Source organism: Levilactobacillus paucivorans (assembly GCF_001437125.1).
Taxonomy (GTDB): Bacteria; Bacillota; Bacilli; order Lactobacillales; family Lactobacillaceae; genus Levilactobacillus; species Levilactobacillus paucivorans.
The window spans coordinates 1-57,671 of the sequence record NZ_JQCA01000038.1 but is presented as its reverse complement, the minus strand read 5'-3'; the positions used below and the strand labels follow the sequence as shown (position 1 = coordinate 57,671).

58 protein-coding genes (1 of these 58 running past the window's edge) are annotated in these 57,671 nt (G+C 50.4%); 51 read left to right on the top strand and 7 right to left on the bottom strand.

Annotated features, from left to right (window positions below):
• The 23 genes from IV54_RS03770 to trxA form a co-directional block, all read left to right on the top strand.
• Positions 1-656: the 3' portion of a helix-turn-helix domain-containing protein gene (locus IV54_RS03770; RefSeq protein WP_057878065.1), read on the top strand. 283 nt of this gene lie to the left of the window's left edge; 656 of the gene's 939 nt are visible here — the last part of the coding sequence; its start codon lies beyond the left edge, outside the window; the stop codon is at positions 654-656.
• Between the two features lie 77 nt (positions 657-733).
• Positions 734-1,321, top strand: coding sequence for a CDP-diacylglycerol--glycerol-3-phosphate 3-phosphatidyltransferase (gene pgsA / locus IV54_RS03765; RefSeq protein ID WP_057878064.1), 588 nt, complete (start codon positions 734-736; stop codon positions 1,319-1,321).
• Positions 1,322-1,435: 114 nt separating this feature from the next.
• Positions 1,436-2,680, top strand: a complete 1,245-nt coding sequence (locus IV54_RS03760) for a competence/damage-inducible protein A (RefSeq protein ID WP_057878063.1) — start codon at positions 1,436-1,438, stop codon at positions 2,678-2,680.
• Between the two features lie 92 nt (positions 2,681-2,772).
• The gene (recA, locus tag IV54_RS03755) at positions 2,773-3,888 is read left to right on the top strand and encodes a recombinase RecA (RefSeq protein ID WP_057878062.1); all 1,116 of its coding nucleotides are present in this window, start codon (positions 2,773-2,775) and stop codon (positions 3,886-3,888) included.
• Between the two features lie 191 nt (positions 3,889-4,079).
• The gene (gene rny / locus IV54_RS03750; RefSeq protein WP_057878086.1) at positions 4,080-5,639 is read left to right on the top strand and encodes a ribonuclease Y; all 1,560 of its coding nucleotides are present in this window, start codon (positions 4,080-4,082) and stop codon (positions 5,637-5,639) included.
• Positions 5,640-5,861: 222 nt separating this feature from the next.
• On the top strand, positions 5,862-6,659 hold the full coding sequence (locus tag IV54_RS03745) for a TIGR00282 family metallophosphoesterase (RefSeq protein ID WP_057878061.1): 798 nt from the start codon (positions 5,862-5,864) through the stop codon (positions 6,657-6,659).
• A 21-nt stretch (positions 6,660-6,680) separates the two neighbouring features.
• The gene (gene mutS, locus IV54_RS03740) at positions 6,681-9,341 is read left to right on the top strand and encodes a DNA mismatch repair protein MutS (protein WP_157054345.1); all 2,661 of its coding nucleotides are present in this window, start codon (positions 6,681-6,683) and stop codon (positions 9,339-9,341) included.
• A 21-nt stretch (positions 9,342-9,362) separates the two neighbouring features.
• Entirely contained in the window at positions 9,363-11,363 is a 2,001-nt protein-coding gene (gene mutL / locus IV54_RS03735; protein WP_057878059.1) for a DNA mismatch repair endonuclease MutL, read from the top strand.
• 75 nt (positions 11,364-11,438) lie between these two features.
• Positions 11,439-12,044 carry a Holliday junction branch migration protein RuvA gene (gene ruvA / locus IV54_RS03730; protein ID WP_057878058.1) on the top strand — a complete coding sequence of 202 codons (606 nt, stop codon included), beginning with the start codon at positions 11,439-11,441 and terminating at the stop codon, positions 12,042-12,044.
• A 21-nt stretch (positions 12,045-12,065) separates the two neighbouring features.
• Entirely contained in the window at positions 12,066-13,085 is a 1,020-nt protein-coding gene (gene ruvB, locus IV54_RS03725; protein ID WP_057878057.1) for a Holliday junction branch migration DNA helicase RuvB, read from the top strand.
• Positions 13,086-13,193: 108 nt separating this feature from the next.
• The gene (yajC, locus tag IV54_RS03720) at positions 13,194-13,610 is read left to right on the top strand and encodes a preprotein translocase subunit YajC (protein ID WP_272947290.1); all 417 of its coding nucleotides are present in this window, start codon (positions 13,194-13,196) and stop codon (positions 13,608-13,610) included.
• Between the two features lie 155 nt (positions 13,611-13,765).
• A complete protein-coding gene (dinB, locus tag IV54_RS03715; protein WP_057878056.1) occupies positions 13,766-14,881 on the top strand; it encodes a DNA polymerase IV in 1,116 nt (371 codons plus the stop codon).
• A gap of 97 nt (positions 14,882-14,978) precedes the next feature.
• On the top strand, positions 14,979-15,944 hold the full coding sequence (locus IV54_RS03710) for a DHH family phosphoesterase (protein WP_057878055.1): 966 nt from the start codon (positions 14,979-14,981) through the stop codon (positions 15,942-15,944).
• Complete coding sequence (locus tag IV54_RS03705; RefSeq protein ID WP_057878054.1) at positions 15,941-17,299, top strand: DEAD/DEAH box helicase; 1,359 nt, start codon at positions 15,941-15,943, stop codon at positions 17,297-17,299. The genes IV54_RS03710 and IV54_RS03705 overlap by 4 nt, the downstream gene beginning before the upstream one ends.
• A gap of 628 nt (positions 17,300-17,927) precedes the next feature.
• Entirely contained in the window at positions 17,928-20,567 is a 2,640-nt protein-coding gene (alaS, locus tag IV54_RS03700; protein ID WP_057878053.1) for an alanine--tRNA ligase, read from the top strand.
• A 169-nt stretch (positions 20,568-20,736) separates the two neighbouring features.
• Positions 20,737-21,009 carry an IreB family regulatory phosphoprotein gene (locus tag IV54_RS03695; protein ID WP_024746979.1) on the top strand — a complete coding sequence of 91 codons (273 nt, stop codon included), beginning with the start codon at positions 20,737-20,739 and terminating at the stop codon, positions 21,007-21,009.
• Positions 21,003-21,443, top strand: a complete 441-nt coding sequence (ruvX, locus tag IV54_RS03690; protein ID WP_191980406.1) for a Holliday junction resolvase RuvX — start codon at positions 21,003-21,005, stop codon at positions 21,441-21,443. The genes IV54_RS03695 and ruvX overlap by 7 nt, the downstream gene beginning before the upstream one ends.
• 8 nt (positions 21,444-21,451) lie before the next feature.
• The gene (locus tag IV54_RS03685; protein WP_057878051.1) at positions 21,452-21,763 is read left to right on the top strand and encodes a DUF1292 domain-containing protein; all 312 of its coding nucleotides are present in this window, start codon (positions 21,452-21,454) and stop codon (positions 21,761-21,763) included.
• A 143-nt stretch (positions 21,764-21,906) separates the two neighbouring features.
• Complete coding sequence (locus tag IV54_RS03680; RefSeq protein WP_057878050.1) at positions 21,907-22,164, top strand: cell division protein ZapA; 258 nt, start codon at positions 21,907-21,909, stop codon at positions 22,162-22,164.
• Between the two features lies 1 nt (position 22,165).
• Positions 22,166-22,501 (top strand): CvpA family protein, encoded by a 336-nt coding sequence (locus IV54_RS12175; protein ID WP_272947289.1) that lies wholly within the window; start codon positions 22,166-22,168, stop codon positions 22,499-22,501.
• Positions 22,498-22,692 (top strand): hypothetical protein, encoded by a 195-nt coding sequence (locus tag IV54_RS12170; RefSeq protein ID WP_272947288.1) that lies wholly within the window; start codon positions 22,498-22,500, stop codon positions 22,690-22,692. The genes IV54_RS12175 and IV54_RS12170 overlap by 4 nt, the downstream gene beginning before the upstream one ends.
• 31 nt (positions 22,693-22,723) lie before the next feature.
• Positions 22,724-25,087 (top strand): endonuclease MutS2, encoded by a 2,364-nt coding sequence (locus IV54_RS03670; RefSeq protein ID WP_057878049.1) that lies wholly within the window; start codon positions 22,724-22,726, stop codon positions 25,085-25,087.
• A gap of 117 nt (positions 25,088-25,204) precedes the next feature.
• Positions 25,205-25,519 carry a thioredoxin gene (gene trxA / locus IV54_RS03665; RefSeq protein ID WP_057878048.1) on the top strand — a complete coding sequence of 105 codons (315 nt, stop codon included), beginning with the start codon at positions 25,205-25,207 and terminating at the stop codon, positions 25,517-25,519.
• A gap of 62 nt (positions 25,520-25,581) precedes the next feature.
• Here the strand turns inward: trxA and IV54_RS03660 are convergent, their stop codons facing one another.
• Entirely contained in the window at positions 25,582-26,097 is a 516-nt protein-coding gene (locus IV54_RS03660; RefSeq protein WP_057878047.1) for a YslB family protein, read from the bottom strand.
• 189 nt (positions 26,098-26,286) lie between these two features.
• On the opposite strand from IV54_RS03660, the gene racE reads away from it, so the two are divergent.
• The 4 genes from racE to cbpB are packed head-to-tail and all read left to right on the top strand — an operon-like array spanning position 26,287 to position 28,762.
• Entirely contained in the window at positions 26,287-27,120 is an 834-nt protein-coding gene (gene racE / locus IV54_RS03655; RefSeq protein WP_057878046.1) for a glutamate racemase, read from the top strand.
• Positions 27,117-27,716 (top strand): XTP/dITP diphosphatase, encoded by a 600-nt coding sequence (locus IV54_RS03650; protein WP_057878045.1) that lies wholly within the window; start codon positions 27,117-27,119, stop codon positions 27,714-27,716. Before racE ends, IV54_RS03650 begins: the two co-directional genes overlap by 4 nt.
• Positions 27,717-27,718: 2 nt before the next feature.
• Positions 27,719-28,243, top strand: a complete 525-nt coding sequence (locus IV54_RS03645; RefSeq protein WP_057878044.1) for a YfcE family phosphodiesterase — start codon at positions 27,719-27,721, stop codon at positions 28,241-28,243.
• A gap of 18 nt (positions 28,244-28,261) precedes the next feature.
• Positions 28,262-28,762, top strand: a complete 501-nt coding sequence (gene cbpB / locus IV54_RS03640; RefSeq protein WP_057878043.1) for a cyclic-di-AMP-binding protein CbpB — start codon at positions 28,262-28,264, stop codon at positions 28,760-28,762.
• A 55-nt stretch (positions 28,763-28,817) separates the two neighbouring features.
• On the opposite strand, the gene IV54_RS03635 is transcribed toward cbpB, so the two are convergent.
• Positions 28,818-29,684, bottom strand: a complete 867-nt coding sequence (locus IV54_RS03635) for a mechanosensitive ion channel family protein (RefSeq protein WP_057878042.1) — start codon at positions 29,682-29,684, stop codon at positions 28,818-28,820.
• 172 nt (positions 29,685-29,856) lie between these two features.
• Between IV54_RS03635 and IV54_RS03630 the strand changes: the two genes are divergently transcribed.
• Together IV54_RS03630 and IV54_RS03625 are read left to right on the top strand one after the other, a co-directional pair.
• Positions 29,857-30,261: a DUF948 domain-containing protein gene (locus IV54_RS03630; RefSeq protein ID WP_057878041.1), complete on the top strand. Its 405-nt coding sequence runs from the start codon at positions 29,857-29,859 to the stop codon at positions 30,259-30,261.
• Between the two features lie 23 nt (positions 30,262-30,284).
• Positions 30,285-30,668 carry a hypothetical protein gene (locus tag IV54_RS03625; RefSeq protein ID WP_057878040.1) on the top strand — a complete coding sequence of 128 codons (384 nt, stop codon included), beginning with the start codon at positions 30,285-30,287 and terminating at the stop codon, positions 30,666-30,668.
• A gap of 72 nt (positions 30,669-30,740) precedes the next feature.
• Here the strand turns inward: IV54_RS03625 and IV54_RS03620 are convergent, their stop codons facing one another.
• On the bottom strand, positions 30,741-31,838 hold the full coding sequence (locus IV54_RS03620) for a M24 family metallopeptidase (protein ID WP_057878039.1): 1,098 nt from the start codon (positions 31,836-31,838) through the stop codon (positions 30,741-30,743).
• 218 nt (positions 31,839-32,056) lie between these two features.
• Between IV54_RS03620 and ccpA the strand changes: the two genes are divergently transcribed.
• The 3 genes from ccpA (at position 32,057) to IV54_RS03605 (ending at position 38,828) form a co-directional block, all read left to right on the top strand.
• Complete coding sequence (gene ccpA / locus IV54_RS03615) at positions 32,057-33,058, top strand: catabolite control protein A (protein ID WP_057878038.1); 1,002 nt, start codon at positions 32,057-32,059, stop codon at positions 33,056-33,058.
• Between the two features lie 132 nt (positions 33,059-33,190).
• On the top strand, positions 33,191-34,021 hold the full coding sequence (locus tag IV54_RS03610; RefSeq protein WP_057878037.1) for a hypothetical protein: 831 nt from the start codon (positions 33,191-33,193) through the stop codon (positions 34,019-34,021).
• 373 nt (positions 34,022-34,394) lie between these two features.
• On the top strand, positions 34,395-38,828 hold the full coding sequence (locus tag IV54_RS03605) for a leucine-rich repeat protein (RefSeq protein WP_057878036.1): 4,434 nt from the start codon (positions 34,395-34,397) through the stop codon (positions 38,826-38,828).
• A 69-nt stretch (positions 38,829-38,897) separates the two neighbouring features.
• Here IV54_RS03605 and IV54_RS03600 read toward each other — a convergent pair whose 3' ends face one another.
• Entirely contained in the window at positions 38,898-39,638 is a 741-nt protein-coding gene (locus IV54_RS03600) for an amino acid ABC transporter ATP-binding protein (RefSeq protein ID WP_057878035.1), read from the bottom strand.
• Positions 39,631-41,106, bottom strand: a complete 1,476-nt coding sequence (locus tag IV54_RS03595; protein ID WP_057878034.1) for an ABC transporter substrate-binding protein/permease — start codon at positions 41,104-41,106, stop codon at positions 39,631-39,633. Before IV54_RS03595 ends, IV54_RS03600 begins: the two co-directional genes overlap by 8 nt.
• Before the next feature lie 278 nt (positions 41,107-41,384).
• Between IV54_RS03595 and IV54_RS03590 the strand changes: the two genes are divergently transcribed.
• The 17 genes from IV54_RS03590 (at position 41,385) to IV54_RS03515 (ending at position 54,847) form a co-directional block, all read left to right on the top strand.
• On the top strand, positions 41,385-42,122 hold the full coding sequence (locus IV54_RS03590; protein WP_057878033.1) for a YebC/PmpR family DNA-binding transcriptional regulator: 738 nt from the start codon (positions 41,385-41,387) through the stop codon (positions 42,120-42,122).
• Between the two features lie 106 nt (positions 42,123-42,228).
• Positions 42,229-43,197, top strand: coding sequence for a competence type IV pilus ATPase ComGA (comGA, locus tag IV54_RS03585; protein WP_057878032.1), 969 nt, complete (start codon positions 42,229-42,231; stop codon positions 43,195-43,197).
• 34 nt (positions 43,198-43,231) lie between these two features.
• Positions 43,232-44,188: a type II secretion system F family protein gene (locus IV54_RS03580; protein WP_057878031.1), complete on the top strand. Its 957-nt coding sequence runs from the start codon at positions 43,232-43,234 to the stop codon at positions 44,186-44,188.
• Positions 44,181-44,486: a competence type IV pilus major pilin ComGC gene (locus IV54_RS03575; protein ID WP_057878030.1), complete on the top strand. Its 306-nt coding sequence runs from the start codon at positions 44,181-44,183 to the stop codon at positions 44,484-44,486. The genes IV54_RS03580 and IV54_RS03575 overlap by 8 nt, the downstream gene beginning before the upstream one ends.
• A complete protein-coding gene (locus IV54_RS03570; RefSeq protein WP_057878029.1) occupies positions 44,467-44,925 on the top strand; it encodes a pilus assembly FimT family protein in 459 nt (152 codons plus the stop codon). Before IV54_RS03575 ends, IV54_RS03570 begins: the two co-directional genes overlap by 20 nt.
• Entirely contained in the window at positions 44,897-45,100 is a 204-nt protein-coding gene (locus tag IV54_RS03565; RefSeq protein ID WP_057878028.1) for a hypothetical protein, read from the top strand. The genes IV54_RS03570 and IV54_RS03565 overlap by 29 nt, the downstream gene beginning before the upstream one ends.
• Positions 45,097-45,531, top strand: coding sequence for a hypothetical protein (locus IV54_RS03560; protein ID WP_057878027.1), 435 nt, complete (start codon positions 45,097-45,099; stop codon positions 45,529-45,531). The genes IV54_RS03565 and IV54_RS03560 overlap by 4 nt, the downstream gene beginning before the upstream one ends.
• A complete protein-coding gene (locus tag IV54_RS11675) occupies positions 45,486-45,728 on the top strand; it encodes a hypothetical protein (protein WP_157054344.1) in 243 nt (80 codons plus the stop codon). The genes IV54_RS03560 and IV54_RS11675 overlap by 46 nt, the downstream gene beginning before the upstream one ends.
• Positions 45,729-45,796: 68 nt before the next feature.
• Positions 45,797-46,819 carry a class I SAM-dependent methyltransferase gene (locus IV54_RS03555; protein WP_057878026.1) on the top strand — a complete coding sequence of 341 codons (1,023 nt, stop codon included), beginning with the start codon at positions 45,797-45,799 and terminating at the stop codon, positions 46,817-46,819.
• Between the two features lie 15 nt (positions 46,820-46,834).
• Positions 46,835-48,025: an acetate/propionate family kinase gene (locus tag IV54_RS03550; protein ID WP_057878025.1), complete on the top strand. Its 1,191-nt coding sequence runs from the start codon at positions 46,835-46,837 to the stop codon at positions 48,023-48,025.
• 201 nt (positions 48,026-48,226) lie between these two features.
• Complete coding sequence (locus tag IV54_RS03545; protein ID WP_420806169.1) at positions 48,227-49,627, top strand: amino acid permease; 1,401 nt, start codon at positions 48,227-48,229, stop codon at positions 49,625-49,627.
• Positions 49,628-49,745: 118 nt separating this feature from the next.
• A complete protein-coding gene (locus tag IV54_RS03540; protein WP_057878023.1) occupies positions 49,746-50,594 on the top strand; it encodes an aldo/keto reductase in 849 nt (282 codons plus the stop codon).
• A gap of 12 nt (positions 50,595-50,606) precedes the next feature.
• Positions 50,607-51,215, top strand: coding sequence for a metallophosphoesterase family protein (locus tag IV54_RS03535; RefSeq protein ID WP_057878022.1), 609 nt, complete (start codon positions 50,607-50,609; stop codon positions 51,213-51,215).
• Positions 51,216-51,274: 59 nt separating this feature from the next.
• Positions 51,275-52,672: a bifunctional metallophosphatase/5'-nucleotidase gene (locus IV54_RS03530; RefSeq protein WP_057878021.1), complete on the top strand. Its 1,398-nt coding sequence runs from the start codon at positions 51,275-51,277 to the stop codon at positions 52,670-52,672.
• On the top strand, positions 52,669-53,418 hold the full coding sequence (locus tag IV54_RS03525) for a YutD family protein (RefSeq protein WP_057878020.1): 750 nt from the start codon (positions 52,669-52,671) through the stop codon (positions 53,416-53,418). The genes IV54_RS03530 and IV54_RS03525 overlap by 4 nt, the downstream gene beginning before the upstream one ends.
• Positions 53,419-53,430: 12 nt before the next feature.
• Complete coding sequence (locus tag IV54_RS03520; protein ID WP_057878019.1) at positions 53,431-54,225, top strand: TIGR01457 family HAD-type hydrolase; 795 nt, start codon at positions 53,431-53,433, stop codon at positions 54,223-54,225.
• Positions 54,218-54,847 carry a TIGR01906 family membrane protein gene (locus tag IV54_RS03515; RefSeq protein ID WP_083488491.1) on the top strand — a complete coding sequence of 210 codons (630 nt, stop codon included), beginning with the start codon at positions 54,218-54,220 and terminating at the stop codon, positions 54,845-54,847. The genes IV54_RS03520 and IV54_RS03515 overlap by 8 nt, the downstream gene beginning before the upstream one ends.
• A gap of 48 nt (positions 54,848-54,895) precedes the next feature.
• On the opposite strand, the gene IV54_RS03510 is transcribed toward IV54_RS03515, so the two are convergent.
• Positions 54,896-55,558 (bottom strand): VTT domain-containing protein, encoded by a 663-nt coding sequence (locus IV54_RS03510; RefSeq protein WP_057878017.1) that lies wholly within the window; start codon positions 55,556-55,558, stop codon positions 54,896-54,898.
• 104 nt (positions 55,559-55,662) lie between these two features.
• A complete protein-coding gene (locus IV54_RS03505; RefSeq protein WP_057878016.1) occupies positions 55,663-56,172 on the bottom strand; it encodes a phosphatidylglycerophosphatase A family protein in 510 nt (169 codons plus the stop codon).
• A 121-nt stretch (positions 56,173-56,293) separates the two neighbouring features.
• Here IV54_RS03505 and IV54_RS03500 point away from each other — a divergent pair, with 121 nt between their 5' ends.
• Together IV54_RS03500 and IV54_RS03495 are read left to right on the top strand one after the other, a co-directional pair.
• A complete protein-coding gene (locus tag IV54_RS03500; protein ID WP_057878015.1) occupies positions 56,294-56,881 on the top strand; it encodes a peptidylprolyl isomerase in 588 nt (195 codons plus the stop codon).
• A 42-nt stretch (positions 56,882-56,923) separates the two neighbouring features.
• Entirely contained in the window at positions 56,924-57,313 is a 390-nt protein-coding gene (locus IV54_RS03495) for a CvfD/Ygs/GSP13 family RNA-binding post-transcriptional regulator (protein WP_057878014.1), read from the top strand.
• The last annotated feature ends 358 nt before the right edge of the window (positions 57,314-57,671 follow it).

Sequence of the window (57,671 nt, the reverse complement as noted above, 5' to 3'; positions counted from 1 at the left end):
ACAATCCAGAAACCCGCTCACAACAGCGGAAGGTGGACGATCGTTACGTCAAATTACGGCGAACGGTACCAGTGATTGGGATCGTGATCGTGGTGTTAGCGGTACTCCTCGGAATCTGGATGGCGGCGGCCCACAGTGGTAGTTCAACCAAGAAGGATAACGTCGACAGCAGTTCTGTCAGCGTTTCCGGTAGTTCCGAGAAGAAGACGAGTAGTTCGGCTAAGAGCAAGTCGTCTTCCAAGAAGGCTTCCTCCAAGAAAGTGACGAAGACGCCGGTGTTTAAGCAATTGAGCACGACGACTTCTGGTTCCACTTGGCAGGTTAAGAATGTTTCTTCTAAGCCTAAGTTGAAGCTATCCGCTTCATCAAGTGCTTGGATGTCTGTTAGTGTAGGCGGCTCGACCATTTGGCAGGGGACTTTGTCTGCCGCGACGTCACACAGCATGCGGATTCCAAGTTCCGCAACTAGCGTGACCTTTAACTTTGGGAACGCACCAGCAACCAAGGTTAAGGTTGATGGCGAAACGTTCCACTTCAACTCTGCAACCAGTACCAGTGCGGCTTCAAGTACGTCCGATTCAACATCAACGGACACCACGAGTTCCAGCACGACGACTTCTTCGCAGGTCCAAGCAGTTACCCTAGAATTTAAATAAAGTAGAAGCGGGTCGGTCCGTGGCGGCCGACACGCTTTTTTGATGACAAGTTTCGGTACTTGAAGGAGGAAATTTCTGTGAACGTCCCAAATCGTTTGACCATTATTCGGATTATCTTAATCCCGGTTTTCTTGCTGTTACTGGTACTCCCACTGGATTGGGGGACGGTGACCTGGTTAGGAACAGCAATTCCGGTCACCCAAATCTTGGGAGCCTTGGTATTTGCCGTGGCTTCCATTACGGATTTTTTGGACGGTCAAATCGCCCGGCGTCAGCATCTGGTCACTAACTTTGGTAAATTTGCCGATCCCTTGGCTGACAAGATGATTGTTATGACCGCCTTCATTCTCTTAGTGTCGATGGGGAAAGTTCCAGCCTGGGGTGTCGCCATCATTGTTTGCCGGGAATTGGCTGTGACTGGTCTGCGTCTGATCGTCGTGGAAACCGGTGGCCGGGTCTTAGCTGCCGCTTGGCCGGGTAAGATTAAGACGACCACCCAAATGGTGGGGATTATTCTTCTCTTGCTTAACAATATTGGTTTTGGGGCAATCAACGTGCCAATGGCCCTGATCTTCTTCTACATTTGCCTCTTCTTTACCATTTACTCCGGCATCGATTATTTTGTACAAAACAAGCAGGTCTTCGCGGAATCTTCCGCCGAATAGACCGGCGAGCCCCCGTGAGTCATTAGCGGGGGTTCTTGTGTCTAAAAAGATGGATCGGCACGAATAAATGCGGTCATTTTACGGAGTTAACTAAGTCAGCATCGGAGGGATAGTATGCAGGCAGAAATTATTGCAGTGGGTACAGAAATTTTATTGGGACAAGTTGTCGACACCAACTCGGCGTTTATCGCGCGGGGACTGGCTTCCGCCGGCATCGAAGTTTATTATCACTCTCTAGTGGGTGATAATGCCGATCGACTGACTGCCGTGGTCACGCAGGCCCGGTCGCGCAGTGATTTGGTGGTGATCAGTGGTGGGTTGGGGCCAACCAAAGACGATCTGACCAAGCAGACCGTGGCTCATCTTCTGGGGGTTAAGTTAGTTGAGGACGAGACGGCGATGGCGAAAATCCACCAGCACTTTCTCACGACGGGGCAAAAATTGACCCCTAATAATCGCCTACAGGCACTTTACCCGGATGGCAGCCTCCCACTGAAGAATCGAACTGGAATGGCTGTGGGTGCCTTCTATCAGGCGCCTACGGGGGCAGATGTGATGTTACTCCCTGGGCCACCTAGTGAATTGGAACCGATGTTTCGCGAGGAAGCTTTGCCGGTCCTGAAGCACGCCTATCAACGAGAAGAATACCTGGTCTCGAAGGTTCTCCGCTTCTTTGGCATCGGGGAGTCTCAGTTGGTTACGACCTTGAGTGACCTAATTGCTCAGCAAACCAATCCGACGATTGCACCCTATGCCAAGGTAAATGAAGTGACGCTACGATTGACCGCGACGGCCAGTAGTGAAGCCGCGGCGAGCGACCTGATTGATGGCCTCGTGACCTTGATTCGGCAACGTGTCGGGAACTATCTCTATGGTTATGGCGATGACAATAGTCTGGCCAATGTGGTGGTTCACGGGCTGATTGACCGCAAACTAACCATTACGGCGGCTGAGAGCCTGACCGCGGGCGAATTTCAGAGCACGTTGGGCGATATTGCCGGGGTGTCGGCAGTGTTCCCAGGAGGCTTCGTGACCTACGCGAATGAAGCCAAGCATGCGCTTTTAGGTATTCCAAACGCGATTATTGATACCGAGGGTGTGGTCAGTGCGGCAACGGCAAAACGCATGGCTGAAGGGGCACGGCAACGACTTGATACCGATCTGGCGTTGAGCTTCACCGGTGTCGCCGGACCAGATACCCTGGAAGGCCAACCGGCTGGGACTGTTTGGTTGGGATTAGCTCAACGGGGACAAGATCCCCAAGCCAAGTTGGTCCATCTGACAGGAAATCGCGACAAGATTCGGGCCAGATCGGTTTTGCTGGGACTGGATTGGATTCGACGAACGCTTGGAATTTAGATTAGGGGAACTTTTGTTCTGTTTTTGCTTGCAATTTTAGATTGAAGCCGGTATAGTGTTACTAGAATATGAAGCACTCAAGGAGGATTCAAATGGCTGACGAACGACAAGCGGCGCTGGATAAAGCGCTGAAGAAAATTGAAAAAGACTTTGGTAAAGGGTCCATCATGCGGCTAGGGGACAATACGAACATGCAGGTGGAAACCGTGCCTTCTGGATCGTTAGCCCTGGACGTGGCCTTAGGTGTCGGGGGATATCCTCGTGGCCGAATCGTTGAAATTTATGGACCTGAATCTTCCGGTAAAACGACGGTGGCATTACACGCCGTTGCCGAGGTCCAAAAACGCGGGGGTACCGCGGCTTATATCGATGCTGAAAATGCCTTGGACCCTGCTTATGCAACGGCCCTAGGTGTTGATATCGATAGCCTGCTGCTCTCACAACCAGATACTGGTGAACAAGGGTTGGAAATTGCCGATGCCTTGATCTCCAGTGGTGCCGTGGATATCGTGGTTGTCGACTCTGTCGCAGCCTTGGTGCCACGTGCCGAAATCGAAGGGGAAATGGGAGACGCTCACGTGGGTCTACAAGCCCGGATGATGTCTCAAGCGCTTCGTAAGCTGTCTGGTTCCATTAACAAGACGAAGACGATTGCACTCTTCATTAACCAAATTCGTGAAAAGGTTGGGGTTATGTTTGGTAACCCTGAAACTACGCCTGGTGGACGGGCTTTGAAGTTCTACGCCACGGTACGTTTGGAAGTTCGGCGTGCTGAACAGATCAAGGACGGGACCGATGTCATCGGTAACCGGACGCGGATCAAGGTTGTGAAGAACAAGGTGGCTTCACCATTCAAACGGGCCGAAGTCGACATCATGTATGGCCAAGGGATCTCACAAACTGGGGAACTCTTGGACATGGCGGTTGAGAAGGATATCGTGGATAAGAGCGGGTCTTGGTACTCTTATGGCGAAGACCGGATTGGTCAAGGACGTGAAAACGCCAAGCAATACCTGGCTGACCACGCCGACATGATGGCCGAAATTAATACCCGGGTACGTAAGGCCTACGGTGTTAGTGTTGATGGTGACGAACCAGAGACACCGGCTAAAGACAAAGATCAAAAGGCCTCTAAGGATGGCAAGACATCGTCCAAGAAAGGGTCACAACAAATTGAATTAACGCCCGACAAGCCACAAGGCAAGTAGGGATTAACCGTTCACGCTGGTGCAGAGACGCCAGCGTGATTTTTTGTGTTCCCAATCAATGAGTTTAGTTGACAGCGTTCACGGCAACCATTAAAATTGAGGTTGTGTCAGTAATCATAACAACATCTTGAAAAGTCTGATTTTAAATTAGTCATTTTTGATGATGCGGAGGTGGAATCATGAGTGGAATCATGACTGTTCCAACTATAATCCTCGCAATCATCGCTATCGTTGTTGGTGTTGTGGGCGGGTATTATTATCGTAAATCTGTCCATGAACGCAAGCTAGATGCCGCTAAGTACACTGCAAAAGGTGTGTTAGCGGAAGCGCAGAAGCAAGCTGAGACGGCTACTAAAGAGGCCTTGTTAGAGGCCAAAGAAGACAGCCACAAGTATCGGGCGGAAGTCGAAACCGAGCTGAAAGAACGTCGTGCCGAAGTTCAGAAGCAAGAGGACCGTTTGATTCAACGAGAAGAGTCACTGGACCGGAAAGATAACTCTCTGGAAAAGCGTGAGAACTCCTTGAATCGCCGAGACAAGAAGCTCAGTGCTGAAGAACAGAATTTAGCGAAGAAACAGCAACAGGCAGACTCACTGATTGAAAAACGACAGGCAGCGGTTGAAACCGTTGCGGCGTTATCCCAGGAAGATGCGCGCGACCTGATCATCTCAGAGGCCAAGACCTCTCTGGCCGGGGAACGGGCAAAAATGATTCAAGAAAGCGAAGAGACGGCTCGTAAGACGGCCCAGGCTAATGCCAAGGACTTGATTGTCTCTGCCATTCAACGGAGTGCCGCTGATATGGTAACGGAAACGACGATTACCGTTGTGACGTTGCCTAATGACGACATGAAGGGCCGAATTATTGGTCGTGAAGGACGGAACATTCGGACTCTGGAAACATTGACCGGGATTGATTTAATTATCGATGATACGCCGGAAGCAGTCGTCTTGAGTGGCTTTGACCCCTTACGGCGAGAAGTTGCCAAGATTGCATTGGAGAAATTGATTCAAGACGGTCGGATTCATCCGGCTCGGATCGAGGAAATGGTGGCAAAAGCCAAGAAAGAACTGGACGAACGTGTCCGGGAGATTGGTGAGCAAACGACCTTTGATCTCGGGATTCACTCGATGCATCCCGAATTGGTCAAAGCAGTTGGCCGCTTGAATTTCCGAATTTCTCATGGGCAGAATGCTTTGGCCCATTCAGTCGAGGTTGCCAAGATCACTGGGGTATTGGCTGCTGAATTAGGTGAGGATGTCACGTTAGCAAAACGTGCAGGATTATTACATGATATTGGCCGTGCTGCGGAACACGAGGATGACAATTCGTACATCACAACGGGGATGGAACTGGCGAAGAAATATCGCGAGAGTTCCGTCGTTGTGAATGCCATTGCCGCTCAAGCAGACGGAACGGCTTCGCAATCTGTTATTGCGGAACTGGTAGGGACTGCCGACATTATCTCGGCTACCCGGCCAGGCGCACGCTCAGACACATTAGAGAGCTACATTCACCGTTTAGACAAGCTGGAAACCATCGCCAATGCATTTGACGGTGTGGATCATAGCTTTGCCATTCAAGCGGGGCGTGAAGTTCGCGTCATCGTGCGGCCAGAGAAGATTTCCGATACGGATGCCGTTGTCTTGGCACGAGACATCAAGAAGCAAATTGAAGGCGACTTGGATTATCCAGGTCACGTCAAAGTTTCCGTCATCCGGGAAGTCCGGTCAGTTGAATATGCGAAATAAGTCAGAGAAGCTAGGCCAATTGTGGTCCTAGCTTTTTTACGTCATTAAGGGTTAATCCATGGTAAAATAGACCGTATGCAATTGACAGAATTGAATGAAGCGGCTTGAATCGTGCCTGGCTATGCCAGCTAAGCGGTTCAAACCGATTGAATCAACTGAAAAAATGATCGAGTAAGAGCGATCAACGAGGACCCATTAGGGGTCACAGATAGGGGAACGAAGATGCGTATTCTTTTTGTTGGTGATGTTGTTGGAAATATCGGTGTGGACATGATTCACGAGTACCTGCCGCAATTAAAACGGGACTTAAAGCCCCAAGTCACCATCGTCAATGGGGAAAATTCAACCCCAGTTGGCCGTGGTATCAGTCAAAGTATTTACAAGCAACTGCTGAAGGATGGGGCCGACGTGGTCACTATGGGAAACCATACGTGGGATAACGCCGAACTCTACGACTTTATTGGGGGTGCCAATCGCCTGGTGCGGCCCGCTAACTTTCCTGGTGAGAACACACCAGGCCAAGGTTGGACGAAGGTAAAGGTTAACCAACAAGTCTTAGCGGTGGTCAACATGCAGGGGCGCGTCTTCATGAACCCCATGGATGACCCCTTTGCGACGATGAAGGATCTCCTGCCGGAATTGGATACCGACTTTGTCTTTGTCGACTTCCATGCTGAGACAACGAGTGAGAAGCGGGCCTTCGCCATGCGTTATGACGGTCAGCTTTCCGCAGTCGTTGGGACCCATACCCACGTTCAGACCAGTGATGCCCAAGTGTTGAAACACGGGACGGCCTTCTTGACGGAAGTTGGGATGACTGGTCCCGCCGACAGTGTCCTCGGGATGCAGGCCGACAGTGTGATCGAACGCTTTGAAAACCAACGGCCAACGCGCTATACCGTTCAAGAAAAAGGGGCGGGACTCTTATCCGGTTGTGTCATTGACTTAAACGATAAGACGGGCCATGCCTCACGCATTCGGCCGATCTTAATCAGCCCGCAACACCCGTACCAAAGCTAGAGTTACTGAAAGGATGAACCAATTTTCATGACGAAAACGACGCCCATGATGGCCCAATATCAGAAAATTAAAGATCAGTACCCAGATGCCTTTCTATTTTATCGGCTCGGGGACTTTTATGAAATGTTCAATGAGGATGCGGTGAAGGGGTCTCAGATCTTAGAGCTGACCCTGACGACTAGAAGTCACAGTGCCAAGAACCCGATCCCGATGTGTGGGGTACCTCATAGGGCGGTTCAGAGCTATATCGACATTCTCGTGGACCAAGGCTACAAGGTCGCCATCTGTGAGCAGATGGAAGATCCCAAGTTAGCCAAGGGCATGGTAAAACGGGAGGTCATTCAGCTGGTCACACCGGGGACCCAGACCGATACCGGTGCCGCTGGGGCTAAACGAAACAACTATCTGACAGCACTGACCCTCACCAGTCCGGGAAACTTCGGCCTAGCCTATACCGATCTGTCGACCGGGGAACTCAAGGCCGCCGAAATTCAGGGCGACGATGCCGTGGTCAATGAACTCATGGGCTTGCAGACCAAAGAAGTTGTGGTCGATGAGACGGTGCCAGAGGCGTTACGTGCCCGGTTGAAGCAGTTAGGGATGATGATTTCTAAGCAGTTTGAGGTCCAAGAGAGTGCCGAACTCAGTTATGTTCAGCAGGACTTAAAGACGGCCCCACTCCAGCGAGTTGTGGCCGTGTTAGTCACCTACGTCACGGTGACCCAGAAGCGAAGCCTGGCGCATTTACAACGGGCGGTGGCCTATCAACCGGCGTCATTTTTGAAGATGGATCATTCGTCACAGACCAACCTCGAAATTACCCAGAACTTGCGGACTAAGAAGAAGTCCGGAACCTTGCTCTGGTTACTGGATGAAACCAAGACGGCTATGGGGGGCCGACTCCTCAAGCAGTGGCTGGATCGGCCACTGATCGACCGGAAAGCCATCGAGACTCGTCAGGCCAAGGTCGGGGTGCTCCTAGACCATTACTTTGAACGAAGCAACCTCCAAGCCGAGTTGGTCAAGGTCTATGACCTGGAACGATTGGCTGGACGCGTTGCCTTTGGGAGTGTCAATGGACGCGATCTGATTCAACTTCAGACGTCCCTAGAGCAGGTGCCACAGATTGAACACACGATTGCGGATCTGGGCGAGAGTGTCTTCAATGAAACCTTAAAACACTTGGATCCCGTCGAAGATGTGGCTGCAGCCATTCGTGCGGCAATCGTGCCCGAACCGCCGCTGTCCGTCACGGACGGGGGCGTGATTCGCGACGGCTACAATGACCAGCTAGACCAGTACCGCGACGCCATGCGGCACGGCAAGAATTGGTTGGCCGAACTGGAAGCTCACGAACGCGAAGTGACTGGGATTAACAACCTCAAGATTGGCTATAATCACGTCTTCGGCTACTACATCGAGGTCACGAAGGTTAACCTCAGCAAGCTCCCCACGGATCGCTATGAACGCAAGCAAACGTTAGCGAATGCCGAACGGTTCTCAACACCAGAATTAAAGGAAAAAGAAAGCCTAATCTTAGAGGCCGAAGAAAAGTCCGTGGCCTTAGAATACCAGCTCTTTGCCAACTTACGGGAGACCGTTAAGCAGGCCATCAAGCGACTCCAAAAACTGGCGGCCATCATTGCTAGTTTGGACGTTCTTCAGAGTTTTGCCGTGGTCAGTGAGGATTATCACTTTGTGAAGCCAGAACTGGTCACCGGCCATGATCTCGAGATCAAGCAAGGTCGGCATCCAGTGGTTGAGAAGGTCTTAGGTCGCCAATCCTATGTGCCTAACGACGTTCGCATGAACGACGAAACGAACATTCTCCTCATCACCGGGCCCAATATGTCAGGGAAGAGTACCTACATGCGGCAGTTAGCCCTCACGGTTATCATGGCCCAGATGGGGTGTTTCGTTCCGGCCGAGGCCGCTCAGATGCCAATCTTCGACCAAATCTTCACGCGAATTGGCGCTGCCGATGACTTAATCTCCGGGCAGAGTACCTTCATGGTGGAAATGCAGGAAGCCAACCGGGCCCTGAGTCACGCCACAGCTAACAGCCTCATTCTCTTCGATGAGATTGGCCGGGGGACCGCGACCTATGATGGGATGGCCTTGGCCCAGGCAATTATCGAATACGTTCACAACCGCGTCCATGCCAAGACGTTGTTCTCAACCCATTATCATGAATTAACGGCACTGGAAGACTCCTTGAAACAGCTGCGCAACGTTCACGTCGGGGCCGTCGAACAAGACGGCGATCTGGTCTTCTTACATCAAATGCAACCAGGTCCGGCCGACAAATCCTATGGGATTCACGTGGCTAAGCTGGCGGGAATGCCCGAACAGCTTTTGAAACGCGCGGATGTCATTTTAACTGATCTGGAAGAATCCGCGGCGGAAAAGCCGGTTGTGGCCACGCCAGTAGCCGACAGTGCGACGGAAGAAACGCCGCAGGAATCAACGTCAGTTAGTGCGCCGTCTACCAGTGAGAAAACCACTGAACCAGAGCCAATTGATGGGGATGATCAGCAACTCTCACTCTTTACGGACGAACCCGAGGTCACGCCAGCGCAGGCTAAGGTGATTGATCAACTCAGTCACTTGAACCTGATGGGAATGACCCCGATGGACGTCATGAGTCAGGTCTATAAATGGCAACAAAAACTCTCAAAATAGAGATGAAAGGAAGGAACGCTAATGGCTAAGATTCATGAACTGGCTTCGGTATTGGCCGATCAGATTGCGGCGGGTGAAGTGGTTGAACGACCAGCATCCGTGGTTAAAGAATTGGTAGAAAATGCCGTGGATGCGCACAGTACGCAGATTGATATCACGGTGGAAGAGGCCGGGTTACAGCGCATTAGCGTCGTCGATGATGGGGATGGTATTGCGGATGAAGATACCGAGATGGCCTTCAAACGCCACGCCACCAGTAAGATTACCGATCGGCGAGACCTCTTTCGTATCAAGTCTCTGGGGTTCCGAGGCGAAGCTTTGCCTAGTATTGCGTCTGTCGCCGATGTGACCCTAACCACCTCAACCGGTGGGGTTGGGACCATGATTCACAATGTGGGCGGCATTATTCAGGAACACCGTGCCGCCGCGGCTCGCAAGGGGACGACGGTTACCGTCAAAGATCTCTTTGGCAATGTCCCGGCACGGCTAAAATACCTCAAGTCACCGGCCACCGAGCTGGCCCGGATTACGGATATTGTGAATCGGTTGGCGCTGAGCTATCCCGAGATTGCCTTTTCGCTGGTGCATAACGGTCGAGAGCTCACGAGAACCGCGGGTCGTGGCGATCTCCAGCAGGTGATTGCCGGGATCTATGGCGTGCAGAGTGCCCGCAAGATGGTGGCGATCAAGGGTGGCAATCCGGACTTCAAGGTGGCGGGTTACGTCAGCCTACCGGAATTGACCCGGGCTAGTCGGCAATACATTTCGATCCTGCTCAACGGGCGGTTCATTCATAACTTCCAGTTGAGCAAGGCCCTCATTGCCGGGTACGGCTCTAAGCTAATGGTGGGGCGCTATCCAATTGCCGTTCTGACCATTACGATGGACCCGCTATTAGTGGACGTGAACGTTCACCCTACGAAACAGGAGGTTCGGATCAGCCAGGAACCGGAGTTAATGCAACTGATTCAAACGACCGTTTTCGATCGGCTCTCACGGGAGAATCTGATTCCGGATGCCTATGGGGAACTGCCCCAGAAGAAACGGGAGGACGATCACACAGACCAACTGATTATGGCCTTAAATGATGCCTCAACGAAGTATCCGTTAGAGTCCGCCGCGACACCAGTGGAACGGGCTGAGCCAACGCCGCCAAGTCAGACGGCACAATCAAAGGTGTCAACGCCGGCGGACAAGGGGCCACAACCCCTGCAGACGCCGGAAGAGGTGCCCGTCGAACCGGTGGTGGTTCACCAGCGTTCTGACTTCGCATCACCGGATCTGAAGGCTTTTGATGAGAAATATCGACAGGAACAACCGGCAGCACCACTGGGTAATAGTCGTTCAGCGGAACAATCCGTGGCGAGTCAACCGTTGACTGCGCCGGAACCCGATCCTAATGTGCCACGCTTTCCTAAGTTGCGGTACCTGGGGCAGGTTCATGGGACCTATCTATTGGCGGAGGCTGATGAGGGACTGTACCTGATCGACCAACATGCCGCTCAGGAACGGGTCAACTACGAGTACTACCGTCAGGCGATCGGTGAGGTTAGTGACGACGAACAACGGTTACTCGTCCCGATTGTATTGGATTATCCGACGACTGACATTTTGGATCTTAACGCCCATTTGGAAACCTTAGCCAGTGTCGGTATCCGGCTGGAATCGTTTGGACCGAATAGTTTCATCGTCCATGAACACCCAACCTGGTTCAAGGCCGGGCAAGAGGAAGATACGATTAAGGAAATGGTCGACTGGGTCTTAAAGGATGGGAAGATCTCAGTGGCGGCCTTCCGCGAGAAGACAGCCATCATGATGAGTTGTAAACGGGCCATCAAGGCCAACCACCATCTCGACGATCAGCAGGCCCGAGCCTTATTAGTCAAGTTGGCAACTGCTGAGAATCCCTTCAATTGTCCCCATGGCCGGCCGGTTCTGGTTCACTTTACGGACCAGGACCTCCAACGCCTCTTCAAGCGAATCCAAGATCCGCATCACAGTGGTGACGACTGGGGTGAATAACTCTGCCGAAGTTGCCGGCAATGTGGTACAATTTGAGAAGCAAACATATGTTTCCTAAAGGAGAAGAGACGCCTCATGTATGAATACCTTCATGGCACCATTACGGCGGTAACCCCGACTCACGTGGTTATTGACGTGAATGGTGTTGGCTACCTGGTCAATACCGCCAACCCATACCGTTATCAGGTGGGGACCACCCCCGTGACGGTTTATGTTTACCAGGCGGTGAGCGATTCGGCTCAGACGCTGTACGGGTTCGCCGATTATGATGAAAAACAACTATTTTTGAAATTAATTAATGTTAATGGTATCGGACCGAAGAGTGCCTTAGCCATCTTGGCTAATCCCGACCACCAAGGCTTGATGCAAGCGATTCGGACCAACGATGTCAGCTTTCTCACGAAGTTTCCTGGCGTGGGGAAGAAGACAGCGGGACAGATTGTTTTGGACTTGCAAGGCAAACTCGACGACCTGGCTTCGCCAGCGAGTCAAGACCTCTTTACGCCAGAAGTGGCAGGGGATGGCAGTGTCAGTCCAGAGCTTAGCGACGCCTTAGCGGCCCTGGATGCGTTGGGCTATCGCGCCGCGGCAGTCAAGAAGATTACGCCCAAACTCAAACAATTTGCCGCAACCAATACCAACGATTATCTTAGTGAGGGCTTACGCCTACTGACCAAATAAACTTGAAAGGAGGCCACAAACATGGCTGATGATGACGAACGACTAGTCTCACCGGAACCCGCCGACGAGGGGGAAGATTCGATTGAAAAATCTCTCCGTCCCCAGACCCTGCAACAATACATCGGTCAGGATCCGATTAAGCACGAGCTCCGGGTCTATATTCAGGCCGCTAAACAGCGGGAAGAGTCATTGGACCACGTCCTGTTGTATGGGCCTCCTGGACTGGGGAAGACCACCATGGCAATGGTGATTGCCAACGAGATGGGTGTGCAGATTCGGACGACCAGTGGCCCGGCAATCGAGAAACCCGGCGATCTGGTGGCCTTGTTAAATGAACTCCAACCCGGTGACATTCTCTTTATTGATGAAATTCACCGGTTGCCCAAGATTGTCGAGGAAATGTTGTACTCGGCAATGGAAGACTTCTATATCGACATCGTGGTTGGCCAGGGACCAACTGCTCATCCGGTGCATTTCCCACTGCCGCCGTTTACCTTAATTGGGGCAACGACACGGGCCGGTCTTTTGTCGGCGCCACTGCGAGATCGCTTCGGAATTGTGGAACACATGGCTTACTACCGCACGGAAGATCTCCAGGAGATTGTTCAGCGTTCAGCGGCCATCTTTAATACCACGATTGCGACTGAGGGGGCGCACGAGATTGCTTTGCGGTCCCGAGGCACGCCGCGGATTGCGAACCGCTTGTTGAAACGGATTCGTGATTTTGCCGAGGTGTCGCCCGACCACTCGACGATTGATGTGGCAATTGTGGACCACGCCTTGAACCTGCTTCGCGTGGATTCGGCGGGGTTAGACCGCACGGATATCAAGTTACTGCGTACCATGATTGACTACTACGACGGGGGCCCAGTGGGTCTCGGCACGTTGGCAGCCAATGTGGGTGAGGAGACGGAGACCGTGGCAGCCATGTATGAGCCCTATCTCTTACAACGTGGTTATCTGAAACGAACGGCTCGCGGGCGAGTCGTCACCGCCGCCGGCTATGAACATCTCGGAATTGAAATGCCGCATCACGACTAACTAAATGGCGGTATTAGGTGTTTGCTGGTTCTTTTAGAAATAACTGGACGGAATCCCTTGATTCTGGTAGAGTTGTTCAATAGAGATGAAATGAAGGAGTGAATGAGTGTGTTTGGAAATTTAACAGTTGCTGCTGCTAAGGGCAGTTCGTTACCAACCATTGCAATTTTAGTTGTATTCTTAGTTTTGATGTACTTTATCATGGTACGTCCACAACAAAAGCAACAAAAGAAGCACCGCGAAATGATGAGCCAATTAAAGAAGGGTGACCACGTGGTTACCATCGGCCGTTTGCATGGGGTTATTGATGAAATCAACGACACCGACAAGACCGCTACGCTTGATTGTGACGGGATCTTCTTGACGTTTGATCTTCGTGCCATTTCTGCCGTATCTGCTCAAGGCCCACAAGCCGTTGCAGCACCCGCAGAAAAAGAAGCCGAAGAAACGCCAGCAGAATCAACTGATGCTGAAGCCAAGAAGGACGATGTTGAAACGTCTGACTCCGACAGCGACGCTGAATAAGCTTATTGAACGACCCCTTTAGGTGGAGGTCGTTTTTTTTCGCCAAAAATCCCATCTGATTGCAAACATTTTCGTTGCCGGCAAACGTACGTTTGGATATAATTTAAGTATTAATGACGACAGGAAGCACCAGTCTACGGGAGGAGGGAATTCGAATGGAACTGACCGATCAACAGAAGCAACGCAAGATCATCCACGTCGACATGGATGCCTTCTATGCCTCGATTGAAGAGCGGGATCATCCCGAATTCAAAGGGCATCCGTTGATCATTGCCCAGGATCCCCGCAAGACTGGCGGCCGGGGCGTGGTGGCGACCGCTAACTATGTGGCCCGTCAGGCCGGGGTGCACTCCGCCATGAGTGCCAGCGAGGCCCTTAAGCTGAGTCCTAAGGCAATCTTTCAGACGCCCAACTTTCCGTTGTATCGCCAGGTGTCGGACCAGATTCACGCCATTTTCCATGAATACACCGATAAGATTGAAACGGTGGCCTTCGATGAAGCCTACCTCGATGTGACTGAGAACAAGCATCACCTGCACTCGGCGGTTCAGGTGGCCCACGCCATTCAGACGGAAATCTTTGATCAGACCCATTTGACCTGTTCGACCGGGATTTCTTACAGTAAGTTTCTGGCTAAAGAGGCCTCGGACTTTCGCAAGCCAGTGGGGGTCAGTGTCATCATGCCCGAAGAAGCCCATGACTTTCTGATGGCCCTGCCGATCGAACGGTTTCGCGGAGTGGGGAAGAAGACGGTGCCCAAGATGCACGATCTCGGCATTCGTAACGGGTCCGATCTTTACCAACGCAGTCAACTCAGTTTGATTCACGATTTTGGCAAATTCGGTTATATCCTCTACCAACGGGTACGCGGGATTGATGACCGGCCAGTCGAGTATCAACGAGAGCGTAAGTCCATTGGGAAGGAACGTACCTATGGCCCACCTCTAACGACAATGGGGGAAGTAGAAGCTCAGTTGCAGTACTTGGCCAATCTGGTGGCTGAAGCCATGCGGCAGAAACAACGCCATGGCAAGACCCTTGTGTTAAAATTACGGGATAGTGAATTCAATACGGTGACGCGGCGGGTGACGCAGGCTGATTTTATTGCGAACGATGCCGACCTTTACTATGACTTGGCCTTGGAAATTTACCATGAAGTAGCCCGATCTGATGAGGAGGTTCGCCTCCTAGGCATCACGTTAACGGGACTGGCGCCACTGGCATTTGAAAACATCACGCTGCCTTTATTTGGCGATCACCCGGTAAAATGATCGACTTCCTTTGATATTACCCCGTAAAACTTGTATACTGAAACGCGGTATCGACGCGACTAGGTCGACAAATCGGATAGAGAATGGGTGAACATTTATGGCTATTGAAGCTGCCATCTTAGAACAAATTAAAAAATTCAAAACAATTATTATTCACCGTCATCAGCGACCAGATCCCGATTGTATCGGGGCTCAGCTGGCTTTACGGGACATTCTCCGTGCTAGTTTTCCGGAGAAGGCCATCTACGCGGTGGGCAAACACTACCCAGGATTTGACTGGATGGGGCAAGCTGACCAGGACGTGAGTGATGATGTCTATCAGGATGCGTTGGTTATTGTCGTGGATACCGCCAATCAACCACGAGTTGACGACGAACGCTGGCAGACTGGGGCTAAGGTGATTAAAATTGATCATCATCCTAATGAAGATGCTTTCGGGGATCTCCAGTGGGTTTTAGACCAGGCATCCAGCACGTCTGAAATTATTTATGACTGGTTTGCCGTAAACCAAACCGATCTGGTGATGCCAGACGATGCCGCACGACTACTGTATGCCGGCATTGTTGGGGATACGGGACGCTTTATGTATCCCGCCACTTCGGCGAACACGATGGCGGTTGCTGGGAAGCTCATGACCTATGACTTCTCCGCAACGACGGTCAACCAGGCTGAAGATGAAGTGTCACCGGCCGTGGCCAAACTATCGGCTTATGTTTATCAGAACCTGACGATCTTGCCCAGCGGGGCGGCTTACCTGAAGCTCAGTGACGAAGTGGTGGAACCCTTCGGTCTGGGTACCGGAGACTCAACGTCCGCGGTGGTGCCGCTACCGGGTAAGATCACGACGGTGGTTGCTTGGGCCATCTTTGTAGAATCAAAAGACCATACGTACCGGATTCGGTTACGGTCTAAGGGCCCATCCATCAATGGATTGGCGAAGGCTCATGGCGGTGGCGGACACGCGCTAGCCAGTGGGGCTTCGGCCAAGGACCAAGCCGAGATCGACCAGGTTATCCACGAGCTCGATGAGTTAGTGGCTAACGATAAAGGAGAAAATGAATGACCGCAAATTTTAAGCAATTCAACTTGCAGCCGTACTTAATGACGGCCTTGCAAAAGATTGGCTTCACCGAACCAACACCGGTGCAAGCTAAGTTAATCCCCGTGATTGCCTCGGGGAAAGATGTGGTTGGCCAATCCCAAACTGGGAGTGGTAAGACCCATACCTTTTTACTGCCAATTTTTAATCAATTAACGTCAGAAAACCAGGTTCAGGCCGTGATCACCACGCCTAGTCGGGAACTGGCCTACCAAATTCACGCCGCTGCTGAACAACTGGCTGCCGAAGCCCCATTTGAAATTCGGATTGGGAACTACGTCGGGGGAACTGACAAGCAGCGTCAAGTGAACAAATTACACCATTATCAACCACAACTTGTGATCGGGACTCCCGGTCGGGTCCAGGATTTAATCCAATCAAAGGCCTTAGATGTCCACACTACGCGTCAATTTATCGTTGATGAAGCCGATATGACGCTGGACCTTGGGTTCTTGGACCAAGTTGATAAGATTGCCAGTCGTATGCCGAGTCACCTGCAAATGATGGTGTTCTCCGCAACGATCCCACAACGACTCGATCCATTCTTGAAGAAGTACATGAATCACCCCGTTATCGAAGAAATTCCAACGGCTACGGTGATCTCATCGACGATCGACAACTGGTTAATTTCAACCAAGGGTCAAAATCGGAATCAATTGATTTACCAATTGATCACGATGGGTGAACCCTACCTGGTGTTGATTTTTGCCAATACCAAGGATCGTGTTGAACAGATCCATGACTTCCTGAAGGCACAGGGCTTGAAGGTTGCTATGATTCATGGGGGTATCAAGCCTCGTGAACGGAAGCGGGTCATGCGTGAAGTGAAGAACCTCCAGTATCAATTCGTTGTCGCAACCGACCTGGCTGCCCGGGGAATTGATATCGATGGGGTCTCCCACGTGATCAATGATGATGTGCCAGAAGATCTTGATTTCTTCATTCACCGAGTTGGTCGGACCGGTCGTCAGGGAATGCCAGGAACGGCCATCACCCTGTACACCCCTGATGAGGAAGCCAAGATTGCCGAAATTGAAAAGATGGGCATTAAGTTCCAGCCTAAGCGGATTAGTAACGGCGAAATTGTCGATTCCTATGACCGGAACCGACGGACCCAACGGCGCAAGAGTACCCAAAAACTGGATCCATCACTGATTGGTTATGTGATGAAAAAGAAGAAGAAGATCAAGCCTGGTTACAAGCACCAAATCAAGCAAGAAATTCATCGTCGTAAGGACCAGGAAAAGCGGGTTGCCGCCCGTCAGAGTGCCCGAAACGAACGGAAGCGTCGTAAGCGCGAGTCAGATCGTTACCAATAAATTAATTGAGACTTACCTTCGGCTAGGCTAATTTTTGAGAAGACTTTGTTTTATGTATGATGGTGACCGATAGGCAAGGAAGTTAGTTAATTCATTTGAGACAGTATGATTGTCGCGAGACTATGATTGAATGAGGTCTATGTCAGCCGTAGGGGTGGTGAACATGGGCTCAGCTGTGGGAATTCTCTTAGCGGTTTACCGCTTAGAGAATTGGTGCCCTTGAGACTCGGTTTTGGAGGCTTAAGGGCAAGTCCAGAGACCGTACTTTGGCTCTGGACGTCCGCCCTCAGCGTTCCAGCCCATGTTCACCAGCCCGAAGGCGCTGGACAGAGATCAACATATTCACTGTCGAAGATTGACAAGGCGGCGGTGGCCACCTATAATTTCAAATGGACAACAATTAAATAAAATTTTGAGGATATGCCGCGTCTAACCGTCTTTCAGAAACGTTTTGGTTGTTGTGAAAAACGATTCGGTCTGATGTCGGTGCTCCCTCAGTAACATCGCGACTCAGCGTTATGAGTTTAAGAGGTAAACGATTAAAACATCGTTGCAAGTAAAGTGGTACCGCGCTTCGGCGTCTTTACGGGCAACGGTGTTTTTTATACTTTTTTGGAGGTATTAAGAGATGAAAGACCTAAGTAGCAGTCAAATTCGCCAGATGTACCTGGACTTTTTCCAGTCCAAGGGTCACACGATCGAACCCAGTGCATCGCTGGTTCCTAAGGATGATCCCTCGTTGTTATGGATCAACTCTGGGGTTGCGACCATGAAGAAATACTTCTCTGGCCAAGTTGTGCCAGAGAATCCCCGGTTAACCTCTTCACAGAAGAGTATCCGGACCAATGATATTGAAAACGTGGGGAAGACTGCCCGTCACCACACGTTATTTGAAATGCTCGGGAACTTCTCCGTAGGGGATTACTTCAAGAAAGAAGCGATCACTTGGGCGTGGGAACTCCTGACGTCACCTGATTGGTTTGGCTGGGATCCAGATAAACTGTACATGACCGTTTATCCTAAGGATACCGACGCCAAGGCTGACTGGGAGGCTGCCGGTGTGGCTCCTGACCACATCATCGCCGTAGAAGACAACTTCTGGGATATTGGTGAAGGTCCTTCGGGTCCTGATTCCGAAATTTTCTATGATCGTGGCGAATCCTTTAACAATTTAGCCGACGACGATCCTGAAAACTATCCTGGTGGGGAAAATGAACGTTACCTTGAAGTGTGGAACATTGTGTTCTCACAATTCAACCATGAGCCAGATGGCACTTACAAGCCATTACCCCGGAAGAACATTGATACGGGGATGGGTCTCGAACGGGTCGTTTCCATTTTCCAAAATGCCAAGACCAACTTCGAAACCGACTTGTTCTTGCCAATTATCGAAAAGACTGCTGAACTTAGCGATGGCAAGAAGTATGGTGCTAACCACGAGGACGACGTGTCCTTTAAAGTGATTGCTGACCATGCCCGGGCGATTACCTTTGCCATTGGTGATGGGGCTTTGCCTGGAAACGAAGGCCGCGGTTACGTGATCCGTCGTCTGATTCGGCGGGCCATTGTTAACGGCCAAAAGCTGGGAATCCAAGGGGCCTTCTTGGACCAATTAGTGCCAGTAGTGGGTAAGATCATGGAATCTTACTACCCAGACGTGCTCAAACAAAGCGACTACATCGCCAAGGTTGTGCGTTCTGAAGAAGACCGCTTTGGGGAAACGTTGGATGGCGGATTGACGCTGTTGAACAGCCTGATTGCTGATTTGAAGAAGCAGGGCGGCAACCAAATTGCTGGTCCCGACGCCTTCAAACTCTACGATACGTACGGCTTCCCGGTTGAATTAACCGAAGAATATGCTGATGATCAAGGGATCACGGTAGATGTTGACGGCTTCAAGGCCGAGATGCAGAAGCAAAAGGATCGGGCCCGCAACGCGCGCGGTAAGCAGAAGGCCATGGGCCTGCAACACGACCTGTTAATCAACGTGACGACGCCTAGCGAATACGTGGGTTACACGCAATTAGCAACGACCAGCAAGTTAACGGAATTAGTCGTTGATGACCAACTGGCCGATGAAGCCACGACGGGCACGGCCGAAGCCATGTTCGACAAGACACCGTTCTATGCTGAAATGGGTGGCCAAGTTGCCGATAAGGGTGACATCTTGGATGAAGCTGGCCATGTGGTTGCGCACGTTGCCGACGTGCAACATGCCCCTAACGGACAAAACCTGCATACGTTGACGGTGGTTGCACCTTTGAAGAAGGGTGCCACTTACCAACTCAAGGTTGATACGGTCTTCCACAGCAAGGTAGAAAAGAACCATACCGCAACCCACTTGTTGGATAAAGCCTTACGTGAAGTCTTTGGGGAACATACCCAACAAGCTGGTTCATTGGTTGAAGGAGACTACTTACGGTTTGACTTTACCCACTTCGGTCAGGTTGATCCTGCCGACTTGGCTAAGGCCGAAGCCATCGTCAATGAGAAGATCTTCGCTGAACTTCCCGTAACGACGGTCGAAACCGACATTGAATCCGCTAAGAAGATGGGTGCCATTGCCCTCTTCAGTGAAAAATACGGTAAGGTGGTTCGGGTCGTCAGTGCCGGTGACTTTGTCACTGAATTCTGTGGTGGGAACCATGTGAAGAACACAAACGAAATTGGTCTGTTCAAGATTACTTCCGAATCCGGTGTTGGTGCCGGAGTACGACGGATTGAAGCCGTCACCTCCGCAGCCGCTTACCGTTACTTGCAAGGCCGGAGTGAAATCTTAGACGCCGTAGCAGGCGATTTAAAGGTCACTCAGGACACTGAAGTGGAACAAAAGGTCCAGAGCCTACAAACGCAAGTGAAGGCCTTAGAACAGAAGCAAGCGGCCTTAGAAGGCAAGCTGGCAAGTCAAGAGGCCAGTGCCGTCTTTGACCACGTGGTTGAAGCCGGTAACTACAAGCTGATCAGTGGGACCGTTCAGGTGTCCAAGATGGACCAATTGCGGGCCCTCGCTGACACTTGGCGTGACCAAGCCCTTTCCGATGTGTTAGTATTGGGAGCTGAAGTTAATGGCAAGGCTAACCTGATTGTGGCCGTTAGTGCTGACAAACAGAAGCAAGTTAAGGCTGGCGACTTGATCAAGGCCATCTCACCTAAGATTAATGGTGGTGGGGGCGGTCGACCGAACTTGGCTCAGGCCGGTGGTAAGAACCCAGCCGGGTTACCAGATGCCATGACCGCTGCCGAAACCTGGTTAGCTGACCAAGATTAGTTTCTCAATTTAAGTTAAAATGTGACGCGGGGGAGCGGTCCGAAATTTAGGGCGGCTCCCTTGGTAACAGCAGTATTACGAATAGATTACATTAGGTGGCGGTCGTTGTAGTTTGCCAGCTGATCGAGTAAAATTGAGGCTAAGTGAGGAAGTACGGGGGTGTTTCATAGTGAGTTCATTAGACAAAACGATGTATTTTGATTTTGGCGCCAACCAGCCGAAGGACGTGCACGATACCCTGGTGACGGTTTACCAGGCACTTGAGGAAAAGGGATACAATCCCATTAATCAGATTGTCGGGTACCTACTATCGGGCGATCCTGCGTACATTCCACGTATCAATGATGCGCGGAATCTCATTCGCAAGCATGAACGCGATGAAATCATCGAAGAGTTAGTCCGGTTCTATTTGAATCAGAATGGACCGGTGAAGCCATCATGAAGTTAATGGGTTTAGATGTGGGATCACGTACAGTCGGTATTGCCATTAGCGATGCCTTAGGTTGGACGGCCCAGGGAATTGAAATTATTCGGATTAACGAGGACGAGGAGATCTTTGGTATCGACCGCGTAGCCGAATTAGTTCAGGAGCATGAGGTCGGCGGTTTTGTCGTCGGTCTGCCCAAGAACATGAACAATTCCTTAGGGCCTCGGGCCGAGGCATCCAAGCGTTATGGTGAGATGCTGACTGAGCGTTTCCATTTGCCAGTTGACTTCGAGGATGAACGATTGACAACCGTTGAAGCAGAGCGTATGTTAGTGGAACAAGCGGATACGTCTCGCCGCAAACGAAAAAAAGTAATTGATAAATTAGCAGCCGGGTTAATCCTGCAGAACTATTTAGATCGGCACGGTAAATTAACCCGAGAAAAGTGAGGTTTCGCATGAACGAAGACCAAGAACAAATCACGTTAGTTGACGAAAATGGTAACGAAGAGTTATACGATGTCCTGTTTACCTTTGAATCCGATGACTTCGGTAAGTCATACATTTTGATTTACCCGTCTGGTAAGAGCGAGGATGAAGAAGTCGACATCCAAGCTTATGCCTTACCAGCCGAAGACGATCCAGCCAACCCAACCGGTGGAGATTTACAATTAATCGAATCCGACGAAGAATGGGATATGATTGAATCCGTATTGAACACTTTCCTTTCCGACGGGGAAATCAATCCCGATGCCGGTAAGAAAAACTAGTCATTAAGATCCAAAAAGGGCGGAGGACCTCCGCTCTTTTTTATTTGGTGCGAAGTGGTGACCTATTGGCGGGTGAAAGGCGTGCAACGTTCCCCGGATCAATGGTAAAATAAAGCGTTATGCAAAACAGGGGGAATATCGATATGACGGAACAGACACACCGGTTTAAAGCCACAATTGCTGGAAAAACTTATACGATTGTGGGCCAAGCGACTGACGAACACATGCGTGCAGTCACAACGGTTTTGAACCAACAGTTCGAACAATTAAAAACTCTTTCACCCAAGATGAGCAAGGAAGATGCCGCAATCTTAATGGCCTTCAATGCCGTTTCGGATCAGTTGAAGATGGCAGATGAACGGACCGCTAAACCTGAGGATTCCACGGAAACGGGGAATTAAGTTGGTACTGAGTTTGATTATTATCATCCTACTGGTCCTGGGTTTTCGCCGCGGATACCGTCGCGGATTGTTACGGCAAATTCTCAATACCATTGGTTACTTTGTAGTCTGGATTGCGGCCCGGCTGTTATCCCGGCCGCTAGCCGCTGGCATTGGAAAATTTGTCGGAGATCTCTCACTGGATAGTTCGGCGAGTGTGGCAACCGCGAGTCAGAGCAGTTCCTTTTTCCTGAATGGACTGGCTTTCTCGGCCATTTTGACGGTAGGATTTTTCATTGTTCATCGCATCATCGAGACGGTAACAAGGCCACAAAACTGCCGGTTATTCACCAAGTGAATGGCTTGGGCGGTGGCCTCATTAACCTGGTAGTACGTTATGTGGTGATCTTTTTAGTGCTAAATTTACTCATTCTATTACCAATGACGACATTTCAGAACAGTTATCAGGCCTCACCCGTGGCACAGTGGATAGTTAAAGAGACGCCACTGTTATCAGAACGCCTTGTGCACTGGTGGCTCGCGGCGTGATGTCCGACTGTTCGTGAGAAAGGAACGTCTTATGAATCAAAAAACCTTAAAAATTATGGAATACGATCGGATTAAGCAGGGACTACAGGGTTATTTAGTCTCTGCCGCCGGTCAACATGAATTAAGCCAGCTCCAACCAACGGCGGATGCCAAGACCTTGCAGATCTGGCTCGCTGAATCTAAGGATGGGGCGGATATCTATCGTTTGGAGAACGGCATTCCGTTGCCTAAGCTTGATGATATTCGACCGCACCTACATCGATTGGCAATGGATGCGGCGTTAAATGGCCTGGAACTAGCCCAGATCAGTCGTGTTCTGTGGACCACCGGATCAGTCGTGAAGTTCTTCCGTGATTTAGCCGAAAAGGAAGTCGACCTACAACGTTTGGACCGGGTGGTTAAAGAACTCGTCACGTTGCCCGAAGTGACACGACGGCTCCGAACCTCGCTAGAAGGGGATGGCCACATCACGGATGAGGCTTCGCCAGCTCTTCGTCAGATTCGTCAACACATCACGCAGACTGAGGCAGCTATCCGGAGCACCATGGATCAGTATACGCGGGGCAAGGATGCCAAGTACCTCAGCGAGACCATCGTCACGATTCGTGATGACCGGTATGTGATTCCGGTGCGGGCCGAATACAAGCAACGTTTCGGTGGCATCGTGCACGACCAGAGTGCCAGTGGTCAGACGCTGTTCATCGAACCACAAGCTGTCGTGGGTCTGAACAACCGGTTACGGCAGAATCAGATTGACGAACGGCATGAGGAACAACGAATTCTAGCCGAATTAACAGCATTGCTGGATCCTTATCAGGATGAAATTCTACGAAACTCGGAAATTCTCGGGCACTTCGACTTCATCAATGCCAAGGCGAAATATGCACATCACATGAAGGCTACGGAACCCAAGCTGTCTTTGGACAATCAAGTTGATTTGCGACAGGCCCGGCATCCCTTGATCGATCCCCACAAGGTCGTGGCCAATGACATTGCGATTGGCAAGGATTACAAGGCCATCATCGTAACGGGGCCTAATACCGGTGGGAAGACGATTACCTTAAAGACGCTGGCCTTGGTTCAGTTGATGGGGCAATCAGGACTCTTCATTCCGGCTAATGAAAACAGTGTTATCGGGGTCTTCGATGACATCTTCGCCGATATCGGGGATGAACAATCCATCGAACAAAGCTTGAGTACCTTCTCCGGTCATATGGAGAATATCGTGGCCATTCTGAAGCACGCCGACGAACGCAGCCTGATCGTCGTCGATGAATTAGGGGCCGGGACCGATCCGCAAGAAGGGGCAGCCCTAGCGATTGCCATTCTCGATGAGATTGGTGCCCTTGGGAGTTACGTGATGGCTTCAACCCACTATCCAGAGCTGAAGGCCTACGGGTATAATCGGCCAGAAACGATCAATGCCAGCATGGAATTTGATGGCAATACGCTTCAGCCCACGTATCACTTGCTGATTGGGATTCCTGGACGGAGTAACGCCTTAGACATTGCGGCCCGTTTAGGCATGCCCGAACAGATTGTGTCCGCGGCTCGGAACTTAACTGATCAGGATAGTCAGGACTTAAACGCCATGATTAGTGACCTGACCGAACAGAAACGCCGGGTGGATGCCGACGCGGCCCAACTCAGCCAAGAGTTGAAGGACGCCGACGAGTTACACGGCCAGTTACAACAACAGTTCGAACAGTATCAGCAACAGAAGGATCACCTCATGACCGATGCAAAACGAGAAGCCAACCGGTTGGTTGATGAGTCTCGCAAGCGAGCCAACCAAATCATTGCGGACCTCCGTAAGAAGCAGTTAGCGGCCGGTCAGAGCGTCGTGAAGGAAGACGAGTTGATTGCCGCTCAGGGGGCCTTGAACGCGCTCCAACAGGACACTAAGCTCAAGAAGAACCGGGTGTTACGTCGTGAGAAGGCCAAGTTGGACTTCCATAAGGGTGACAGCGTGCTGGTGAAGTCTTACGGTCAAGTTGGGGTCCTCGTCGAACAGCTCGATGATAACAATTGGGAAGTTCAGTTGGGTATCCTGAAGATGAAGATCGCCACGCGTGATATGGAGAAGGCCAAGGACCCAGCCAAGAGTGCCAAACAGCCGCGAGCCACGGTTCGCCGGACCGGGTCTAACGGCATGTCACCAACCTTGGATCTGCGGGGTCACCGCTATGAAGAAGCCATGGCTGAGGTCGACCGTTATATTGATTCGGCCTTGTTAGCCGGTTATCCATCGGTTACGATTATTCACGGGAAAGGTACCGGGGCCTTACGTAAAGGCGTTACCGAGTATCTGAGGCGTAACAATCGGATCAAGATCTTTGGGTTCTCACCGGCAAATGCGGGTGGGGATGGATCAACCGTGGTCCGTTTCAAGTAACCCACTAATTAGTTGTAAGCAATTTAGTTGTGATTTTGGCTCAGTCTGTTAGACTGAGACTTGAAGTTAAGACCAGCGGCCGTTTCTGACCGCCATGACGAAAAGGGAGGCAATACGATGGTTACGGAAACAACAGATAAAACCTTCGAAAATGATACGGCAACCGGCGTGACGCTGACAGACTTTTGGGCAACTTGGTGTGGTCCTTGTCGGATGCAATCACCTGTCGTTGAACAATTGGCTGAGGAAATGGACAACGTCACCTTTAACAAGATGGATGTTGATGCCAACCCGAACACGCCACAATCCTTTGGGATCATGAGTATTCCAACCTTATTGGTTAAGAAGGACGGCAAAGTGGTCGACTCAATCGTGGGTTACCACTCCAAAGATCAATTAAAGAAGATTTTAGATCAATATCTCGAAGCCTAACTAAAAAGATCACCACCGATTTTTACCGGTGGTGATCTTTCTTTTTGACTCAAATTTTAAAATTAAGCTTGAGGATCTTCGGTCGCAGGTGGCGTGACCAAATCCAGTGGTGTTGGGGCATCAAAGTCAGGGATGAGATCATCTGGATCGGTGTAGACGTCGAAGAACACAGCTTGGTTGCGTAACTTTCGAGGCGTTTCGGTTAGTTCGGCTTCGGTGACGACCCCAAGTTGTTGCGACATCATTTCGGCGAGAAAACCAGCTTCAAGGGTGAAGTCAGCTTCGGCCCCCATCTTGAGTCGTAGCCGAACAGGTTCGCCAGCGAGTTGCCAGCGCGTCATCTGGGCGGTCTGCTTCTCCAAGGTCAAGGTACCAAAACCTGCTTGGGCGAAGAACACCGCGGCGTCGTTGGGATTGCCAACGGGGAACTTTCGGGCCAATGATTTGCCAGCCCAGTAGCCGATAGCACCTTGATCATCACCGAGGAGCTCTGGTAACAAGGCGTCGCGAAGAATAAATTGGGGGAGATAGGGCGCACCAGCGGCATCGCCCATGACAGTTTCGTAGAGGTTTTTCACGAGGGTTGACTCCTTTTTCCGTTTAGATTCTAATTTCATTATACCTTAAAATAAAGGGAACGCTGGACTGTAACTAAATTTAAGGCTTTTTTATCCCTCGGATCTGAGTTTTAGTGGGGGTGTTGCTTGAAACCGGTTCAGAAAAAGGCGATAATATAGATTCAAGCAATGACAAAGGAGCGTTGATTCATGCAGAATAGTCCAATTGGGTTAATGGATTCAGGAGTCGGCGGCTTAACGGTACTTAAAAAAGTACAGCGCTTGTTGCCCACCGAAGACACGGTGTTTTTGGGGGATCAGGCGCGTTTACCATACGGCCCGAGAACGGTTGCAGAGGTTACCAAGTTTACGCGGCAGATTGCCCGTTTCCTACAGCGAGAAGCACACATTAAGATGCTGGTGATTGCCTGTAATACCGCTACTGCAGCGGCTTTAACCACTATGCAAAAAGAACTCGATATTCCCGTTGTTGGGGTGATTGCTCCGGGAGCACGGGCGGCAACTCAGGTCACCCGTAACCACCGGATCGGGGTGATTGCGACCACCGGGACCGTGAAGAGTGACCAATATCGCCAAACGATTTTGGCCAAGGATAACCGTAATACGGTGGTTTCAGTGGCCTGTCAGGATTTGGTGACCTTGGTAGAGGCCAACGATCTGACGTCAGACCACGCCAAACAAGTAGTGGCCACTGATTTAGCGCCATTGCTGGACCAAGACATTGACACCTTGGTTATGGGGTGCACGCATTTCCCTCTGTTACGGCCACTTATTCAGGAGGTCATGGGGGACCAGGTGACCTTGGTAGATCCGGGAACCGCAACGGCCAACATGGTCACGTCGCTCCTAGATTACTGGAACCTGGCTAATCCGAAGACAGGGTCATCAGCCACTTACTACACCACTGGAAATGCAGCAGACTTTAACAACTTAGCCAATCACTGGTTGGACCAGACACCGGTTCAGGCGATGCACTTACCACTCAGCGAACTTACCACAACCTTGGAGGTTAATGACAAATGACAAACACGATTGTAGTTGCGACGAATAATCCGGGGAAGGCTCAGGAATTTCGGGCCATCTTCGAACCTAAGGGATTGACCGTTAAAACATTAGCCGACTTCCCTGATTTGAAGCAAGTCAACGAGACTGGCAAGACCTTTACTGAAAATGCCGAACTCAAGGCGACTTCGGTGGCTCAAGAAACTCAGTTACCTGTTTTGGCCGATGATTCTGGCTTGATGGTGGATGCCTTGAATGGCGAACCGGGCATCTATTCTGCCCGCTATGCCGGTGACCATGACGATGCGAAGAATAATGCTAAATTATTGGCAAACTTAGCCGGTGTTCCTGCTGAGAAGCGGACGGCGGCCTTCCATACCTCACTGGTCCTGATTAAGCCTGATGGCAAGAAGTTAGTGGCCACGGGTGAGGTTCGTGGCGTGATCTTGACGGCCCCACGAGGCCACGATGGCTTTGGCTACGATCCCTTATTCTACGTGCCGAGTGAAGGTCAGACGTTTGCCGAAATGGGATTGGCGAAGAAAAACCAACACAGTCATCGTGCCAAGGCAACCGCTGCGATGTTACCAAAGTTTGATGAATGGTGGGAGGCCTAGCAATGAGTCGATGGTTAGTTGTCAGTGATAATCACGGAGATACGGCCATTTTGTCGACACTGCGCGACCAATTGAAACCTGATGTCATCTTTCACTGTGGGGATTCCGAGATGCCAGCCAGCGATCCGTGGTTTAAGGACGCTTATGCGGTTGGGGGTAACATGGACTTCGATGCTAAATTTCCGCTAGTTTTGACGCCTGAAGTCGCGGGTCGTCAGGTCATGCTGACTCACGGTCATCATGACGTCGTTAACTATGACCTGACGCAGTTGGATCTGCGAGCTCAAGCGGTGCAGGCAACGATTATTTTTTATGGACACACGCATCGACTGGCAGCCGAACAGGTTGACGGCCGGTTGTTCGTGAATCCCGGCAGTATTAGCCAGCCACGTGGGGAGTATCGTTACTTAGGGGGCACGGCCGCCCTGGTCACGGTGACGGCGACTCAGACGGTGGTGCAGTACGTCGATCGTCAGGCACAGCCGATTGCCGACCTCAAGTTTACCTTTGATCACAGCAACGCGTAGAAAGGATGATTTTAGCTTATGATTGATACTGCTGTCGAGCAGATGCTTTTGAAGGATACCAGAAGCTATGTCATTCCCGCCGACGTGGTTGCCAATGTCACGGCCAGCAATACGTTGGAACACGCCTTGATGGTGCTCTCCAAGGTGGGGTACAACCGGATTCCGGTGTTGGCCGCCGACGATCACCTTCAGGGGATGATTTCCCTAGCGGCGATTACCGACAAGCTCTTGCAGGTTCCCGGGGCCGCGGTTGACCAGCTCAGTCATTATAAAGTGGCGGATGCGATGTCGCCGGTTGGCCATTGGGTCGATGATCCGAAAAAATTGGAAACGATCTTGAACTATTTGGTGGACGATCCCTTTATTCCGTTGATCGATGACCATCAGGTTTTCCAAGGGATCATCACCCGGCGAGAACTGTTAAAACGAATTAATTATTTGGCGCATAACTTACACGTCAATTACGACGTTACCCCTAAGCAATTGACGGCAAAAACGCCGTTACACAGCCATTCATAGAGACACAAGAAAAAGCCAGGACGGTGATGTCCTGGCTTTATTAGATCCTATTTAGTTAGACTTGAGTCGGCGTATGGGCAGGTAATTTGATCCCGGCCTGGCGAATCGCTTTGAGATAAGCTGTGAGAAAGATAGCCTGTAGTGAGAATTGAGTGCCACTCTCGCACACGAGGCTGACTTGATAGACCAACTCCCCAGTAGGTAAGGTGACCACCCCGGTTGGCAGGGGTGTCCCAATGACGCCGGGATGTTTTGGTAGGAGTTCTTGATTGACCTGTTCGATGATGGGGCGTAACTGCTCAACGGGTGTCGTGGGGGCAATGGGGATGTTCACCGTGGCCCGCATGTTGTTTCGTGAACGGTTGGAGACAATGGTGATGTTCCGGTTGGGAATGAAATTAATCGTTCCATCGGCACTCGTCACCTGAGTTGTTCGCAAACCAATTGCCGTGACCACGCCTTCAATCGTCCCGATCTTGACGGTTTCGCCGACATCGATCTGTTGTTCCATGAGGATAGAAACCCCGGTGACTAGGTCACTCACGAAGCCTTGGGCCCCGAGCCCTAAAGCCAAACTGAAGATTCCAGCACCAGCGATTAGTGTGCCAACCGGAACGCCCAGGGTAGAGAGCATGGCATACAGCCAGAAGAACAAGATCGTGTAGTGAAAGATATTCATGGAGAGCATGCTAATGGTTTGGAGTCGATTGTTCGATCCTTGTTTGGGGTCCAGGTAACGCTTGAAGCTCCGTTTAAGAATAGCCTTCCCGACGAGGTTGACGAAGAAAAAGAGCACAGTCAGAAAGAGAAGGGTCAGAAAGCGACTGGTGATTAGGTGCCAGAGGTCCTCCCAGTTAAAGGTATTTAGATAATGTTGCAGCCCCTTGGAACTCGTGGCTGTTGTGGATATTAAGGCCGTCAAGAAACGTGCCTCCCTTAAATTCAGATTTAAATGCTGGTTTTAGTTTAGCAGATTTTACGAATGACGCCCAGCATCCGGCGAGAAAAGCCGGGATAATTCGGGGTTTTAATTGCACCAGCCTGGTGAGAATGCTATTCTATTGGTAAGTAACTGAGTACAAGGAGGGGTTGTCATGACCGGTGGACAAGTAGCGGGCCTAATCGCAGCAATTGCGTTTTTGATTCTGGTCCTCTTCATTGGCATGTTCTTAGTAAAGATGAATAAAACGTTGGGTGAAGTTAATAAATCAGTGAAGACCATGACGTCAGACATTGACGTCATCAGTCATCAAGCTGAAAATATTATGGCCAACGCGAATGAATTGTTAGAGGATGTCAACCAGAAGGTCGCCACGATTGATCCGGTCTTCCAGGCCGCTGCAGACTTAGGCGAGAGTGTTTCTGACCTGAACACGGCTACCCGTAACCTGACGGAACGTGTCGGCGAGACGGCGAAGACGACTGCCAAGACGTCACTCGCTGCTCGGATGGGTAAGACGGCATTTGATCTCTACAGAAATCATAAATCTAAGGATTAAGATACAGAAAGGGAGTCATTAGAATGTCAAAACACAAGTTATTAGCTGGGTTAGTTTTAGGTGGTGCCGCATATGCAGCTTACCATGCGCTTGACTTGGAACAACGTGAGGCCCTCAAGGGTGCTGCACGGGATCGTTACAATGCTCTCAAGGATCGGGCAGTCGACTATGCCTTTTACGCCGCTGACGCTGCGGATGACTTCAAGGAGGCCTTGAACGACCGCTTGGAAGCTAAGGACGATGCACCGGCTTGGCAAACAGCCGCAACCGCCGATGACGATCCAGCGGACGATATCGTTTTGAGTAGCGCTGAAGTTCCTGACTTGGCACCCGACGATGCCGAAGACGACAGTGACGAATCTGACGAAAATCCGGAGACGGATGCCACGGATTCCGACGCTGAATAAATAAATTCAAAAAGAAACCCCGGCATCGCAGATTGCGAAGTCGGGGTTTTGTCATGTCTAGGCTAATTCAGTTTAGCCAACGTAAGTTAATTCTTTTGAAGTGTGGGTGAAGGGCAGGCTCCCGTCTTCAGTGACGTGAACACAGTCTTCAATCCGGACCCCAGCGACACCAGGGATGTAAATACCGGGTTCGATGGAGAAGCACATGCCGGGTTCGAGGACCAGGTCATTCCCTGCCATGATGGATGGGAATTCGTGGTCGCTCATCCCCATCCCATGACCGAGACGGTGAATGAAGTATTCGCCGTAGCCGGCCTTGGTAATGATGTCACGAGCAATTTTGTCGAGTTCGGCGGCGGTCATGCCAGGTTTAACGGCGGCTTGTGCCGTCAGTTGAGCATCGAGACAGACGTCGTAGATTTCCTTTTCCTTGGCGGTAGGGGTGCCGAGGGCCACCGTCCGGGAAGCGTCGGAGATGTAGCCATCGTAAACGGTCCCTAGGTCAAAGAGAACGAGTTCGTTGTTTTGGAATTTCGTCGCGTTGGTGGCACCATGGGGTTCTGCGGCGTGAGCACCGGCTTGAACCAGGCTTCCGAAGGACATTTCCATGATACCTTCCTTCATCAAGGCATATTGTAATTCGGCCACGGCGGATTGTTCCGTCTTGCCGGCCTTCACGGCAGCAAAGCCATGTTCGAAGGCGAAGTCGTCCCACTTACCAGCGATTTCAAGTTTCTTGATTTCTTCGGCAGATTTGATCAGACGCATGTGTTCGATGAAGCTCGTCAGGTCTAAATCAAAGTGGGGGTTGCTGAATTGTGCAGCCAAGGCTTCCATCCGGGCAACAGGTAGTTGTCCCTTTTCGATGGCAATTTGAGTTGGGTTGACGTGGCGGGCTTTGACTTGGTCGCCAATCATCGCCCAAGGATTTTCATGGTCAAGGTAACCGATGACAGGATAAGCCCATCCGGTAGCCTTAATCACTTCGACCTCCAGTGCAGGGGCGAAGATAAAGGGGTCTTGGTCGGGGAAGACGACCAAGGCCAAGACCCGTTCGATGGGGTCGCTCCCAAAGCCTGTGAGGTACTGGATGGTTTTGGGATTGCTTAAATAGGTCATACTAGCATGGTGTTCCGCTGTCCACTGCTGAATCTGTTCGAGTTTCGTCATGAAATCACCCTTTCAAATTAATGGTTCAATTATACCATCAAATATTCTAATAATTGGTAAATCTGAAGGGATCTGTCTTGAAAATTACATGAAAATAAGGTATTCTTTGATGCGAAAGCGTTTTCAATCTTGCGTCGACCTCGGAGTTTCTGTATACTAGTCAAGTTGCTTGAAAACGAATGAAAACAAATCAAACCAAGAAAGAAAGGGCTATCACAATGGAAAAACAAACTGTAACTATCTATGACGTGGCCCGGGAGGCATCCGTGTCGATGGCCACCGTTTCCCGTGTGGTCAATGGGAATCCCAACGTCAAACCCGCAACCCGTAAGAAGGTGCTCGAAGTCATCGATCGCCTGGATTACCGGCCAAATGCCGTCGCCCGAGGATTAGCAAGTAAGAAAACCACGACTGTCGGGGTCATTATCCCCGATGTCACGAACATCTACTTCTCTTCATTAGCTAGAGGGATTGATGACGTGGCCATGATGTACAAATATAACATTATCCTGACCAATTCCGACGAAAACGGCGGTAAAGAGGTTCAGGTATTAAACACGTTAATGGCTAAACAAGTCGATGGGATCATCTTCATGGGGAACCAAGTCACCGATGAACTTCGCGAAGAATTCCGTCGTTCTAAGGCACCCGTTGTCTTAGCTGGTTCCGTCGATGCTCAGAAGACCCAGCCTAGCGTCAACATTGACTACGTTGCCGCTGTCGCCGAGGCTGTTAAGAGCCTGATCGACCATGGAAACCGTAAGATTGCCTTTGTTTCTGGTTCAATGGATCAAGCCATCAACCATGACTACCGTTTGAAGGGCTACAAGAAGGCCTTGAAGGACGCTGGCATCTCTTATGATGACAAACTGGTCTTTGAAACGGATTACACTTACAAGGCTGGTCAATCACTTGAACCTGCCTTGGCCGCAGCCGGTGCTACGGCAGCCTTTGTCGGCGACGACGAATTAGCAGCTGGTGTGATGAATGGCCTCACCGATGCCGGTGTCTCCGTTCCCGAAGATTTCGAAGTCATTACCAGTAATGACACGAAGCTGACGGAATTGGTTCGGCCTAAGATGAGTTCGATCACCCAACCCCTCTATGATATTGGGGCCGTTGCCATGCGTCTGCTGACGAAGTTAATGAATAACGAAAACGTTGATGAGAATACGGTCATCCTACCTTATGGCTTGATGAAACGGAGCTCAACGAAATAGATGAGATACCGTCGAGCCTACTGGAACGGCGGTATTTTTGATCCCTTGACGATGTGATTGGGTTTAATGAGGCGCAAAGGTAGAGTGTGCTACAATGGGTATCAATAAAAATTAAGAATGGAGGGGATGCTGATGAGTGCAAATAGTCGAATGGCCCGCTATCACTCAGGGGAGGCGGAAGATCCGCAGCCTCAAGCAAGTCCCAATCAGAATGGTTATCAGCGACGACCGGCGTTGGCTCGCTGGGTCGCTGTTCTCATCACGCTCCTGACGATCACAGTTGGGCTACGTTTTACCGTGTTCAATGCCAACTATACGGCAGGGGTGGTGTCGCGAGACAACACTGGCCAAAAGGTTATCAATGATTTGAATAACGACCTCCTGAGTCTGGGAATCAGTGGGAATCCCGTGACGTCAGGCTTGGTTCAACCCTATCTGGAACAAGGAATTGCCGAGATTTATGGGGAGACAGCGACGACCGTTGATGACGCCGATCTGAAGGCCGCAATTGCGGCTCAGGCCCAGGCGATGGGGGTGACCGCCAGCGATTCCCTGCAAACGTCATTGGCTAATCAGGCGCAGAAGACAGTGAAACAGGCGGTTCAGACAGACACCATGATGGCGGCTGGTACCAAGATTCGCAGAGCCCGCCAGATTGATCTTTGGGCAATTGTGGCCGTGGTGATGTTGCTGATTGTGACCACCATTTACGCTTTTAGCGTGTACCATGTTCTTGGTAGCCTCGGCCCCGGATTAACGGTTGGTGGGGTGCTGACAATTGTTTTGAGTGTTGCCGGTTACTTTGGGCTCCCCGTCGTGCTGGCTGGGATGACAGCGGCCGTTCAAACTGCCGTGACAACGGTTGGACACAGCGGACTGGGAGTCATTATCTTCATTGGTGCCGCTGAGATCGTACTAGGGCTCTTAGTGTTATTGGGACATCGAACCTTTCGGAAAGCCTAGCAGACAAAAAATAAGACAATTAATATGGAAATAAAATTAGTTAGTTATCAAAACGAGTTACCCCTTGTTTAATTATTAGGGGGTAACACCGTTGTGATGATTAACTTTTTTTTTAGTTATTGATTGACCGCGAGTTGGGTTTCGGTATATTATATGAGAATAATCAGTTTATTGTGTGAAATAGGATTAGTCCTCATTCGTTGGCTATTTGGTAATGTTTTAAGACTAACTTGTTACCATAAGCAAGAATTAGTTGCACTAGGCGAATTAGTGGCTAAAATAAAGCAATAAGAGTACGGAACCGCTGTTCGGAACATTTCGGTACAGCAACTGGGGTTGACTAGCCCGGTCATTGTGAGAGGAGCAAGCGACAATGCAAGCTAAACAGCATTACAAGATGTACAAGGATGGCAAACAATGGGTTTTTGCCGCGATTACTGTTGTTGCAGTGGGACTAGGCACTGCAATGGCTCAAGATCAGAGTATGGTAGCCCATGCGGATTCAGCAGATGCCGCCGCTACAGCTACATCCGCGAGTGGGCAACCAGCTAGTGGAGCTGACAAAGTGGCGCTAACCACGGGGACAAGTTCTGACGCGGGAACTTCAAGCGATGCCGCTGCTAAGGACGCCGCTGCTTCGAGTGCTGCAGCATCCAGTGCCGCGGCCTCAAGCGCAGCCGCTAGTGAAGCAGCTGCCAGTTCTGCGGCTGCCAGTGAGGCCGCGGCAAAAGAAGCCGCCGCCTCAAGTACGGCAGCAAGTGAAGCTGCCGCCAAGGAAGCCGCTGCTGAAGCCGCCGCGAAGGAAGCGGCAGCCAAGGCCGCAGACTTGCAGAACGTGACCAAAGAAGTGCAGACCTCTGACGTGACGCCAAGTATTGAAACCACGAGCCTTGATGTAACGCCTTCGCTGCTTGCTGCTCCGATGGCTGCCAGTCTTTATAGGAGTCAGGTCACGAAGGTGTCTTCTGATGTGACGGACGCTAGTTATTTCAAGGTGGATTTCGATAAAGACACGAAAGAAGCCACCATTACTGGATTGACAAAGGCTGTCAATGGAATTTTAACGATTCCAACGACCATGATTAATCCGGCTGATGGTGACGTCTACAAGGTGACGAGTATCGCCGATAACGCCTTTGTTTCCTATAATGCAGATGATCCCAACAACTTATCGATTGGGATTACGGGTGTGGTCATTGGTGATGGCGTGAAGACCATTGGTAGTGGTGCTTTTGCCTTCCTTTCAAACTTAAGAACCTTAGATCTTAGTGGCAATACGACACTCACAACGATCGGGAGTAGTGCGTTTGCTAGTGACAAACTGACGTCATTGACGTTGCCCAACACGGTGACGACAATTGGCGATTCAGCCTTTATTTACAACCCAATTGAAACGCTGGATTTTGGGCAAAACAACGTGCTGACTTCAATTGGTAAGGATGCGTTTACCAGTGCCCAAATCTCCAATCTGGTTTTACCAACCAGCATTCAAACGATTGGCGACGGAGCCTTCCGTTACAATTCAAACTTAGCCACAGTTAACTGGGGCGACTTAACTAACCTGCAAACAATCGGGGACAGTAGTTTTGCCAGTGACACGAGTTTAGGCGACGCAACCTTTTTGGGAAGTCTGACCAGTATCGGTGACGGGGCTTTTAGTTCCGACAGTTCGCTGGCGACGCTGAACTTTGATGCCGCAACTAGCCTGACCACTATCGGCAACGAAGCCTTTGAATATGATGGTAATTTGACAACGCTCACCTTGCCAGCCAGTTTGCAGACGATTGGGGACTATGCCTTTGCGGCGGATACCAAAAAGGATTCAGGTGGCAACACCGTTGGTGGGTTGACGACGGTTAACTTTGCGCCAGGTAGCCAACTAATTTCAATCGGTGAAGGGGCGTTCGTGTACAACACTTGGTTGAGCTCGGTGACTTTACCGGATAGTTTACAAACGATTGGGGCGTCAGCCTTTCTGGATAATACAGCCTTGACGTCGATTAAATTACCAGTGGGATTGACGACGATCGGTGATTTTGCCTTTACCTATGATGGCAACTTAACAAGTGTCGATATGACAGATGCTAACGCCTTAACGGAAATTGGTAATGGGGCCTTTGAATATACCGGGTTGACCGGTAACCTGAGCTTGCCAACGAACTTAACGACCATTGGCAATCAAGCTTTTGCGGGGGACCATATCTCAAGCATTACGTTCAATCCTAGCCTGACTACGATTGGCAACGGGGCCTTCATTTACAATGAATTGACGGGTAAAATCGTTCTGCCCAACAGCATTACAACCTTGGGCGACCAGGCTTTCTTCAGTAACCAATTGATCGGTGTTAGCGTTGGCCCAGATACGGCAATTGGTGATCAGGCTTTCAGCTATAACCGAATTACACAGCTGGCAACGAACCAGGAGACGCCTGACATCGCTTCAACGCAGTATGCGGCTATCTTTACGGATACAGCGCATGTCTCCTTAGATGACCTTTTTAAGACGTCTGTGGGGTCCTTAAACAATACAGACCTAAAGGTTTCCGACATTGAAGTCAATGGCGCGGATGCTGGGAGTCAAGTTACCTTCGATCAAACTACCGATACCTTCCAGGTAGCTAAAGGTGTCACTCAGTTTACATTTGCTTGGGCTTTAACCGATGCCGCTGGCCAGAACATTTATAACGGAACTTATCAGGTTGTTTTGAATGATCCCAATATCCAAGTTGTGAATACGGCCATTTGGTACGGGCAGAGTTGGACACCAGCGGACAACTTGTTCAATATTGAAGATACAAAGTTATCGCTGGATGACCTGGCTATCACATTGGATGGTCAACCGATTAAGCCTGATGATGTGATCAATGATCTGAGTGTTGGCACCCACAAGGTGATATATACCTACGGCAATGATAGTGAAACAGCCTTGGTAAAGGTTAGTCAACGGCAAGGATCATATTGGATTACCGGTTCACAAACCGCCACGTATAATGGCACAACACCAACTCCGGAGGCTTCAAATTATCAAATTCATCTAACCGATGGTTTCTTCTATGATTTGAAGGATGGGGATCTTGTGTTAACGCCGGTCGATGACCAAACCGTTAACGCCGGTAAGTATGTCGTAACGGTCAGTCCAGACGCTATCAATCGAGTCTTATCGCAGAGTCCAGATGCCGCCTCATATGTGTGGGACGAAGATCTGACGCAGAATTCGGCAACTCTGACGATTGATCCGGCAGTTATTGTCGCGACGGTCACTGGTCAAAAGACGGCAGGTCAAGCCGACCCGACACCAACAGTGACTGTTGACGGACAAGCTGTTAACCCAGCCGATTACGGTTTCACAGTAAGTCGAGAACCAGGTGAAACAGTTGGACAGTACGATTACAAGTTGGCGACAAGTACTAATCCTAACTACAGTGTGTCATTGAGTGCCAATAGCATATTGACAATCAACAAAGCAATACCAGCCTTGACTGGGAGTAACTACACGATGACAGCTGGTGATGCGGCACCAACTGTAGCCGACTTCAAGCCACAGGGAACTGACAGTAATGCTGAAGCAATCGACGCAAACAAGGTCACCCTCAGTCTTGGGAATGCCCAACTCAATCGACCAGGCACTTATGACGTCACGTTGAATTATCTGGACGTAGATGGGGTACAAACAGCAACTGCGACTGTGGAATTAACGGTTGTTGCCGCGAAACCAACATTAACTGGGAGTTCCTACACGATGACAGTCGGGGGTGCTACACCAACCGCCGCCGATTTCAAACCTGAAGGAACCGACAGCAATGCCGAAGCCATCGACGCAGGCAAGGTTACCGTCGACTTCGGGGATGCGACGCTCAATAGACCAGGTACTTATACGGTCACGTTGCGTTATCAGGATGGCAATGGTGTGACAGTAACGGCTCCTGTAACCTTAACGATTGATGCGGCAACACCAACGTTGACGGGGAGTAACTTCACGATGACGGCCGGGGATGCCGCACCAACTGCAACTGACTTTAAGCCTGAAGGAACCGACAGCAATGCCGAAGCCATCGACGCAAGCAAGGTTACCGTCGATTTCGGGGATGCGACGCTCAACAGACCAGGCACTTATACGGTTACGTTGCGTTATCAAGATAGCAATGGTGTGACAGTAACGGCCCCTGTAATCTTAACGATTGATGCGGCAACACCAACGTTGACTGGAAGCAACTACACGATGACGGTCGGAGATCCAATGCCAACTGTGGCTGATTTCAAGCCACAGGGGACCGATAGCAACGCCGAAGCCATCGATGCAAGTAAGGTTACCCTCGAACTTGGGGATGCCAAGCTCGATACACCAGGCACTTATACGGTTACGCTTAATTATCTGGGTGCTGATGGATTGCAAACGACGACCGTGACCTTAACGGTTCTCGCGCCAAGTACTGGTGGCTCCGGTGACGGAGGTGTCGATCCAACAGATCCCGTTGATCCGACAGATCCTACGGACCCAACCGATCCGGTTGCCCCGACTGATCCAACTAAGCCAGATCCAAAGCCAGGAACGACTAATGACCACGAGGTTATCAGTGATGGTGGCGTCCAAGCACCAGGTGAAACTCACCAATCACCAATCACCAGTGGTCAAGCCGCAATGCCACATGTAACAGTGCTGAAGACCGCTTCGGCGAAGTCAGCAACGACTGCCAAAGAAGCCACGTTACCTCAGACCAATGAGCAACAGACCCCTTGGTGGGCTGCCATTGGTGTTCTGTTAGGAAGCCTGGGCGTCTTCGGTGTACGGAAGCAACGTCGTCATTAATTGAAGACCAGATAAAAATGCCAACTCGCAATTGCGGGTTGGCATTTTTTGTCGAATCGTATTCAGAAATTACATGAGGATCTTAGATAAGAAGTCTTGTGCCCGTTCCGTTTGGGGGTCACTGAAGAAGGATTCAGGGGTGTTGTTTTCTTGGATGAAGCCATCCGCCATGAACCAGACCCGGTCGGCCACGGACTTGGCAAAGCCCATTTCATGGGTCACCACGACCATCGTCATCCCTTGATTGGCGAGTTCCTTCATGACGTTGAGAACTTCACCGACCATTTCGGGGTCTAAAGCTGACGTTGGTTCATCAAAGAGCATTACCTTGGGATCCATGGCGAGGGCCCGAGCAATGGCCACCCGTTGGGCTTGTCCACCAGATAGGTTACTAGGGAAGGTGTCTGCATGGTCATCTAAGTTAACTTGTTTGAGCAATTCATGGGCCCGTTTGGTGGCGGCAGCGTCATCGACAGCCTTAACTTTCATTGGGGCAAGCTTAATGTTTTCGAGAACCGTCATGTTGGGGAAGAGGTTGAAGTTTTGGAAAACCATCCCCATCTGTTCCCGCAGTTCGTTAACTCGCTTAGGGTCGAGCGTGGTGAGGTTCTCACCATTGAAATCAACTTCGCCACTCGTTGGCGTTTCGAGGAGGTTGAGGCACCGTAAGAAGGTACTCTTCCCACCACCCGAAGGTCCGATGACGACGATGACTTGGCCCGGATTGACCTGTTCCGTGATATCTTTCAAGACGACGTTGTCGCCAAAGTTTTTGGCGAGGTTTTTAACCTCGATAATTGGTTTAGTCATGTTGCATTCTCCTTTCAAAGAAGTTCAGGATCCGTGAGGCGGTGAAGGTCAGAATGAAGTAGAGAACCATAATGACCGCGATTGGTGCAACCCCACGGTAGGTGTCGGACCGAACGATGTTGCTTTGGAAGATCAGTTCGGAGACCCCGATAATGGAGACGATTGAACTGTCCTTGATTAAGGTGATAAATTCATTACCTAATGATGGCCAGATGTTCTTCAAGGCTTGTGGAAGAACCACGTAACGCATGGTGTAGCCACGAGACATCCCCAGGCTCCGAGCGGCTTCGGTTTGACCCTTATCCACGGAGTTGATCCCACCACGGATGTATTCGGCCACGTAAGCCCCGGAGTTCAAGGAGATGGCAATGATCCCAGACATGAGGGCGGGAAGGTTAACGACCAGTCCCAGACCAAAGTAAACAAACATGACTTGAACCATCATTGGCGTTCCCCGAATGAATTCGACGTAGGCCGTGGCTAACCACCGTAGACCAGTCATCAGTGGACCACCTTGAGCCATCCGTGCGAGGGCTAAGAGTACCCCGAGAATAAAGCCGAAGAAAACGGAGCAGACCGTGATAATCAGGGTGTATTCAACCCCTTTGAGGAAGGCCTTCCAGTAGTGCAACATGCTGGTGTTAACCGTGTTGGTCTTTAAGTACTTCCCGGCTGCGGGGAGGTAATCCTTGTTGACGAGGTTTTGTTTCTTAATCTGGTCGACGGACTTGTTGGCCGCGGCAACTAGTGAGGTTGAGCCTTTCTTGAAGGCAACAGACGCGCTGGTGTCAGACGCACTCAGGTCGAAGTCACTCGGAATTGAAGCCAGTTCCTTGTTATTGGAAACGTAGGCTTCGGCGGAAGGCTTTTCCATGGCGACCCCTTGGAGCTTGTGACTTTGAAGACCCAAGATGAGGTCGGAAACGGAGGTCATCCCTTTGACGGTCGTATCAGTCGTTTGCTTCTTGGATTCGTTATACATTGTGGAACCGGTTTGCGCCCCAATGGTTTTCCCTTTAAAGGAATCTTTGTTCTTATAAATACCCTTGTCGGCTTTGTTGATGACGATGCTGTACCCACCTTGATAGTAGGTATGTGTGAAATCAACATTCTTCTTTCTGGCTGGGGTGGGATTCATCCCAGAGATAACCATATCGACTTTACCCGTTTGCAGGGCAACGAGCAGGGAATCGAAGGACATGGATTTGACCTCTAATTTGACGCCCAGGTCTTTGGCAATCTTTTCCCCCACGGCAACGTCCATGCCGACGACTTTAGTCTTGCCGTGGACGGTTGCTTGAAATTCATAAGGCGGATAGTCCGGGGAAGTTCCCATGACCAGCGTGCCCTTCTTTTGAACTTGGGCGAGTGAATCATCGCTAGCGGCGTGTGCCGTTGTCCCTGTCATCGTGGCTCCAGTGAAGAGAGCGATGACCAGGGCTAAAAATAGAACCCATTTTTTCTTCATATGTGTGTGCTCCTCTGTTTTGATGATGTTTTAGAGTATAGAGTAGTTCGTGTATTTATACAAGTTTTATTTTGATAAATTTGTTTTTATACAGTAATTATTCAAATAAACAATGCAATAATCCCTTTTAGATAGGGAAGTCCACTAAAAAATATACATTTTTGATGAATAGTGGTTTTTTCCAGTCTAAGCAATTGAATGGTGGGGGTGTAAGTGCTAATATAAACAGTGTCTGTTTTATACGGATATCTATAAAATTTTAGAAAAGAGGAGTTACGATGTCAGGACATTCTAAATGGCATAACATCCAGGGCCGGAAAAATGCTCAGGATGCAAAGCGTGGAAAAATCTTCCAAAAAATCTCACGTGATTTGTACCAAGCTGCAAAAGCAGGTGGTCCTGATCCCGACGGTAACCCTCAACTTCGTTTGGAAATGGACAAGGCGCGGGCAGCTAACATGCCTAAGGAAAACATCAAGCGGGCTTTAGACAAAGCCTCTGGTCTTGGTGGCGCTAAGTTCGAAGAAATTACCTACGAAGGCTACGGTCCAGCCGGGACAGCGATCATGGTTGCTGCTTTGACGGATAATAAGAACCGTACGGCTGCCGCTGTACGTTCTGCCTTCACACACCATGGTGGCTCACTTGGTGCGTCAGGTTCCGTTTCATACATGTTTGACCGGAAGGGTTACATTGTAATCCTGCGTGATGGTCTGGACACGGATGAAGATACGATGTTGATGGATGCACTCGATGCCGGGGCAGATGACTTACAAACCACGGACGACGAGTTTAAGATTTTCACGGATGCTGCTAGTGAAATTTCAGTTCGTGATGCATTACAAGCTAAGGGCTACAAGCTGGATACTTCAGAAGTTCGGATGTTCCCACAAACGACGACTGAAGTTCCAGAAGCCAAGGTTACGCAATACCAAGGCCTCATTGATGAACTTAACGATAATGATGACGTCTCTGACGTTTACGAAGCTGCTGTTTTACCTGAAGGGGTCGAATAGAAAAGCTTTTGAGAGAATTCCAATTTGGAATTCTCTTTTTTTGCCTTTTTTTACACGAATCTGGGTTATTTAACGGAATTAGCCTTAAAGAGGGGAGCGGTAGCGAATGATTTCAGAATTAGTGACGGCAGTTATCGAGGCGGCACAGTCGATTCGAGCCAGCGACATCTACATTCTGCCCCGCGAAGCAGGCTATCAAATCTATCTGCGAGGCTTTCAGAAACGACACTTATGGCGAGAAATTTCGATGGCGATGGGGGAACAACTACTGACGTACCTGAAATTTCATGCCGACATGGTTGTGAGTGAACGTCGGCGTCCACAGGTTGGGTCCTTGGCCTGGAAGACCACTGAAATGCCGATCGATCTGCGATTATCCACGGTTGGCGATTTTTCTGGGAAGGAATCGTTGGTGGTGCGGCTTATTTATCCTTACGATACGTTACAGGCAACCTACTTGATGGCTGGCCAGTCCCAACAGCTCAGCGCCCTGAGTCGGCAGCGAGGCCTAATCCTATTTGCTGGGCCAACGGGGTCAGGTAAAACGACCGCGATGTATGCCATGGCCACCCAACTCGCCGGTGACCCTGTGGTGCTGAGCATTGAGGATCCTGTTGAAATCCGAGAATCTCAGTTTATTCAACTACAGGTGAATGCGGCGGCCGGGATGACTTATGAGGCTCTGATTAAGGTTGGCCTGCGTCATCGACCGGATGTCTTCATCATCGGTGAAATTCGGGATGCTCTGACGGCTCAGGCGGCGATTAGAGCCAGCTTGAGCGGCCATCTGGTACTTAGTACGGTTCACGCTAAAAATGCGCAGGGAACGGTGACACGGCTACGAGAACTGGGGGTGGCCGAGGCCGTCTTACGACAGGCGCTCACAGCGGCCTGTTACCAACGCTTAATTCCACGGCAACATCGTGAACCAGCGGTGTTATTCGATATTGTCACGGAGACGGATCTTTTTAGACAATCTAATCAAATGACGGAAAGGTGGCGTCAAGATCTTGAAAAAGCAAAACTCACGGGAGCAATCTCTTCGCAAGTGGCGCAAAGGTTCCGCGAGGGTTAGGTGGTCTCTTGCCAATCAGGCAGTCTTCTGTCAGGTGTTGGCTGACCAGTTGGCCAGTGGCTTTTCGTTGAAGCAGGCCGTGGCTTTCATCCGGCTGGTTGACCCGACACTACCGGCAACGATCGGCAAGATTGAACGGCAACTGGCCAGTGGACAGCCCTTTGTGCACTTACTGGAGCCTTATTTACAGCCCAACGTCTACTTTCAATTGTGGACAATGACGACCTATGGCGAGCTGGGTGTCGGTCTCCAACACGCCGCCGAGATGCTGCGGCTGATGGCGACTCAGCGGAAACGACTCCATCAATTGCTTGTGTATCCCGCGGGATTGTTGGTGAGCATGTTGGGGTTGTTCCTAGCCCTTCAGATTGGCGTCTTGCCCCAGCTTCAGGCGGGGATGGGTGCGACGGAAACGGTCGGTTTTCCTTGGACCAAATATTTAACGTTAGGTTGTGGCCTGGCAGTCCTGGGTGGCGGGGTGATTGGGTATTCCTGGTGGCGACAGAAAACGAGTCTGCAACGCGCAACCAGTTATCTCCATTGGCCAGTCCTTGGACGCTTGTTTCGAGCTTACTATGCCTATTACTTAGCAGCGACCTTGGGGCAACTCGTCCAGAGTGGTTTAAGTGTTCAACAGATGCTAACCGTATTACAGCGATTGCCGGAAGAGTCGCTATTGGCCCAACTGGCAACGGCATTGGATCACCAACTTACTAGAGGACAAGTTCCGACGATTTGGCTTCGGCAACAGGCCTACATTGCGCCACAATTGGTGATTCTCTTGCAGAAAGGAAGTACGACGGCGCAGCTAGCGCGTGAGCTCCAGGCCTTCGGTGTGATGCAGTATCGTGAGCTTACCCGACGGTGGGAGAGTGCCTTAGCGATCGTCCAACCTCTGTTACTAGGCGTGGTGGCTCTAATGATTGTGGGAGCCTATCTGAGTCTGTTACTGCCCATGTATGCCAACCTACAAGGGGTGACACATGGCTAGACGACATGGTTTTACATTGGTCGAAATGACCATCGTGCTCTTCATTATCTCGTTATTGGTGCTGATTATTTTACCCAATCTGAGTGGACAACGGCACCGGGCCCAAGGTATTCACCGTGGGGCGATGACGACCGTCGTACAGGGACAGATCACGGCCTATTTGGACGACCACCAAACGGCGACGACAGTTGACTATGGGACATTAGAGAAGTCGGGATATTTGACGCCACAACAGGTTTCTGAGGCGAAACGAGAGGGAATTTCGATTGTGACGGACCATGCGAAGGCAACGGGATAGGCACCAAGGTTTCACCTTATATGAGACACTATTAGTCTTAGCCATTGTTGCCAGCCTGACCACTTTGGTGGGCTTTCAGGCCAGGCATCAACGTCAAATTACTTCAGAGCGGGCCTTCTGGCCGGTCTGGCAACAGGCCTGGACGGCGGGGCGGCAGTGGGCCTTGGCTCATCGAACGATAGTGGATGTTCATGTCGATCCCAACACTGGTCGGACAACCTTTCGCGATGGGGTGACGCACCGTCTATTGCGTACTGTCAAGGCGCCGCCGGGATTACGATTGTTACCACCGGCAGCCGATTTGGAGATTCGGCGTAATGGGGTGAGTACTGCCCAAACACTGTGGTGGCACAGCCGGCCCAGTGGCAATTATTGGCAACAAACGTTTCAGATTGGAGGGGCGTTAATTTATGTGGCAGCAACGACTGAAGCCCCATGAAGGCTGGCTCTTGCCGGATGCCTTGTTGGCCCTGAGTATTGTGGCGCTAACGGTCATTCTAGCGCAACAGATGATCTTGACGACCCAACGACTCGAACGCGTCCGTGAACGGGAACTGCGGCTCGCGCGAGTGGCCCATGATCGCGCACTCGTGGCCAGCTTAAAGCGCTCATGAGCAAACGACGGGGATTCACGCTCGTGGAAGGTGTACTAGCACTGATCGTGGCTTCAGGGATGTTTGTTTTGGCTGTCGGGACTGCACGAGGCTTCATGCGACCGCTACGGCGCGACCCGGTGGCCTGGTATCAGGTTATTCAAATTCTGGAACAGCCAGGAAGGTACCGTGTCACGCGGGTTCACCGGCACAGTTTGGATTTAATTGATGAGAAGGCCGGCAATCATACCCTGAGTCTGAGGGTCAATCGTAAAGGGGTTTTACGCTTAACGAACGAGAAGGGACAGGGATATTATCCGCTGTTGCGACAGGTCACGGAGCTGGACTGGGCCGAAACGAAGATGACAGGGATTGTTCGGCTTCACCTAAAACAGGAGGGATTACCTTGGCAAACAACACTGGTCGATTTGCGCGGCGACGGGGGTTCTTAACGCTTTGGGCTCTGTTCTTCTTAACGATGGTCAGCCTCTTCATTGGCTTGCTGAGTGTTGCCCAAGCGGCGAGACGGGAGACCACCAATGAATTGATTCGCAGTACGCGGCAATCGACGCGACGGCTCGAACAGGGGAGACCGCGTGATGTAAAGCACGGTCGTTCGCCGAAGCAACGGCAAAGATTGCTTGAATAACTTTGGGAAAATCGGTAGTATAGATAGCAGAAACAATGTATTCTGCAAATTTTCCAAGGAGGCGAAGCGTGCTGTCACAAGAACAGACTGAAGCGCTCTTCAAAGTTTTGGATGAATCGACAACGATTCTTCAGACAGCGCTAAAAACATCCTATTTAGATGCGTTCATTGAAACGGGAGATAATCTATTAAATGGTCGGGTCCAGGTTGAAGATGGCCAACCCGATGAACAGACAGCCGCCAAATTAACGACGCTGTATCAAGGTGCCGATTGGCAAAAGATGACGGCGGAAACGGTCCGGCGGGCAGTTCAATTAGCGATGTTGAAGGCCATTCGTGTCGATGACATCCAAGCTAATCATCAACTCACACCGGATACGATTGCCTATATCATGGGTTATCTGGTAACGCGTCTCGAGAAGGGCAAGAAACATTTGTCAGTGTTAGACTTAACCGTGGGAACGGGGAATCTGCTGACAGCTGTCTTGTCGCAACTTAAGGAAGTCGTTGCCGGGGACATTTCGGCCTATGGGGTCGACAATGACGACACCATGCTGGCGATTGCGCAGACCTCAAGTGATTTGCAACAATTACCGGTGGAACTCATTCACCAAGACGCTTTGGAACGGTTACTCGTTCCAGCCAGCGACCTGATCGTCGCCGACTTGCCAATTGGGTACTATCCAATTGATGACAACGCCGCTAATTTCGAGACACATGCCAAATCGGGACATTCATTCGTTCATCATCTGCTGTTAGAGCAGGCGGTCAACCAGTTGAACCCGGGTGGTGTCGGCGTCTTCTTGGTGCCAACCCAGCTATTCCAAACTGATGAAGCCAAGGGGCTGTTGAAGTGGGCCGCACAAAATGCCTACTTACAAGGGCTCTTAAACTTGCCAAGTGAATTGTTCATGAATGCTAACGCCCAAAAGGCCATTCTGATCTTACAGAAGCCAGGTGCCGGGGCCAAGCAAGTTGAACAAGTCATGTTGGGCGAGTTCCCTTCATTCAAGAATCAATCCGCATTTCAAAAGTTTGTGGCGGAGATCGTGCAGTGGGAAGAACAAAATCTGCTGACGGACCGCTCATAAGAAGGAGAAAATCACATGGGAAAATCATTAGCAATTAATGCCGGAAGTTCTACATTGAAGTTCAAATTGTTCCAAATGCCTGAAGAATCAGTCATTGCCGAAGGGGCGATTGAACGAATCGGGTTAGGTAACTCCTTAGTTGAAGTTAAGTATGGCGATGGGCAGAAGTATGAAACCCATCAAGATGTTGACGATCACAAGGAAGCCATTCAATTAATGTTAGACCAATTGACTGAATTGAAGATTATCAAAGACTTCAATGAAATCACTGGGGTCGGCCATCGTATCGTGGCTGGGGGTCAAGAATTCAAGGACTCCGCAGTCATTGACGACGATGTTCTTCAAAAAATTGAAGACCTGTCCGAATATGCGCCACTGCACAACCCAGCGGCCGCAATGGGAATCAAGGCATTTAAGAAGATTTTACCAAACGTGTTGAGTGTGGCTGTCTTTGATACCTCCTTCCACACCACGATGCCTGAAGTTAACTACATGTACGCCATTCCTTACGAATACTACGAAAAGTTTGGTGCTCGTAAGTACGGTGCCCATGGGACGAGTCACCGTTACGTTGCCGGCCGAGCTGCCGCAATGTTAGGAAAGCCACTCGAAGACCTGAAGTTAATCACGTTGCACTTGGGTGCCGGGGCTTCCATCACTGCTATCAAAAATGGGAAATCATTTGATACTTCAATGGGCTTCACGCCATTAGCTGGGATCGAAATGGCTACCCGTTCTGGTGATATTGATGCATCCTTAGTGGCCTTCTTGATGGAAAAGTTAAACATCAAGGACCCTAATGACATGATTAACATCTTGAACAAGAAGTCCGGTTTGCTTGGGGTTTCTGGTGTATCTGCGGATATGCGTGACCTGGAAAAGGTTCAAGACAAGAATCACCGCGCTAAGTTAGCCCGGGATATCTTCATCAACCGAGTTGTTCGTTATGTCGGAGCCTACATTGCCGAATTAGGTGGCGTGGATGCTATCGTCTACACGGCCGGTGTTGGTGAAAACGATATTACTATTCGTCAAGAAGTTGCCGACAAGTTGGCTTACTTTGGTATCGGTGTTGACCCCGAAAAGAATAACATTCGCGGGGTTGAACGTGACTTGAGTAAGGCCGGTTCAACGGTTAAGACGTTGTTGATTCCAACGGATGAAGAGTTAATGATTGTCCGCGATATCGAACGTCTGCGTAAATAATTAAATCAATCTAGAGAGCACTTCAGAGATGGGGTGTTCTTTTTTGTTCAATAGTTGAACGAATTTCACCTTATAATTTTAAAAGTGAGTAAAAGTGCATAGCTCCGGGGCTGAGAGAAAATTCGGTCACTGCCCTTACCAGCTCATAGATTGGTATTACCACTGGGGGTGTGTATAATATTATTCAACAAAGGGGAGGATATGATGAAAGACAGTCAACTTAACAATGAGCAAGAATTCTCTCGCGGATTGCAGAGCCGGCACGTCCAAATGATTGCGCTGGGGGGCACAATTGGAACGGGGCTGTTTCTGGGAGCTGGTCAATCAATTCATTTGGCCGGGCCCTCAATCATTCTCGCTTATCTCATTACGGGAATTATGTGTTTTCTACTGATGCGTGCGCTGGGGGAGTTATTGCTCTCCGATCTCAACGTGCATTCTTACATTGATTTTATTCAACGCTACTTAGGTGACAATCTCAGTTTCGTCGCAGGCTGGACCTACTGGGTTTGCTGGATCACGATTGCCATGGCTGAAGTGACCGCTGCCGGGCAGTATATGGAATTTTGGTTCCCCCAATTGCCCCAATGGGTGACTGGGATTGTAATGTTGGGGATTCTCTTAGCCCTCAACTCCGTCACGGTCAGTGCTTTTGGCGAGACCGAGTTCTGGTTTGCCATTGTTAAAATTGTGGCGATCATCGCGTTAATCTTAGCTGGGGTCTATATGGTTGCCGTTCACTTTCCGACACCTGCCGGCCATGCGAGCGTCATGAATCTCACGCACGGTGGGGTCTTTGCCCATGGCGCCAAGGGATTCTTCCTATCGTTCCAGATGGTTCTTTTTAGTTTCGTGGGGATCGAAATGGTGGGGATGACCGCATCCGAAACGGCCAACCCACGAAAAGTGATTCCTAAGGCAATCAATGAGATTCCGATGCGGATTATTCTTTTCTATCTCGGGTCATTGCTGGCTATTATGTGTATCTATCCCTGGCAGGCAGTTTCGCCAACCAGCAGTCCCTTCGTTCAGGTCTTTAAGAACGTCGGGATCAAGTCGGCAGCGGCGGTGATTAACTTTGTGGTTTTAACTGCCGCAGCCTCGGCTTGCAACAGTTCCTTATTCACGACGGGCCGGATGCTCTTCTCGTTAACTTACCAGGGTAAGGGGCGATTTGCCCGCCAAATGGGAACCCTGTCCAAGCAACAGGTCCCAGTTCACGCCTTACGTTTCTCGACACTGGTGATTGCCATTTCCGTTTTTCTCAATCTCATCATGCCAGGCCACGTTTTTTCCTTTATCGCTAGTGTGGCGACGACGTGTTTCCTGTTTATCTGGGGGCTGATTGTGTTGGCCCATTTGAAGTACAAGAAACAACTGAGGGCAACCAAGCAGGCGGGGCATGGATTTGCGATGCCATTCTTCCCACTCAGTGATTACTTGATTCTGGCCTTCTTGGCCATGGTCGGAGTTGTTCTGCTGTTCCGGGCAGACACCTTGATTGCCCTGGTCGGTTCGATTCTCTGGCTAGTTGCCTTGAGCTGGGGTAAACGCGTTCACGATCGCCGGCAGAATATGGCTGTCGATGAATCGGAAGACTAATTTCAAGTGAAAAGGAGCCAACTTCCAAATAGAAGTTGGCTTTTTAGATCCTCAGAGTCGGCGAAGCTGGGGGTGAAGTGCTACGATAGGAGTAATTGAAAATACTGGAGGAATTGTGATGAGGGAAGTTACGTTTGGTGGAACCACGGTTTCCGCAATTGGGATTGGAACTTGGCACATGGGTGATCGGACCGATCGGCGTGACGCTGAGATCGCGGCGATTCAAGCCGGGATCCACGCCGGGGCCCGCGTGGTCGACACGGCTGAAATGTATGGCTCCGGACGGTCCGAGAATTTAGTCGGCGAGGCATTGACGCCATTTAAACGAGAGGATCTTTTCTTAATCTCCAAGGTTTTACCAGAGAATGCTTCTCGCGATCGGATGCAGACGAGCCTGGAGGCCAGTTTGAAGCGGCTACGGACGGATTATTTGGATCTTTATTTATATCATTGGCGGGGTAACGTTCCGTTAGCGGAAACCATTACGGAACTTCAACGCCTCCAGAAAACCGGTCTCATTCATCGGTGGGGTGTTTCGAACTTCGATGGCGATGACTTGCAGGAACTTTGGGGGTTACCAGAAGGGCCCAAGGTTGCGGCCAATGAGGATCTCTATCATCTTGGTAGCCGCGGCGTTGAATACGCGGTGCTCCCTTGGCAACAAGCCCACCAGGTACCATTCATTGCCTATTCACCCATTGCCCAAGGAGATACGCATGGCCACCAATTGGCTAGCAATCCCGTCGTGAAAGAAGTCGCGGCGGCCCACCAAGTGGGTATCTATGAGATTCTGTTGGCTTGGGTCATCAGCCATGACCAGGTGTTGGCCATCCCCAAAACGAGTTCGGTTGACCACATGCGCGCCAACATTGCGGCAGGTCAGTTAACGCTGAGTGCGGCCGAACTCACGGCACTAGACCGTCAGTTTCCAAAACCAACGACAGCGACACCATTAGACATTCTTTAAGGAGACCTCAATTTGCAATATTTTACGTCGGATACCCATTTCTTTCATACGGATCTGCTGGGGATGAATGACTTTGCTCCCCGGCCATTTGACTCGGTAGAGGAGATGAATCAAACCATCATCGATAATTGGAATGCACGAGTGACCCCCACGGACACCGTCTATCATCTGGGAGATATTGCGCTGTACTTTACGAAGCCAGCCGTGAAATCAGATGAGGCGGTAGCCAATGTCTTATCACAACTCAACGGTCACCTTGAACTCATTAAGGGAAACCATGACAGTCGGGCGCTCTTTAAGTATCTAGCCGCCCACAATCCGGTCGATCATGGCCAACCCAAGTATCAGTTTCATGACGTGGGCGCCTTGATCAAATACGACCATCGACAGTATTACATGACCCATTACCCAATGATGTTGGGAATCGTCAATCAGATTATCAATTTGCACGGTCATATTCATCACTATGCCATCCCAGTTAAAGAAAATATTAATGTCGGGGTCGACACGCCTGAAACGCGCTATCTAGCCGAAAAAGTGCCATTTGGGACACCATTCTCCACTTCAGAAATCGAAGAGATGGTCACGGGAAAGGCTCAGGAATTCCAAGAAAAGCAATAGCGCTTGACCGGGCTCCCTGGATGCCGTACGATTAAACTCAGTGTTAAAGGAGTGTCAGCATGGAACACATCACGTTATTACACACGAATGATCTCCATTCGCATTTCGAAAATTGGCCGCGGATAAGGCGGTATTTGTTAGCCACCAGAGAGCATGATCTCGCTGCTGGGAATGCCGTCTATACCTTTGATTTGGGTGACAACGTCGACCGGGCTCATCCGGTAAGCGAAGCCACTCTGGGCCAACGTAATGTGGTCCTGATGAATCAGATCGGGTATGATGCCGTGACCATCGGGAATAACGAAGGGCTGACACTCAACCATAAACAATTAAATCATCTCTATGACTATGCCAACTTCCCAGTGGTCCTGGGGAATCTGGTGACAACTGATACACAACAGAAGCCAGACTGGGCCCAAGATCACCGGATCCTGGTTACTCCTGCCGGGACGCGGATCTTGGTGCTGGGGCTCACGGCATCTTATCAGCTGACCTATCCCTTGTTAGGGTGGACAGCGGTACAAGCCGATCAAGCCCTGACGCAACTCTTAGCGGCCTATGCTGGACAATATGACCTCTGTGTCCTGTTATCCCACTTGGGAATTAACGTCGATCGCCAGCTGGCCAAGCGTTTTTCTCAGTTGACCGTGATTATCGGGAGTCACACACATCATTTGCTGGTTCATGGTGAGCAGCAGGGGCAGAGCCTCCTCGCAGCGGCGGGAAAGTTTGGACGGTACGTCGGGCGCATTGAACTCGATGTGGGTTCTGACCATCAGCTGTTGAAGGGAACCGCTGGTGTGGTGACTACTGCTGATCTACCGGTGCTACCATCCGATGCGGGCGAGATTGCCCAGCTGGAACAGATGGGACATGACATCTTGCGAGAACAGCGCGTGGCGAAGATCCCAGCAACTATGGAGGCCGATCCATTTGGTCATCCCCGGATCGTACAAGAGGGGCTTCATGCCATTGCCGAGTACGCGGGGACTCAGGCGGCTATTTTAAATTCAGGGCTGTTTCTGGCCGACCTGCCACGTGGCGTGGTCACACAGGACCAACTTCATACGATTCTGCCGCACAGCATGCACGTCATGCGCGTGACCCTCAGTGGCTATGATTTGTGGCGACTGATTCAGGAAGCGGAACAGGCTCGTCTCTTTCTGCGGCATTTTCCACAGCGCAGGATGGGTTTTCGGGGCAAGGTGTTCGGTGAGCTCAATTATCTTGGGATTGCCTATAATCCACAGACCCATCAGGTCACTTGGCGCGGTGAGCCTGTTTCGCCAATTCGCCAGTACACGCTAGCGGTCGTGGATCACTATTTATTCGTACCGTTCTTCCCAACCATCTCAATTGTCGGGAAAAATGAACTCTTTTATCATGACTTATTGCGGGAGGTGTTCGCTCAGTATCTTGGGCGACACTATCCCTTGAACACAGATCGGAAAGGATGAAGACGTTGGATCGAAAGGAATTGGAGGCACTCGTTGCCGAGCAACGCGAAAGTCGAGAACCAGTTGCCGAAGTAGTTCGGGGGGATGAAACCCACCTGACGATCAACGGCCACCCGTATGAGCTGGTTGCAAACGTTCGGGAAGGTTTCGACTTCTTGGAATTTTCTCGGCGGTTTAGTACCATTTTGAGTAAATTTGATTATATTGTGGGTGACTGGGGCTTTGAGCAACTGCGCCTGAAGGGGTTTTATGCGGAGGACCGGGCCGGTGCCAAGCAGAATCAGATTGACGCTGTGCAGGACTATTTGTATGAATCTTGTAACTTTGGATGTGCTTATTTCATCTTGCATAACTTAGACGTCAAGGCCGCACCTAAGCCGCGTCGCAGCCGTTCACGGCGTCGTAACCGGAGTGGGTCGAGCCAGGCTAAACGGCCACAGGGTGAAAAGACTTCACAGCCGGCAGCCAAGAGTTCACAGAAGACCACAGCTACCAAGCCAGCTACGAACGCTCACAATAATAAGAACAATGATGGGACTCAGAGACCCAAGCCATCGAACGGGTCCAATAACGGTTCTCGTCGCCGGCGATCACGGCATTCACGACACCGTAATACGGCCCATCCATATACTGAAGAGCACCGTCAGACCACAAAACCGGAAAAGAAGGCCGCTAAGACAGTGACCGTTGCTACTGGCGGTCAGGGTCGGCGACACTTTACCATTCGGCAGAAAAAAGAAGAGTAGGGAGAGTTTGCGTTGAAAGACTACCAGGCCTATTTAATTGATTTGGACGGGACCGTTTATGCAGGTACCAAGCGTTATCCAGCGGCCAAGCGGTTCATTGAACGGCTTCAAGCGGCCCAAATTCCTTTTAAGTTTGTCACGAACAATACAACGCAGTTACCCCAGGCTGTCGTTAACAATCTGGGAAACAATCACGATATCCATGTGACTCCGGAGAACGTCTATACGGCGGGACTGGCGACAGCCGATTATCTGGATCAGCTTGCCGGTGAGACGACGAAACGTACAGTCTATGTCGTGGGTGAGATCGGGTTGAAGCAAGCCCTGGCTGCCAAAGGGTTCACGGTCGATGAAGAACATCCAACCTACGTTGTTGTGGGATTGGATAGTGATGTCACTTACGAAAAGTTTGCCAAGGCAGTGTTGGCTGTTCGGAGTGGGTCGACTTTTATTGGGACCAATTCGGATTCCAATATCCCTAAGGCTCGCGGCTTGATGCCCGGTGCGGGGGCATTGGTTGACCTGGTCCGGTATGCGACGCAACAGCAGCCGATCATGATCGGTAAACCGGAACCCATTATTCTACAGAATTCCCTGCGTCAACTAGGCGTTGCTCCAGAGCAGGCGCTGATGATCGGGGATAACTACCATACGGATATTCTCGCCGGTATTCACGCTCAGGTGGACACACTGCTCGTCTATACGGGGGTCTCGACGCCGGAACAAGTGGCGACGGAGACAGTGCCACCAACCTATACGGTACCATCATTGGATCATTGGGATTTCGAGGTGGGGCCACGTGGCTAGATGGCAACGGGCGGTCGGATTAACGGCAGTCTTTTTGGCTTTGGTAACCGTGAGCATCCTGTTGACGATTAATGCCATTTGGCTGTATCGTCTGGATATTGGCTGGCTGCATATTAGTCGAACGGTGGGGATGAGTGCCTCACGACTGATGCATAACTACGGTCAGATGCTGGCTTATCTCGAGTTGCCCTGGGTCACGGATTTAAATATGAGTGATTTTCCCACGTCATTTACGGGAATGATTCACTTTCATGACGTGAAGACGTTATTTCTCGTCAATAATTTGGTCTTCATCGTGACAGTGGCCCCAGCGTGGCTTTATCTGCGTCAGCTGAAACGTGAGGCGGCTGAGTGGCGGTTACTACGACCAGTTACGGTGGCCGCAGTGGTGCCAATGGTCTTAGCAGCCTGCATGGCGATCAATTTCCAAGGCTTCTTCGTGACCTTTCACGAGGTTCTCTTTCGCAATAATGACTGGCTGTTTGATCCGGACCTCGATCCGGTGATTACGGCCTTGCCAGATACGTTCTTTCTGCACTGCTTCGTCTTAGCCTTTTTGCTTTTCGAAGCCGGGCTGGGTTGGCTTTATTGGCGAGGACGTCAGGCAATTAAACGGGCATAAGAAAAGCGCAATCGAGCTTAGTCGATTGCGCTTTTTAAAATTGAGTGATTAATCTTCTTCTGGTGTCCGAGATGCCGGCTTTTGCCGACCCTTGAGCCAACCAACGACGGCCGGAATCAGTGAAATCACGATGATGCCGAGAACAACCGCTGAGAAGTGGGCTTTGACGAAGGGAATGTTACCAAAGAAGTAACCCCCGCCACAACAGATCAGAACCCAAGTAATCGCGGCACTCACATTGTATTGAAGGAATCGGCGGTAAGGGAACTGGGAACCAGCGGCCGTGAAAGGCACGAAGGTTCGGATGATTGGCATGAACCGACCTAGGAAGATCGCGAGTGGCCCATGTTTCCTAAAGAATTTCTCTGACTGAGCTAATTTATCCTTATTGATGAGCCGGCCGAACCAAGAATGGTTGGACAATGCCGCACCGGCGCGTTGACCTAAGAAGAAGTTAAGTGAGTCCCCACCGATTGCGGCGAGGAGAAATAGACCGACGAATAGCCAGATGTTGAGGCCATAGCTCGGGTTGGCTGCTAGGGCGGCTGCGGCAAACAGCAAAGAATCGCCAGGTAAGAATGGTAGGATGACGGCACCCGTCTCCACGAAGACAACTGCGAATAGGATGAAGTAAGTCCACCCTCCAAAGGTATTGACGATATTGACTAAGTGAGCATCGATGTGCAGGACGAAGTCGATTAAATAGGCCATGTGATAAGTCTTCCTCTCCGATAGTTTAATGTAGCCACATTATAAGGGATCTCAGCGGATAAAGCAGAGAAAATGAGGAAACTTAACGGAATCATGAGGATTTCTTAGTGGAACGGGGTGTCCTGTTCACCAATATCATCGTGAGCGAGGCGAGCCGCGGCGGCCGCAGCGATTGCGCCAACCAGATCATCGAGGAAGGTATGGATAATGCCAGGTTCATGCGCATTTAGTTTTGCTAGGATCCCGGGCTTGGTCCGATCGATATAGCCGTAGTTGGTGAAACCGATGGACCCGTAGATATCGACAATAGAGAGAGCCATGGTCTCATCGACACCGTAGAGACCCTCATCACGTTCGACGATTGTTTGGAGGGGTTCCAAGAGGTCGTGCTTCTCTGCGGAGATGTCGAGTTGAATCCCAGTGATCACGGCATTTTGGACCTCGCGTTTGCTGAGGACGGTTTGCACGCTGTCGAGAGCCAGGTCCGCATCGAGGTCCTTGATGTAGTCTTTCTGAAGGAAAATGACGAGTTGTGCGATGTCTGGCAGGGTAATGCCCCGTTGGTTAAGTAGCGCGATGGTCCGTTGTTTTAAGGCGGTAGTTGGTTTGGCCATGAATGAAGTCTCCTTTGAATTATTGTGTATCCAGTATAGCACCGGAGTCATCGTTTGCATTTTTAAGCGTTGGCGGTGATAATAGACGTTTAGATAGTGTTAAAAGATATGGAGGATAATTATGACAAAGTTTCCACAAATTGATTTGGCTAACGCCCAGGGCCCCAAGGTAAGTATTGAAACATCTATGGGAACAATTCAGCTGCAGCTCTTCCCCGAGCAAGCACCAAAGACGGTTGAAAACTTTGTAACCCATGCGAAGGCTGGTTATTACGATGGGTTAACGTTCCATCGCGTCATTCCTAACTTCATGATTCAGGGGGGTGACCCAACTGGTACTGGTATGGGTGGCGAAAGCATCTGGGGACAACCTTTTGAAGATGAATTTTCACCTGAACTGTACAACTTGCGGGGCGCCTTATCAATGGCCAACGCTGGTCCTAATACCAATGGTAGTCAGTTCTTTATCGTTTCAGATACGGATATGACGGAGCAGATGCAAAGCCAGATGCGCGATGCCGGCTTCCCCGAAGAGATTGTGACAGCCTATAAAGATGGGGGAACTCCTTGGTTGGACTTCCGTCACACGGTCTTTGGCCAGGTGACTGAGGGGATGGACATTGTCGATGCTATCTCTAAGGTCAAGACGGATGCTAGTGACCAACCAGCAACACCAGTGACAATGGATAAAGTGACAGTTATCGAATAGGTTCTTGTCAGGCAGATAGACTGAGTTTAATGAGGTGAGACGATGGCATTTCAGATTGGCCAGAAGGTCACAGGACGAGTCACGGGCATTCAACCTTACGGCGCATTCGTCAGTTTGGGCGGACACCGTCAAGGCTTGATTCATATTTCCGAATGCCATTGTGGTTACGTCAAAGATATTCATGACTATTTAAAGGTTAATGAAGAAGTTAACGTCGTGATTCTTGATATCGATGAATACACAGGTAAGATTAGCCTGTCATTACGGTGTTTAGAACATGTTGACTTAGGGACGGAACCCATTGAGCATCAACACCGGCACTATTGGACCAATCATCGGATAAATATTGGGTTTGAACCGATTGATGAGCGGTTAGCGGGCTGGAAGGCCGAAGCCTTAAACAATTTAAATCAAGAGAAGACGCCCTCATAAAGGGACGTCTTTTTTTTCTGAAAAAACTGCTTGACCTGCTCGGGGATGATTGGTAAGATATTACCTGTTGCTGTTTGAGACGTGAATGCATAAAAATTAAATGGTTGAATAGCCATACAAATTTAAAACAATGCTTGACGTGTTAAACAGTGACTGTTACAATGATTTATGTTGTCTATTGCGACCAACTGATTTGATTAAATGATTTGTGTGATTGAATATATATACAAGTCGTCGAAAAAGTTGTTGACAGTAATTTCTCAACATGCTATACTTTAAAAGTTGTCACGGCGGTACGTTAACCGCGACAAGGTAGACCTTTGAAAACTGAACATTGTTTCGACAAACCAAATATGTG

Bases quoted from the DNA above. Each gene is read 5' to 3' on its own strand.
- IV54_RS03760 (WP_057878063.1), top strand. From the start codon at position 1,436: ATGCAGGCAGAAATTATTGCAGTGGGTACAGAAATTTTATTGGGACAA.
- recA (WP_057878062.1), top strand. From the start codon at position 2,773: ATGGCTGACGAACGACAAGCGGCGCTGGATAAAGCGCTGAAGAAAATT.
- rny (WP_057878086.1), top strand. From the start codon at position 4,080: ATGACTGTTCCAACTATAATCCTCGCAATCATCGCTATCGTTGTTGGT.
- IV54_RS03745 (WP_057878061.1), top strand. From the start codon at position 5,862: ATGCGTATTCTTTTTGTTGGTGATGTTGTTGGAAATATCGGTGTGGAC.
- mutL (WP_057878059.1), top strand. From the start codon at position 9,363: ATGGCTAAGATTCATGAACTGGCTTCGGTATTGGCCGATCAGATTGCG.
- ruvA (WP_057878058.1), top strand. From the start codon at position 11,439: ATGTATGAATACCTTCATGGCACCATTACGGCGGTAACCCCGACTCAC.
- ruvB (WP_057878057.1), top strand. From the start codon at position 12,066: ATGGCTGATGATGACGAACGACTAGTCTCACCGGAACCCGCCGACGAG.
- dinB (WP_057878056.1), top strand. From the start codon at position 13,766: ATGGAACTGACCGATCAACAGAAGCAACGCAAGATCATCCACGTCGAC.
- IV54_RS03710 (WP_057878055.1), top strand. From the start codon at position 14,979: ATGGCTATTGAAGCTGCCATCTTAGAACAAATTAAAAAATTCAAAACA.
- IV54_RS03705 (WP_057878054.1), top strand. From the start codon at position 15,941: ATGACCGCAAATTTTAAGCAATTCAACTTGCAGCCGTACTTAATGACG.
- alaS (WP_057878053.1), top strand. From the start codon at position 17,928: ATGAAAGACCTAAGTAGCAGTCAAATTCGCCAGATGTACCTGGACTTT.
- IV54_RS03685 (WP_057878051.1), top strand. From the start codon at position 21,452: ATGAACGAAGACCAAGAACAAATCACGTTAGTTGACGAAAATGGTAAC.
- IV54_RS03680 (WP_057878050.1), top strand. From the start codon at position 21,907: ATGACGGAACAGACACACCGGTTTAAAGCCACAATTGCTGGAAAAACT.
- IV54_RS03670 (WP_057878049.1), top strand. From the start codon at position 22,724: ATGAATCAAAAAACCTTAAAAATTATGGAATACGATCGGATTAAGCAG.
- trxA (WP_057878048.1), top strand. From the start codon at position 25,205: ATGGTTACGGAAACAACAGATAAAACCTTCGAAAATGATACGGCAACC.
- racE (WP_057878046.1), top strand. From the start codon at position 26,287: ATGCAGAATAGTCCAATTGGGTTAATGGATTCAGGAGTCGGCGGCTTA.
- IV54_RS03650 (WP_057878045.1), top strand. From the start codon at position 27,117: ATGACAAACACGATTGTAGTTGCGACGAATAATCCGGGGAAGGCTCAG.
- IV54_RS03645 (WP_057878044.1), top strand. From the start codon at position 27,719: ATGAGTCGATGGTTAGTTGTCAGTGATAATCACGGAGATACGGCCATT.
- cbpB (WP_057878043.1), top strand. From the start codon at position 28,262: ATGATTGATACTGCTGTCGAGCAGATGCTTTTGAAGGATACCAGAAGC.
- IV54_RS03630 (WP_057878041.1), top strand. From the start codon at position 29,857: ATGACCGGTGGACAAGTAGCGGGCCTAATCGCAGCAATTGCGTTTTTG.
- IV54_RS03625 (WP_057878040.1), top strand. From the start codon at position 30,285: ATGTCAAAACACAAGTTATTAGCTGGGTTAGTTTTAGGTGGTGCCGCA.
- IV54_RS03620 (WP_057878039.1), bottom strand. From the start codon at position 31,838: ATGACGAAACTCGAACAGATTCAGCAGTGGACAGCGGAACACCATGCT.
- ccpA (WP_057878038.1), top strand. From the start codon at position 32,057: ATGGAAAAACAAACTGTAACTATCTATGACGTGGCCCGGGAGGCATCC.
- IV54_RS03610 (WP_057878037.1), top strand. From the start codon at position 33,191: ATGAGTGCAAATAGTCGAATGGCCCGCTATCACTCAGGGGAGGCGGAA.
- IV54_RS03605 (WP_057878036.1), top strand. From the start codon at position 34,395: ATGCAAGCTAAACAGCATTACAAGATGTACAAGGATGGCAAACAATGG.
- IV54_RS03600 (WP_057878035.1), bottom strand. From the start codon at position 39,638: ATGACTAAACCAATTATCGAGGTTAAAAACCTCGCCAAAAACTTTGGC.
- IV54_RS03595 (WP_057878034.1), bottom strand. From the start codon at position 41,106: ATGAAGAAAAAATGGGTTCTATTTTTAGCCCTGGTCATCGCTCTCTTC.
- IV54_RS03590 (WP_057878033.1), top strand. From the start codon at position 41,385: ATGTCAGGACATTCTAAATGGCATAACATCCAGGGCCGGAAAAATGCT.
- comGA (WP_057878032.1), top strand. From the start codon at position 42,229: ATGATTTCAGAATTAGTGACGGCAGTTATCGAGGCGGCACAGTCGATT.
- IV54_RS03575 (WP_057878030.1), top strand. From the start codon at position 44,181: ATGGCTAGACGACATGGTTTTACATTGGTCGAAATGACCATCGTGCTC.
- IV54_RS03570 (WP_057878029.1), top strand. From the start codon at position 44,467: ATGCGAAGGCAACGGGATAGGCACCAAGGTTTCACCTTATATGAGACA.
- IV54_RS03565 (WP_057878028.1), top strand. From the start codon at position 44,897: ATGTGGCAGCAACGACTGAAGCCCCATGAAGGCTGGCTCTTGCCGGAT.
- IV54_RS03560 (WP_057878027.1), top strand. From the start codon at position 45,097: ATGAGCAAACGACGGGGATTCACGCTCGTGGAAGGTGTACTAGCACTG.
- IV54_RS03550 (WP_057878025.1), top strand. From the start codon at position 46,835: ATGGGAAAATCATTAGCAATTAATGCCGGAAGTTCTACATTGAAGTTC.
- IV54_RS03545 (WP_420806169.1), top strand. From the start codon at position 48,227: ATGATGAAAGACAGTCAACTTAACAATGAGCAAGAATTCTCTCGCGGA.
- IV54_RS03540 (WP_057878023.1), top strand. From the start codon at position 49,746: ATGAGGGAAGTTACGTTTGGTGGAACCACGGTTTCCGCAATTGGGATT.
- IV54_RS03530 (WP_057878021.1), top strand. From the start codon at position 51,275: ATGGAACACATCACGTTATTACACACGAATGATCTCCATTCGCATTTC.
- IV54_RS03525 (WP_057878020.1), top strand. From the start codon at position 52,669: ATGAAGACGTTGGATCGAAAGGAATTGGAGGCACTCGTTGCCGAGCAA.
- IV54_RS03510 (WP_057878017.1), bottom strand. From the start codon at position 55,558: ATGGCCTATTTAATCGACTTCGTCCTGCACATCGATGCTCACTTAGTC.
- IV54_RS03505 (WP_057878016.1), bottom strand. From the start codon at position 56,172: ATGGCCAAACCAACTACCGCCTTAAAACAACGGACCATCGCGCTACTT.
- IV54_RS03500 (WP_057878015.1), top strand. From the start codon at position 56,294: ATGACAAAGTTTCCACAAATTGATTTGGCTAACGCCCAGGGCCCCAAG.
- IV54_RS03495 (WP_057878014.1), top strand. From the start codon at position 56,924: ATGGCATTTCAGATTGGCCAGAAGGTCACAGGACGAGTCACGGGCATT.